Source organism: Streptomyces sp. NPDC047525 (assembly GCF_040643025.1).
GTDB classification, from domain to species: Bacteria; Actinomycetota; Actinomycetes; order Streptomycetales; family Streptomycetaceae; genus Streptomyces; species Streptomyces durmitorensis.
Window position 1 is genome coordinate 268,717 of sequence record NZ_JBEYTL010000007.1, and the last position, 56,790, is coordinate 325,506.

Sequence of the window (56,790 nt, forward strand, 5' to 3'; positions counted from 1 at the left end):
GTGTACGCGACGTGGATCTCCCGTACGCCGTCGGGGACTTCGACCGGCAGATACACGAAGTCGGGTGACCCGGTGGGCAGCGTGCCGCGCACCACCTTGGTCTCGTCGTCACTTCCGGATGCGCGCCCCGAGGCGCTCGCGAAGCTCACGCTGTTCAACGTAAGCGCGGCGGCGGCTCCCGTCACGAGCAGACCGCGCCGGTTGAGGGGTGTGTTGGCGGGTCTGGTCCGGTGGTGTTCGTCCTCGCACATGTGTCGGCTCCCCAGGGTGTCGGAAGGGACTGCAGGGCAACCCTGGTATTGAGCCGTGAACTCTCCGGCAAGGGAAGGCAATTGACAGACTTACGCCCGGTGTCGCTCAGCCGTTGCGGCGGGCCTTGCGCACGCGGCGCAGGGCGTACAGGACGATGACGACGATCACGATGGCCGCGATGATCCCGATGATCAGCCCGGCCCCGCCCTTGGACTTCTTCTTTTTCTTCTTCTTGGGCTTGGTCTTGGGCTTCGTCGGTGACTCGTCCGCCGCCCTGGTGTCCGTCTTCGCGGCAGCGGCACCTGTCGCGAGCGTCGTCGTGGCGGCTGCCGATGCCGCCGCCGTCCGTGGAGTGGCCGCGTAGGCCCCCGCCGACGCCGTGCCCCCCAGCAGTGCGCCGAGCAGCAGCAGTACGGTCGCGAAGCGAAGTCGCATGTGGAAATCCCCCGATTCCTTCGATTCCGGCGGATCCTAGGGCATGCGGAGCCCCGCGCCTAGGTGCTCGCGCCCGCCGCACGAAGCACGGCGGCCGTCTCCTCGTGCGATCCGTGCGTCGCCCAGTACAGCGGGGTGTTGCCCGTGCCGCCGTCCTCGCGGAGGTTCGGGTCCGCGCCGTGGGCGAGGAGTTCGCGCACGGCTTCGGTGTGGCCCCAGCAGGCCGCCGCGCACAGCGGTGTCCCCTGGTCGCCGTGGCCGCTCTCGGTGTCGGGGTCGGCGCCTGCCGCCAGGAGCGCCCGGACGATGGGCGCCGTGCCGTGGACGGAGGCTCCGTACAGCGGGGTCGTGCCGTCGGGGTCGGCGGCCCGTGGGTCCGCGCCCGCTCGCAGCAGCGCCTTCGCCTGGGTGGTGCAGCCCAGCTGCGCTGCCAGGACCAGCTTCTTCGTCTGCTTCTTGTGGCGCCGTCTGCTCATGAGGGGCAGGGTAGTTCGGCGGGTGCGCGAGGTGGTCGGATTTTCCGCTCCCCCGTGCGGCGGAGGACCACGGCCCGCACTCGGCCCGTACGCCGATGTGGGAGGCACGGGCCCGCGGCCAGCATGGCCCGCATGCTGAACGTGCTGAAGACGAACGCACTGCCCGACGTGCCCCGCTGGGCCGTGATCGCCGCCCACGCCGTCCCCCTGGCCACCCTCCCCTCCGGGCTGTGGCGGATCGCCCTCGTCGCCGGGCTCCCGGTGGCCGACGAGCCCGTCAGGGGCTGGGCGGAGGTGCTCTACGTCCTGGGGCTCAGCGTCGTCTCCGAGGGCCTGGCCCTGCTGACCCTCGGCCTGGTGCGGGGGTGGGGCGAGGTCGTGCCGGGGTGGGTACCGCTGCTCGGCGGGCGCAGGGTGCGGCCGCTCGCCGCGGTGGTCCCTGCCCTGCTCGGGGCCGCCGGTCTCTTCGCGATCATGGGCTGGTTCGCCTACGCCCAGTACGCGGGCCTGGGTCCGGGTGTCACCGGCAGCGCGGCCAAGGAGACGGTCCTCGTGGCCTGCTACGCGCCGCTCGTCCTGTGGGCCCCGCTGCTCGTCGCGGTGACGGCCGCGTACTACAGGAGGCGGACAGGAGGTGCGGGCGCGGCATGGACTCCTGCGGCGCAGGCGGCTAGTAAGTGAGCCCCGCTCGCGTACGGGATCCGCTCGCGTACGGGAATCCGTGCGCGAGCGGCACGGCGACGTACGACGACGTGACCGGAGGCCACCACATGCGAGTTGCCGCCACCCTCTACCTCACCGACGAGACCATCGCCCCGATCCGCCTGGCCCGTGAGCTGGAGCAGCGAGGTTTCGCGGCGCTCCACCTCCCCGAGCACTCCCACATCCCCGTGTCCCGCGAGACGCCCTACCCCGGCGGTGAACTCCCGCCCGAGTGCGCCCGCATGCTCAACCCCTTCGTCGCCCTCGCCCAGGCCGCCGCCGTCACCGACCGGCTCGGACTCGGCACGAACATCACGCTCGTCGGGCAGCACGACCCCATCGACCTGGCCAAGCAGATCGCGACCCTCGACCACCTCTCCGGCGGCCGTTTCACCCTCGGGATCGGCTACGGCTGGAACAAGGAGGAGGCCGCAGACCACGGCGTCGAGTGGCGCACGCGGCGTGCGCTCGTGCGGGACCGCATGGCGGTCATGAGGGCGCTGTGGGCCGAGCAACCAACTTCGTACGACGGTGAGTTCGGGAGTGTGCGGGCCAGCGAGGTCCACCCGAAGCCGGTGCACGCGCCGCGCCCGCGCAAGGAGGGCCCGCTCCACGGCCCCCGCACCCTCATCGGCGGAGCCGCGGGCCCCAAGCTGTTCGCGCACATCGCGGAGTACGCGGACGGCTGGCTGCCCATCGGGGGCGGCGGACTGCGGGAGACGCTCCCCGCGCTGCGCACCGCCTGGGCGGACGCGGGCCGCGACCCCGCCGGCCTGTACGTGGCGCTGTCCGCCGTCGAGCCGACCGAGGGCAAGCTCGCCCACTACGAGGAACTCGGCGTGGACGAGGTCGTCGTGCAGCTTCCGGCGGGCGGGGAAGCGGAGGTGCTCCGGGTGCTCGACGGGTTCGAGCGATACGTGCACCTCACACCCGCCCCCGCCGGGCAGGACCGAACCAGCACTGACCTGTAGCTGTTTCTCCGGGAGGTCGCTCGTATGCTCGGACGCATGACCAACAGCGCGCCGCAGGACCCAGGCCATCAGGAGTCGGCCCCCGCGCCGGCCCGACCCACCGCCAACGCCATGCGCCGCGCCCTCAAACGCGCCAGGGACGGCGTCGCGCTCGACACCGCCGAAGCCGCCGTGCTGCTCCAGGCGCGCGGCGACGACCTGAAGGACCTCGCCACGTCCGCCGCGCGGGTGCGGGACGCGGGGCTCGCGGCGGTGGGGCGGCCCGGTGTCATCACGTACTCGAAGAAGGTCTTCATCCCGCTGACCCGGCTGTGCCGGGACAAGTGCCACTACTGCACCTTCGTGACCGTCCCCGGCAAGCTGCGGCGCGAGGGGCACGGGATGTTCCTCTCGCCGGACGAGGTCGTCGACATCGCACGGCGCGGGGCGGAAATGGGCTGCAAGGAAGCCCTGTTCACGCTCGGCGACCGGCCCGAGGACCGCTGGCCCGAGGCGCGCGAGTGGCTGGAGGCGGAGGGCTACGACGACACGCTCGCCTACGTCCGCGCGATGGCGATCAAGGTCCTTGAGGAGACGGGTCTGCTCCCGCACCTCAACCCCGGCGTCATGACGTGGACCGACCTGCAGCGGCTCAAGCCCGTCGCGCCGTCCATGGGCATGATGCTGGAGACGACGGCGACGCGGCTGTGGAGCGAGCCGGGCGGTCCGCACCACGGGTCGCCCGACAAGGAGCCCGCGGTCAGGCTGCGGGTCCTGGAGGACGCGGGGCGCTCGAACGTCCCCTTCACCACCGGGGTCCTGATCGGGATCGGCGAGACGTACGAGGAGCGGGCGGATGCCCTCTTCCGGCTGCGCTCGACGCAGCGTTCGTACCACGGCATCCAGGAAGTCATCGTGCAGAACTTCCGCGCCAAGCCGGACACGGCCATGCGCGGCATGCCCGACGCCGAGCTGGAGGAGCTCGCCGCGTGCATCGCGGTGGCCCGGCACATCCTCGGCCCGAGCGCCCGCATCCAGGCGCCGCCGAACCTGGTGGACGCCGAGTACGCGCTCCTGATCGGCGCGGGCATCGACGACTGGGGCGGCGTATCGCCCCTCACGCCCGACCACGTGAACCCCGAGCGCCCCTGGCCGCACATCGACGAGCTGGCCCAGAAGACCGCCGAAGCGGGCTTCACGCTGCGTGAACGGCTCACGATCTACCCGGAGTTCATCGAGCGCGGCGAGCCCTGGCTCGACCCGCGCCTGCTGCCGCACGTGCGCGCGCTCGTCGACCCGGAGACGGGCCTGGCGAACGAGGACGCACGGCCGGGCGGACTGCCCTGGCAGGAACCGGACGAGGGGTACGTCGCCTCGTCCGGCCGCACGGACCTGCACCGCACGATCGACACGACCGGGCGCACGTCCGACCGCCGCGACGACTTCGACGAGGTGTACGGCGACTGGGAGGCCCTGCGCGAGCAGGCCGCGCCCGGCATGGTCCCCTCGCGCATCGACGGCGACGTGCGCGCGGCCCTGAAGACGGCCGCCGACGACCCGACGCGCCTGACGGACGAGCAGGCCCTTGCCCTGCTGCACGCGGACGGGCCCGCGCTCGACGCGCTGTGCGGCATCGCGGACGACGTACGCAAGTCGATGGTCGGCGACGACGTCACGTACATCGTCACGCGCAACATCAACTTCACGAACGTCTGTTACACCGGCTGCCGCTTCTGCGCGTTCGCCCAGCGCCGCACGGACGCCGACGCGTACACGCTCTCCCTGGACCAGGTCGCGGACCGGGCCGCGCAGGCGTGGGAGGTGGGCGCCACCGAGGTGTGCATGCAGGGCGGCATCCACCCGGACCTGCCGGGCACCGCCTACTTCGACATCGCGCGGGCGGTGAAGGAGCGCGTGCCGGGCATGCATGTGCACGCGTTCTCGCCGATGGAGGTCGTGAACGGCGCGACGCGCACGGGTCTTTCGATACGGGACTGGCTCAGCGCCGCGAAGGACGCGGGCCTGGACTCGATCCCCGGCACGGCCGCGGAGATCCTCGACGACGAGGTGCGGTGGGTCCTGACCAAGGGCAAGCTGCCGACGGCGACGTGGATCGAGGTGGTCAAGACGGCCCACGAGCTGGGCATCCGCTCGTCGTCCACGATGATGTACGGGCATGTGGACCAGCCACGGCACTGGCTCGGGCACTTCCGCACGCTGGCCGCGATCCAGCAGGAGGCGCTGGCCAAGGGGGTGGAGGGCTTCACGGAGTTCGTGACGCTGCCCTTCATCCACACGAACGCGCCGGTGTATCTGGCGGGCATCGCGCGCCCAGGACCGACGACCCGCGACAACCGCGCGGTGGTCGCGATGGCGCGGCTCCTGCTCCACCCCCACATCCCGAACATCCAGACCAGCTGGGTGAAGCTGGGCACGGAGGGTGCGGCGGAGATGCTGCGCTCGGGCGCGAACGACCTGGGCGGGACGCTGATGGAGGAGACCATCTCCCGGATGGCGGGCTCCAGTTACGGCTCGTACCGCTCGGTCAAGGACCTCGTCGCGATCGCGGAGGAGGCCGGACGTCCGGCGAAACCACGGACGACGCTGTACGGAGAGGTGTCTCTGGAGCGCCAGGAGGCGGCCGCCGCTTCGGACGGCCACCTCCCGGAGCTGCTTCCCGTCCTGGACTGACTCGGGGGAAAGGTCAGCCCGGCGGGGGCGGGGCCGTCGGGCGAGTCCGCCCGACGGCCGGGTCAGGCGAGCTCGCCGCCGAAGCGGGCCCCCGCCTCCGGGGTGCCGAGCGAGGACGGGCTGAACGACGTGATGCCGGTCGTCGTCAGGCCCGTCTTGGTGCCACGGAACAGCCAGGCGGCGCCCGAGTCCTTGGTGGTGCCGTCCTCCTGGGGCACGCCCACGGTCAGGTCGGCGAGGCCGTCCTTGTTCACGTCGGAGAGCTTGACCTCCTCACCGAAGTTGTCGCCCTTCTCCGAGACGCCGGGGACGGCTGCCGTGTCCTGGTTGAACGCCTGGGCGCCGGTGCCGGTCAGACCGTTCGCGCCGCCCTTGAGCAGGACGACCGCGCCGGTGTCCGCGACGTTGCCGAGGTTCTCGCCGGGCACGCCGACAACGATGTCCGCGTAGCCGTCACCGGTGACGTCGCCCGCGGTCACGGAGTAGCCGAACTGGTCGCCCCGCTCGGGGCCGTTGATCTCCGCCGCCTCGCTGGCGCCGGGGACGCCCGCGGTGTCCTGGTCGATCTTCGCGGTGCGGCTGGAGAAGCCGGACGCGGAGCCGTAGATGACCCGGACGGCGCCCGCGTCGTAGACCTGGGTCTCGGAGACCTCGTCGACCTCGCGGGCGACCAGGTCGCCGTAGCCGTCCTTGTCGACGTCGGCGATGACGCCGTTCGTCGTGAACTTCTTGGTCGCCGTCGACGTCTTGGCGAGGCCGTCCTTGCTGCCCTTCCACAGGCGCGAGGAGTACTGCATCTCCTCGAAGTCGTGGCTGGTGACGAGGTCGTCGGCGCCGTCACCGGTCACGTCGCCCACCATGAGCTCCTTGGGGCCGTCGTCGCCGTTCTCGACGGAGGAGGTGGAGGCGGGCTTCCCGTCGCGGGTGAACGGGCCGTAGCGCACCTCAAGGGTGGACGAGGAGTTGGCGACGAGGTCGGCCTTGCCGTCGCCGTTGAAGTCGCCGGACTTCAGCGTCTGCACGTACTCGCCCGGCAGCTCGCTGCCCTGGGTCAGGCCGTTCGCGGAGCCCCAGATCACGACGTCCTTGGAGCCGTTGTTCACGGTGAGGTCGGTGTATCCGTCGCCGTCCAGGTCGGCTGCCTCGGTGCTGGCACCGAAGCCGCCGTCCACCTCGGGGTCGCCGGGTACGCCGGCGGTGGTGCGGTTGATCTGCTTGGCGTGCGCGGTGTCGGCGCCGGACGCCGAGCCGTACACGATCGAGACGTAGCCCGCGCCGGCCTTGCCGTCGACGGCGCCGCGGTACGCGGAGACGGCGAGGTCGGCATATCCGTCGTGGTTGAAGTCGGTCACCGGCTTGCTCGCCGCGGCTGCGGCGGGCGCGGCGGCGGCGGAACCCGCCGTGGCGACGACGGCGAACGGGGTCGCGAGCGCGGCAACCGCGACGGCTGCCATAAGGGAACGGCGCACTGGTCCTCCTGTGGGGAATTCACTGTGACACCAGAGGAGACAGGCGCCTTGGGCAATCGGTTGTACACCGCAGGTTCATCGTTACGACGCCCGGACATTTCCGTTACAGACCCTGGAGTTCCCCTCGTGCCACAGGCCCGGGACCGGGAGGGCGCGGCGGACGGCGCAGCGGTCTACCTGGCAACTCCGCCTTGAACTAAAGGAGTTCGCGCCGTCCCGTCACTTGGTGCGCGGTCCGCCCTCGGCCTTGCGCGTCAGGGCAGCCTGGCAGCCGCGTACCCAGTCGCTCCGGTACTTCGCGGGAAGGGCGCCCGTGTACTCGGGTGTCGAGACGTAGCTGTGGCAGATCTCCCGGTAGTCCGCTTCACCGGCCTCGCCGACCGTGCGTGCTCTCAACGTGATCGTGTCCGTGGGTATCTCGGTTGTGAGGCTTGGGGATTGGAGAGGGTAGGGCTGTTTCGTCGAGGGCGAGGGCGAGGGCGTGGGGGCCGCAGTCGGACTGGGGCTGGGGGCGGGCGACGTCGCCGGGTCAGGTTCCGGCTCGGTACGGGCCTTCACCCACGCATAGCCCTGGTCATACGCTTCCTTGGCCTTCGGGTCGTCCCTGGCGGGGAAGGCCGAGGTCTCCAGGACGACCGTGGCGACGGCCGAGACGGTGATGGCTGCGGCCAGGGATATCAACGCGACGCGGGGCTTGGGCTTGCGCATCGCGGCAGCGTTTCACATCAGGGTTCCGGCCCTTCCCGTTCCGTCCTCTCCCGCAATGAAAAGCCCTGGTGAAGGCCGGTCAAAAGTGATCTGAAGGGCGACTCCTTAGATATCGCATCGACCCTGAACCGACCGTTCCTGGTCGATTACAGTGCTGCGCAGAACGTGCGCAGAGGGTGCGCGGCGAGAGCAGGGAGAGGAGGTGCCGTGAGCACCGCAGCAGCCACCGGAGTCTGGGGACGTGCCGAGCAGCAGGACTTCCGCAGCCGGGTTCGCGGCACGTTGCTCGGAGCCGCCGTCGGGGACGCGCTCGGCGCGCCCGTCGATGAGCTGAGCCTCGACGGGATACGGGAGGCTCACGGCGCCGAAGGGCTGACCGAGCCCGCCCCCGCTCACGGCAGGCGCGGAGCCGTCACCGCGGCCACGCAGCTCACCCTCTTCACCGTCGACGGACTCATACGCGCCCAGGTGCGGCGCGACACCGGCGCCTGGCATCCGCCCACCGACCTGCACCGCGCCTATCGCCGCTGGGCGGCCACCCAGAGCGACTGGGGGCCCGACGAGCGGCGCAAGGAAGACGGGTGGCTGGCCCGCGAGGAGTGGCTCTACTCACGGCGGTCGCCCGCCCGTGCCTGTCTGGTCGGGCTCGGGGACGACACCATGGGGACCCTGGAGGCTCCCAAGAATCCGGACGAGCGGGGGGCCGAGGCCGTGACGCGGTCCGCCCCCTTCGGGCTTCTGGTCGGGTGGGAGCCGCAGCTCGTGCTTCAGCTGGCCGTGGAGTGCGCGGTGCAGACGCACGGCCATCCCACCGCCTACCTCGCGGCCGGCGCGCACACGATCCTCGTGCACGGTCTCGCCCGGGGCGAGTCCTTGGACGGGGCCATCCAGCGGGCGCTCGCGCTGCTCGCCGCCCGGCCCGGCCATCAGCCCGTCACCGATGCGCTGAAGCACGCGCTGGGGGCCGTGCGGCAGGGGATGCCCACGCCCTCCCGGGTGGAGGAGCTGATGGGGGACGGGGGAGCCGAGGGCGCGCTTGCCGCCGCCGTGTACTGCGCCCTCGTGGGCGAGGACATCCGGCACGGGCTGCGTCTCGCCGTCAATCACGGGGGCGCGTCCGCCGCCGCGGGAGGCCTGTGCGGGGCGCTGCTCGGCGCGCTGCACGGAGAGACCGCGTTGCCTCCGGGCTGGCTGACCGAGCTGGAGGGCCGCGCGACGATCCTCGAGCTTGCGGACGACTTCGCGATGGAGATGACGCAGGGGCCCGCGCTGCACGGGCCCGCGGTCTCCTCGCCGGGGTGGCTGGCGCGGTATCCGCGGGCGTGAGGGGTTTCCCAAGACACAGGACGGGCTGAAAGATCTCCCCCTGTCCCGCGGGATCTCTCAGCCCGTCCGGCGTTTGAGGACGAACTCGGCGAAGCCGGTGATCTACGGCAACCGGCCCTGCGGGGTGACTACTTCGTCGACCTCCTCTGCCGGGGGCGGAATCACTGCTCCACCGGCGGAGTCATCCGTATTGATCTTCTCGATGATCGCGTCCCGCTCCGGAGTGTCCTCCGGCTTCAGGTAACCGACCAGGATGTAGAGGATGAGTGAGACCGCCAGCGGGATCGAGACCTGGTACTCCAGCGGCACCCCGCCCTCGACGTTCCAGTTGATCGGGTAGTTGACCAGCCAGAAGGCCAGCAGACCCATCGACCAGCTGGTCAGCGCCGCGGTCGGTCCCGACTTGCGGAACGTGCGCAGCAGACCCAGCATCATCGGGATCGCGATCGGGCCCATGAGCCCTGCCACCCACTTGATGACGACGGTGATGATGTCCTTGAACGCGGGGGAGTTGACCTGCGTGGCCACCGCCATGGAGAGGCCCAGGAAGACCACCGTCGTGAGGCGGGCCGCGATGAGGCCCTTGCGGTCGTTCCAGCTCCTGGCCGCCTTGGACACCACCGGTGCCACGTCCCGGGTGAAGACCGCCGCGATCGCGTTCGCGTCCGAGGAGCACATGGCCATCGTGTGCGAGAAGAAACCGACGATGACCAGGCCCAACAGGCCGTGCGGCAGCAGCTGTTCGGTCATCAGGGCGTACGAGTCCGAGCCGTCGGGCTTCTGCGCGTCCACCAGGAGCGGGGACATCCACATGGGGAAGAAGAGGACGACCGGCCAGACCAGCCACAGGATCGCCGAGAGCCGGGCCGAGCGCGTCGCCTCGCGGGGGCTCGACGTGGCCATGTAGCGCTGGGCCTGGTTGAGCATGCCGCCGTTGTACTCGAAGAGCTTGATGAAGAGGAACGCCAGCAGGAAGATCGTGCCGTAGGGCCCCACCAACGGCTTTCCGTGGCCCGCCAGTTCGGGCTCGTCCCAGACGCCGAAGAAGCCGCCGTGCTCGCCGAGCTTGGCCACCACGGCCACGAACATCGCGACACCGGCAAGGAGTTGGATGATGAACTGGCCGAGCTCGGTGAGCGCGTCGGCCCACAGGCCGCCGATGGTGCAGTAGATGGCGGTGATCACGCCGGTGATCAGGATGCCCTGGTTGATCGAGATGCCGGTGAAGACGGAGAGCAGCGTGGAGATGGCGGCCCACTTGGCGGCCACGTCCACGATCTTCAGGAGCATTCCGGACCAGGCGAGCGCCTGCTGGGTCTTCAGGTTGTAGCGGTTCTTGAGGTATTCCAGCGGCGAGGCCACGTGCAGCCGTGAGCGCAGCCGGTTGATGCGGGGAGCGAATAGCTTCGAGCCGATGGCGATGCCGAGCGCGATCGGGAACGACCAGGTGATGAAGGACGTGACGCCGTAGGTGTACGCGATGCCCGCGTACCCGGTGAACATCACCGCGCTGTAGCCGGACATGTGGTGCGAGATGCCGGACAGCCACCAGGGCATCTTGCCGCCCGCGGTGAAGAAGTCGCTCACATTGTCCACGCGTTTGTGGGACCAGATGCCGATCGCGACCATGACGCCGAAGTAGCCGATGAGCACGGCCCAGTCGAGACTGTTCATGTGCCCCCTCCAGGGGTCCGCCTTGTGAACTGCGCTGAAATGCCGTGCACTTCGCCAGTTTCGTGACATACGGGACGTGGGCGGCCTTGAAGTGCCCGCTCATGGTGGGTTCGCGCGGACGCCGCGGACAACCGCTCGTGAGGTCAAGAGGGAGTAAAATCGTTCTGTTTGCTGACCTGTGTTCACATGCTTGATCCTGAGTGATCTTCCGGCAAGGCTTCTGCCGGCACACAAAAGCGGCTGTACGGGACCCAAGTCCCGTACAGCCGCTGTCCGTTCGCCGGGCGCGACACCTGCCGCATCGACACCTATCGCATCAGCTCTCCCGCGTTCACCAGGAGCGACTGGCCGGTGATGGCCCGCGCCCGGTCCGAAGCGAGGAACACCGCCGCATCCGCCACGTCCCCGTCCGTGGCCAGCTCGGGCAGCGCCATCCGCCCCGCGAGCCGCCCGCGCACCTCCTCCTCCGGCACCCCTTCGGTGTGCGCGGTGAACTGGACGTACGCCTCGACCGGCGGGCCCCACATCCAGCCGGGCAGCACCGTGTTGACCCGGATCCGGTCGGGCCCCACCTCGTGCGCGAGCGAGTACATCGCCGACGTCAGCGCGCCCTTCGACGCCGCGTATGCCGCCTGCCGCACCTGCGAGGGCGAGGCGATGGCCGACTGCGTGCCGATGAACACCACCGAGCCGCCGCCCCGCTCCTTGAGTGCGGGCAGGCAGGCCCGCGTCATCCGCAGCGTGCCGAGGAGGTTCACGTCGATCACCTGCTGCCAGGTCGCGAAGTCCGCGTCCCGCACGCCCCCGAAGTAGCTGTCCCAGGCGGCCACATGGACCACCGCGTCGATCCCGCCGAAGCGCTCGCGCGCCAGCTGGGCCAGGGCCTCGCACTGGGTCTCGTCGGTGATGTCGGTCGCGCGGTACGCCGTCCGCGTGCCCTCGGGGTCGATCTCCGCTGCCGACTTCGCGAGGTTCGCCTCCGTGCGCGCCCCGAGGACGGCCCGGCCCCCGTCACGTACGACGGCGGCCGCCACCTGATGGCCGAGACCGGTACCGACCCCCGAGACGACGACGGTCTTTCCTTCGAGGAGCGACGGCATGGAGCGCCTCCCGGCTCTGGCAGTTTTGCTGACGGGGCGTCAGAGTATGGGCGTCCACCGGAGGAAGGAAGAGGGAGGAAGGGGAGAGGGATGAGCGAGGACACCCGCGGGAGCGCCCGCGACGACACGCGCGACGGCACCCGCAGCGAGGTGTACGGCGAACTGGCCGCCGTCGGGCCCTACGGCGTCCACCCGGGCCACGCCCTGATCACCATGGTCGAGCCGCATCCGGGTCATGAGTACGCCTACAACCGCTGGTACGAGGACGACCACTACTACGCCGGCGCGATGGCGATGCCCTGGATGTACGCGGGCCGCCGCTGGGTCGCACCCCGAGAGCTCCAACTCCTGCGCCTGCCCGAGAAGTCGGCGGTCGCCGAGCCCCTGACCGCGGGCTGCTACCTCTCCACGTACTGGGTCACCGAGGGCCGCTACGACGAGCACATGAAGTGGACCGTCGGCATCAACAAGCGCCTCAACCGCGACGGCCGCGTCTACCAGGACCGCACACACGTGTTCACGGCCTTCCAGGACCACGAGGCCACCGTCTACCGGGACGGGGCGGCAGGCCCCCGCGACTTCCACGCGCTCGACCACCCCTACCAGGGCCTGGTGCTCGAAGTCATCGACGCCGAATCGGGCGAGCAGCGGGAGGAGCTCCTGGAGTGGCTGCGCGCCAAGCACCTGCCGCGCGCTCTGGCCGGGTCGCCCGCCGCGATGGTGACCATCTTCCGGCCGACCCCGCTGCCGGGGGACCGGATGACGTACGTGAAGCAGGTCGAGGGAGTCGACACGCGGCTGACTCTGCTCTGGTTCTTGCAGGCCGATCCGCGGGAGTGCTGGCAGGAGCACTTCGCCGGGCGGGCGGACGCGGTGGCGGAGTCGGGGATGGGGAGGGTGGAGCTGGTGGCGCCCTTCATTCCCACGGTGCCGGGAACGGACATGTACGTCGATCAGCTCCGGTAGATAGCTCCGGTAGACAGCTCCGATAGATAGGCCGAGCCCCCTCGGCCGGGACGGCGGGCCAGTCGAGAGGGCTCAATCGGTTCTGCTTATGCGGTTGTTGATCTCTCGCTGATCCTGAAGTGCTGTTGCGCGAGGGGTCGCCTATCAGCCGAGGTGTGTGGTCTCCCGGCCGACCTCGGAGACGAACGCGCGCCATGAGTCGGAGGGAAAGGCGAGGACGGGGCCCTCGGTGACCTTTGAGTCCCGGACCGAAATTGCCGTAGAAATCGGGGACTTGACCTCGACACATGCGCCGTTTCCCGTGGAATACGAGGACTTGACCCACGTATTCGTAGCGCCCTGATGAATTGCCATGGTTACTCCGGTTTGCCCAGTTGTTGAGTTGCGGTCACCGCCAAGTGCGGCTGCGCCAACAGGTGTTGCTTGATGGCGTGAATGACGCTACTCGCCAACATCGCCGAGTGAAGAGAGCGTTCACTCGACCGGATGGCATATTCCATTGGGGTCTTCCGCCTCGCCGAGGCCAAGGTGTACCGTGCGGCGCTTTCCCCGTGCAGGGCGGTCGTATACGCGGTGTGTGATCTAGCGTGCGTACTCTTTCGCGATGTCTGCGATGAGTTGGCGTGATTGATCCACGTTCAGGGCCTGTGCCCGCAGATGCTCGTACATCACGCTGTACTGCTGGACGTCGTTCGCTTTCTCCAGATAGAGATCGCTCGTGACGCCCTCGATGTAGACCACGCTGGAATCCGCGGCGTCCGGGAACTCGAGAATCGCGTACTGGCCGTTGAGGCCGGGGTGCGCGCCCATCTCGAAGGGAATCACCTGGACGGTCACGTGCGGCAGTTGGGACTGCTCCACGAGATGCTCCAGCTGGTCGCGCATGAGATGCCGGGAGCCGACCACGCGGCGCAGCGCGGACTCGTCCAGGACGGTCCACAGACGCAGCGGATTCTCCGGGGCGCTGATGCGCTCCTGACGGCGGACGCGGACCTGGACGCGCTTCTCGATGTCGGTCGGCGTGGTCTCCGGCAGCGCGCCGGTGATGAGCGCCTCCGCGTACGGACGGGTCTGGAGCAGGCCGGGGACGACCTGCGGGTCGTACACGCGCAGGGATGCCGCGTCCGTCTCCAGGCCGATGTAGACGCTGTACGGGATGTCGCCGAAGGAGTGCCACCAGCCCTGCTGGCGCGAGTCCTTGGCCATTTGCATGAGCGAGTCGACGATGCGGTGGTCCTCGACCTCGTAGACCCCGCAGAGGTCGCGTACATCGCGCTGGCTGATCGAACGGCGGCCGTTCTCGAGGCGGCTGATCTTCGACTGCGAGACCAGCAGGCGCTCGGCGACCTCCTCGGCCGTCATGCCCTTGAGCTCACGGAGCCTGCGGAGCTCCTGGCCCAACCGGCGTCGCCTGACGGTGGGATTGACACTGGACGCCACGGACGTGCACCTCCGACTACATGCCTCTACTTTGCGTATCTGCTGTTCAGCAGAGTGCCACCAACGTGTCGCGCACCGCTGGGAAACAGCCGATGTGCGGTGCGAACCGCAATGCGACACGAAGACGGACGTGAGGACTGGTGTGAGGGGTGCGGCCCGGCCGCGCGGTGCCGGAATGAATGTGCGGCCGCGCGGGGCGGAGGTACCGGTGTCGTCGTCCGGACGTTCCGGTGCCAGTGCCCCGCGCGGCCCAGCGGCTCCCGAACCGGGTCTGGGGGACTGCGGTGCGGCGGTGCTGTTGCCGGTACTGCGGTGAGTCTTTACTGCGGTTGCTGCGGTGAGTCTCTTGCTGCGGTGCGTCCGACCATTCCGACCGGCTCAGTGGGCCACGGCACGTGCCATGGACCCGCGGCGCGGCTGCATCGGAACCCCGCCGGGTTCCGGCGCGGTCCTGGCCGGCTGTCGGCCACCGCCCGGTCCACCAGGCACACCCGGTCCACCCGGTCCCGCTGGGGCCGGGCTGCGGCGTGGCTGAGCGGCCACACCGTTCTGGACGTCCATCACGGCGTGCGCCACGAGGCCGCCCATCGGGTCGTGCCTGATCAGGTCCCGGAGACGGGAGCGCGATGAACGCCCCTCGTTGCCGGGGTAGAGGTGCTTGCCGAGTCCCACTGCGTGAGCGAGCGCGGCGAGCGCCGCGGTCCGCGGGTCCGGAGGTACGCCGGTGCGGATCGCACTGTCCAGTCGGGACCTGATGTCCCGGCTGATTGCCGTGTCCGTCGCTTGATAGCGAGTCGTCGGCAGTACTCCGCACATCTGGCCCGATACGGCATGCACCATGCCGCACCGCTCCAGGTGCGCGAGGTAAATCTGGCGCAGCCCCAGTCGGGGCCCGCCAATCCAGTGGACTGCCCGAACCGGGCTGCCGCGCCTGCGCAGCAGTTCCAGTGCGGAGTCCAGAGTCGGATCTCCGGTCGGCCGTGGCATCACCACGGCGATACGATCCCCGTCTGGGGCTATCCGTCCGGCCAGCGCCAGCTCCACTAGCTGTGCTCCGGCCAGACCGAGGTCGAGCGACTGCGGCTGCGCTGTGGTACCCGTGGCCGGGTCCAAAGCGAGCAGCAGAAGCTCCTCCGGAATCGTTCTGCGGCTCTTGCCCATCCATGCCTCCCCGCGTGGATGAATGACAGGGTGACCCCTCTCACATTGGTCTGTCGAGAGTGCGTGACCGGTAAGTACGGGAACCAGTAGGTATGTCGTTCTCGTCTACCACGGGGGTTAAGCCCCCACACAGGACACTGGTACATGGTTCGGACAGTGGGTCCGGCCATGTTTTGGCGCAACGGCAACGCGAGCGGCATGGCGTACGAGGAGGCATCGGTGGCGGGCGAGACCCCCGACAGGTCGAAGCAGCGGAAGTCGTCGGGGAAACCGACTGGGTCAGAACCGTCCGTGCCGGCGCCGGAGGAACGCGACCCGCGTCTTGCGGTGGCCCGCGAGGTCCCCGCGGCGCGCGAGGAGACGCGCGACGAGGTGCGCGACGAGGTGCGGCAGGACAAGGCGACGGCGGTCTTCTCGACGAAGGCGGTGGCTGAGGCGGCGGAGGCCTCCGGCTCCAAGGACGCCGAGGGATCCGCCGAGGGTTCCTCTGAGGCCGCCGAGGCCGAGGCCGAGCCCAAGGGCGAGGAGAAGGGCGACGCGCGGCTGCGCGCCGCTGTGGCGGCGTGGGTGGCCTCCGCGGACGAGGAGGGCCCCGAGGCCGCGGAGGGCGAGAAGTCCGCGCAGGAGGCGGCTGCGGCCGACGAGGAGGCTGCCTCTGGGGAGGACGCAGCCTCCGCCGAGGACGCGACCGCCGACGACTCCGAGGCTGACGAGGAGGACTCCTCCGACGACTCCGAGGCTGCGGACGACGGTGACGGCGACGGCGACGGCGACTCCGAGGCTGAGGCCGCGGCCGCGGCCGAGCCCGAGCCCGAGCCCGAGGCTGCGGCTTCGGAGAGCGATGCGGCCGACGAGGCCCCGGCTGACGACGAGGCCGACGCCTCGGAGGACTCCGAGCCCGCTGACGCCGCCGACTCCACGGATTCCACCGAGGACGACGCCGACGCCGACGAGGACGAGACCAAGGCCGAGGCAGAGGTCGAGGACGAGACCCCCGAGCCCCCCTCCGGCGGAGTCGATCAGGCCACCGCCGTCTTCAAGGCGCTGCCCCCGAAGGCCGTCGACCAGCCGACGACCATGCTCAAGCTGAGCGACCACAAGCCCGAGGCCAAGAAGCCGGAAGCCAAGAAGCCCGAGGCCAAGGACGCCGCCAAGCCCGAGGCCAAGGTCGCCGACAAGGCTGATGACAAGCCCGCGGACAAGGCTGAGGCAAGGCCCGCTGCAAAGCCGACCGCAAAGCCCTCCGCAAAGCCGGAAGGCGAGGCCGAGCGCACCAGCAAGTTCGTCGCGCTCAAGCCCCTGGACAACGCCTCGTCCAGCGGTGCGCTGCCCCCGGCCAAGGCGGCCCCCGCAGCCGGTGCCGCAGCCGGTGCCGCGACGTCCGAGAAGGCGCCCACGCCAGAAACGGCGCCCACGCCAGAAAAGGGCAACGTAGGACCCGAGCGCACCACCCAGCAGCCTCTTCCCCCGAGGCCGCCGCTCGACCTCCTTGCCGAGCTGACCAACACCCCGCCGCCCCCGGAGACCCGCGTGCGCACCACCGTGCGCAGGGTCAAGATCTGGACGCCGCTGGTGCTGCTCATGGTGGTCGTCTTTGCGGTCGTACAGGCAGTGCGTCCGCTGCCGACGCCCACCCTCACGCTCACCGCGAAGGAGACGGTTTCCTTCGAGGGGGACAAGCCGTCCATGCCGTGGCCGAGCCAGGGTGAGGCAGCGATGGACGTCAACGGCATCGGGACGTTCGGCACGAGCGGCAGTCAGAAGCCCGTGCCGATCGCGAGCATCGCCAAGGTCATGACCGTCTATCTGATCCTCCGCGACCACCCGCTGAAGAAGGGTGGCGACAACGGCCCGGACATCCCGGTCGACGCCGCGGCGGCGAAGCACTACGAGACGGGCAAGGCGGACAACGAGTCGGTCGTCAAGGTGACCGAGGGTCAGAAGATCAGCGAGTACGAGGCGCTGCAGGCGGTCATGCTGCCGTCCGCGAACAACATCGCCAAGCTGCTCGCCCGCTGGGACACCAAGAGCGATTCCGAGGACGAGTTCGTCGCGAAGATGAACAAGACGGCCAAGGAACTCGGCATGAAGAACACCCACTACACGGACCCGAGCGGCCTGGACAAGACGACCGTCTCGACCGCCGAGGACCTCGTGAAGCTGGGCCGGGCCGCGATGGAGGACCCGGTCTTCAACGAGATCTCCCGCCAGCCCAGCTACAAGGACCTCAACGGCGACAAGCAGAACAACTTCTTCGGGCTCGTCCCGACGGTCGCCATCGGCATCAAGACCGGCACCACCACCGCGGCGGGCGGCAACATCCTCTTCGCCGCGGAGAAGAAGATCGGCGGCGAGACCCGGACGATCATCGGTGCCGCCCTCGGCCAGTACGGGCAGAACGGCGTGGCCAACATCGACGAGGTCACCAAGGTCACCCGCACGCTCATCGAGGCCGGGCAGGAAGCGCTCATCGCCAAGAAGATCGTGAAGAAGGGCGATGTCGTCGGCGAGGTCGACGACGGCCTTGGCGGCACGACCCCGGTCGTCGCCACCAAGGACGTCACCGCCGCGGGCTGGTCGGGCCTGACCGTGAAGCTGAAGCTCGGCGAGGACGGCGGGGAAACCATCCCGCACTCGGCGAAGGCCGGCACCAAGGTCGGCGTGCTCAGCGTCGGCGACGGCAAGGACGGCGCCGTCGAGGTGCCCGTCGCGCTCCAGAAGGACCTCAGTGAGCCGGGCTTCGGCGCCAAGCTGAAGCGCGTCGGCTGAGGCGGACGCGACGCACGCAGTACAACGCAACGCGGCACGACGCAGGAGCAGTACGACGCAGGCGTGGGCGGAGGCGCGAGCCGCCGCCCACGCCTGCTCCCTGCGGATTGTGCGTGCTAGCGTCACAAGTTCGGGGAAGTACGCCGGGGCTTGGTGACGGGGTGTTCCGGGACGGGCCCCCTGACACGACCCCCGGACGGACAGAACGACACGGGGAGTGCCGCAAGTGGCCACAGCGGAGCCGACGCGAGCCGACGACGCCGATCCTGATTCCGGCACCGGTGGCGGCACCCGCACCGGGGCGCGAATACAGCTGCCCGCCCAGCGCCGAGCCCACCCCGAGGCGCCCGAAGAGGCCCCCGGGTGGATGCGGTTCCTGCGGCACCCCGTGACCATCACGACCCTCACCGCGGCCGTTCTGCACGTCCTGTGGTTCTTCACCTTCGCCAACAGCGGCGGGGACCTCGCCGCGCAGGACGCCTGGGCCGAGTTCGTCGGACGGCACCCCGACTCCGCGTACAACCTCGCCTGGTACGGCGGCATGCACCCGGTGTCGTACAGCGTCGTCTCGCCGTATCTGATGTCGGTGCTCGGCGTCCGGACCACGATGATGATCGCCGGTACGGTCTCCGCCGCGCTGCTCACGATGATCCTCATCCGCAGCCGTGCGGTGAAGCAGCCCCTGTGGCCCGCCTTCGCGGGTGTCTTCGCGCTGTTCTGCAACGCGGTGTCGGGCCGCGTGACGTACGGCCTCGGTCAGATGTTCGCGCTGATGGCCGTCGCCGCCGTCTTCTGCTGGCCCTACCGCTGGCGGTACAAGCGGTGGGCGAAGGCCCTGGTCGCCGCGCCGTTCGCGGCGCTCGCGACCATGGGAAGCCCGGTGGCCGGACTCTTCGTGGGCCTGGTCGCCGTCGCGCTCTTCCTCAGCAAGCGCTACCCCGGCGCGTACGCGCTCGGGCTCGCGCCCGCCGTCGTCGTGGGCCTTTCCGCGTGGCTCTTCCCGTTCTCCGGCACGCAGCCGATGTCGTTCGGGTCGGCGTCACTGCCCCTGATCTGCTCCGGCCTCGTCTTCTTCCTCGTGCCGAAGCAGTGGAAGACCGTGCGGATCACCACCGCCGTGTACGCGGCCTTCGTGCTCGGCGTCTGGCTGATCAACTCGCAGATCGGCTCCAACATCAGCCGTCTCGCGATGTCCTTCGCGGGCGTCGCGTTCCTTGCCGCGCTGCCGTTCACGGTGAAGAAGTCCCGCAAGTGGTACACGATCGTCATGGCGCTCGTCGCCTTCACCGGCTGGGTCGGGTTCAAGGCGGTCGACGACATAGTGCACACGACGCCCCAGGCCTCCTGGACACGTGAGCTCGCGCCGCTCGTCAACGAACTGCAGGAGGTCGGCGCCGAGAAGGGCCGCGTCGAGGTCGTGCCCGCGCGCAGCCACCGCGAGGCATCCGCGCTCGCGCCGTACGTGAACCTCGCCCGCGGCTGGAACCGCCAGGCGGACATGGAGCGCAACCCCCTCTTCTACGACGACACCCTCAACTCCGCGAACTACCACGAGTGGCTCCAGCGCTGGTCCGTGCATTACGTCGTGCTGCCCAAGGGCGAGCCCGACGGCGACGGGGGCAAGCGCGAGGCCGCGCTGGTCGAGCGGGGTCTGCCGTATCTGAAGCAGGTGTGGGTGGACTCGAACTGGCAGCTGTACGAGGTCACCGACCCGACCCCGCTCGCCGATCCGCCCGCGGTCGTCGACCGCGCCGAGGCGGGCGGCATGACGATCGAGGTGAAGGAGGCGGGCCGCGTCCTGATCCGCGTCCCGTACTCGCCCTGGCTCAGCCTCGTCGACGCCGACGGCAAGGGCGTCGAGCGGCCGAAGGAGACCGAGGAGTCCAAGCGGCAGCGCGAGAACGACGAGGACGCCCCCAAGGAGTTCGACAACCTCAACGGCTGCCTGATGGAGGCCGAGGAGGACGCCGAGGGCGACAAGTGGACCGAGCTGCTCGCTCCCGGCCCCGGTGTCTACCGCCTCGGCGCCCCCTACCAGCTGCCTCGCGGCACCGCCTGCCCGGAGGAACTGCGCGAGAGCGTGCGCTAACGGAACGCGGGCTCGCTCACCTGCTCACTTGCTCACTCGCCCACGGGGAACGCCACGTCGCACACCTGGTCCTGCGGGCCGGCCGTGTCCCACTCCACGAAGTAGATCTCGCGGCACGGCCCCGTGACCTTCAGGCCCTCGCGGGCCACCCACGCCTCCACCGCCTCGAACGCGCCGAGGATCTGCGGGTAGGAGACCTGGGCCTTGGTGATGCGGGTGTAGGCGATCCGGCGTGCGGGCTCCACGCGGGAGCTCGTGCCCCGCTCGCGGCCCGCCTTCTGCGCCCACGCCCGCGCGGCCGCCGCGTCCCTGACCGGTACGCAGGCCTCCGCGGGGCCGTCGCTGTCCTGCGTGACCTCCGCGTGGTAGACGACGAACGGCGAGTCCGCCATGCCGCCGCACTCGCTCTCGGCCGCCTCCTCCAGGCGACGCGTCGACGCGTCGATCCAGACCGGCAGCTCCTCGGAGAGCACGTGCCTGCTCTCGCAGATGACGTACTGCTCCGGCACGTCGACGGTCTTGACCTCGAAATCTTTCGCGTACATCTCAAAACCTCTCTCGGACAGTCGTCCACGGAGGTACCCCACGAGCGTGCGCTGCTCCGCGTGCCGCTCCTCGACGTCCGCCCAGTAAGCGGCGACCGCCCGCCCCGCCTGCTCGCCGTCGAGCCGTACCGTCGCGGCGATGTCCGCGAGCGGCATGCCGAGGCGGCGCAGCAGGACGACCATGCGGGCGTGCTCCACCTGCGCCGGGCGGTAGTGGCGGTAGCCGGTGGACTCGTCGACGTACGCGGGGGTCAGCAGTCCGAGGCGGTCGTACAGGCGCAGCGCCTTGGGCGAGAGCCGTGCGCGGGCCGCGAAGTCGCCGATGGTGAGCAGCGGTTCGCCGCCCTCATGTACCTGTGCGTGCGCGTCCATGGGGGAATCCTCCGTCACCGGGCCCCTTGGCCCGGCACGCAGGACGATGGGCTCTGCCCCAGGGGGAAGGTCAACCGGTGTGCGGGGGAGGGGCACCCCGGTAGCCGTAGTACGCCTGCGCCTCCAGCCATCGGCGGTGCCTGCCGCGCCGTACGCCGACGATGATCGCGATGCCGGCGCCCGCGAGGAGGCCGAGGAGCGGCACGACGACGGTCACGACGATGCCGCCGACGAAGGACGCGAGGTCGGCGTCGTCGCCGGGTGCGAAGGTGAGGGCGCCGCGTGCGTCGTCGCACATCACGCGGTAGTCCGCGGCCGTGTCCGTCTTGAGCACGAACACCCGCTCCCACTCGACGCTGCCCTTGGTCACGGTGAAGCTGCTGTCCGGCGTGGTCACGCGCGGCGCGGAGCCGGAGGGGCCGGAGACGACCTTGCAGTGCGCACGGGCGATGAAGGGGCTGCGTACGTAGATGGCGGCGTGGTCGTCGGGTCCGATCCGCAGCGTGACGGACTGCCCGCTGGCGAACGCCTCGCCGTCGTCGACGGAGTCCACGGTCGAGGTCAGCGTCAGGACGAAGCTCGCGATGCCGATGCCCATACAGATCGCCGCGATCACCCCCGCGACGACGAACCACCGCCGCCGCGGGCGCAGTTGCCGCGCGTCGATGCGTGGCGGCGGCCCCGGAGGTGGCCCATAGGGATACATATCGGAACAATGACAGCCGATCGGCGGCGGGGGAAGGCCCCAAGGGCGAAGAGCGGAACGGCTATGAACCACCGTCAGCGGACGGGGAGTTCACGTAGTCCTGCCAGATCCGCACCGGAAAGACGTTCCCGTGCTGCGAACGCGCCCCGCCCACGCCCGACATGGGCATCAGCTGCGCCTGGCCCGCACTGGTCCGGAACATCGTCACGGCGGTCGACAACTCCTCGGTGGTGGCGGTGAACCAGGCCGACCGGAGGCGGTCCTGATCACCGGTGCGCCCGGAGACGACCGGCCGCTGGACGGACGCCGCGCCGACGCCCCGCATCGCGCCCGCGGCCTCGTCGGCCACATCCGGATCCAGCGCGCGCCGCGCACCGGGCCTCGCGAGCCCGCCGACGGTCTCGTCGTCCTTGACGACCTTGGTCACCGAGTAAGGATCGTGCTGCAGGCCGCGGTTGACGAAGGTGCTGTAGGCGCCGGCCATGCGGATCGCGCTGGGGGTCGACGTGCCGATGGGGAAGGTCTTCTCCAGGCGCGCCATGCTGTCCTCGAGCAGCCCCGAGGAGACGGCGGTGCGGCGCACGCGCTCCAGGCCGACGTCCTTGCCGAGGCGTACGTAGGTGGCGTTGCCGCCCTTGGCGAGGGCTCGGCGGAGGGTGGGGTGGGCGGAGTCGGGCCCGCTGGTGCTGCCGCCGCTGCCGCTGCCGAGGGTGGGCGCGGCCACGCCCGAGCCGTCCGAGCGGGCGCCCTGGAGCAGGCCGTCGTCGCCGTAGAAGCTCCCCGTGGACACGGGCTGCCACCGCGTGCTGCGCCCGGCCGACGTACGGAGGCCGTGTTCGAGGGCGGAGGCGAGCACGAAGGGCTTGAAGGCGGACCCGACGGGGACGCCGGAGGTGTCGGCGTTGTTGGTGAAGTGCCGGGTGGCGTCGGCCCCTCCGTACAGGGCGACGATGGCGCCGTCGGACGGCCGCACGGAAGCGGCCCCCACCTGCACGCCCTTGTCGGCGGCGCGCTTCTTCGGATCGATGTCGCGGTCGACGACGCGCTCGACCGCGCCCTTCAGGCTCCGCACCTTGTCCTTGTCGAAGGTGGTGTGGATCTTGTAGCCGCCGTGCGCGAGGTCCTTGTCGGTGAGGGCGGTGTGCTGCTTGACGTACTTGTTCGCGACGTCGACGAGATAGCCGGTCTGCCCGCCGAGACTGGTGGCCCGGGACTCCTTCTGGGGCTCGGGATAGGCGGTGAACTTCGCCCGCACACTGTCCTTCATCAGCCCGGACCGGACCTGCCGGTCGAGGATCCACTTCCAACGGGCCACGGAGCGGCGGTGATTGGCCTCGCTGACGGAGGGGTCGTACTGCTCGGCGCCCTTCAACAGGGCGGCGAGTGCGGCACCTTGACTGGGGTTCAACTGCCGTGCGGGGATGCCGTAGTAGGCGTGGGCGGCGGCTTCGATGCCGTAGGCGCCACGCCCGAACCAACTGGTGTTGAGATACCCCTGGAGAATCTCGCGCTTGCTCTTCTTCCGGTCCACCTTCAACGCGATGACGAACTCCTTGACCTTCCGCGTCACCGTCTGGTCCTGGGAGAGGTAGGTGTTCTTCACGTACTGCTGGGTGATGGTGGAGCCGCCCTGCGTCTCCTGCCCGCGGACCATGTTGACGGCGGCGCGGGCGAGGCCCTTGGGCGAGACGCCGGAGTCGCTGTAGAAGGTGTCGTTCTCGGCGGCGATGACGGCGTTCTCGACGGCATCGGGAATCTCCGAGAGCCGCACGTTCTGCCGGTTCACCTCACCGGTGCTCACCATCTGGGTGCCGTCGGCCCAGTAGTAGACGTTGGCCTCGCGCTGGGCGGTCGCGTTCTCGTCGGGGATGTCGACGGAGGCGTACACGAGGGCGAAGAGGCAGCCGAGGGCGGCGAGCGTGAGGGTGAGGGAGCCGAGCCCTTGCCGCCAGGAGGGAATCCACCGCCGGAGGCCGCGTCTGCCGAGACGGGGGTAGTCGATGAGGCGTCGACGGAGGCGGTGCAGGCGGTGCAGGCGGCCCAGGCGGAGGCTGCTGAGGCTGCTGAGGCGTGGCTTGCGGGCGCGGGGGTGCTTGGGCTTCCTGCGCGTCGCGGGCTTCCCCTGAGTGTGTGTCCCCATGGTGGAGGAGAGGGGACGCGGGGGCGGGGTGGTTGGCCGGGACCGTATTAGGGGGACGTAACAGCGGGGGCGATGGCGGTGAGGCCCTGGTGGCAGGGCCCGGCCGCGGCGGCTCCCCTTGGCCACGGCCGGCCCGCCTCAACCATGGGGGTCGGCGTGCGGGAGTGTGCCGATCTCCATGGGAGCTCAAGAACCGTGACGTCGGTCGTCGGTCGGACCGGCGAGGTCCGATGCCGCCGGTTCACGTATCGGGTTCCCAGGGAGAGGCGCTCAACACTGGTTGAATGCGCGAACGCCGCCCCGCCCCGCCCTGGGCGCGGTGCGGCAGCTCGTCAGGGGACGGGGACGGGGACGGGAGACGGGAAGTCGGCATTGCGTGAGCAATCGGCGGCACCTCCTGCGAGGCTGTGTCGCGTGACCTATGCAGTGAGTGTGGATACGCGGATAGCCAACGGCACCTCGGAGATGGACGAGCTGCATCGGGTCGGCGCCGGCGCTCTCCTCGAGGACGGCTTCGATTCCGTCGAGGAGATCGAGGGCCCCGACGGAATGGAGGTGAAGGTCCTCGACACCTTTGTGGGCGTGTATCCCGGTGGTGCGCTGCTCAAGGTCTTCGTGGACGCCCCGGCCCTGGAGTTCGCCGAGGAGGCCGTCCGCGAACTGGTGGAGGAGCTCCTCGATCGCACGGAGCTGCTCGCCGACTGGACCGTCGAGCGATGCCAGGTGGAGCTGCAGCCGGACCTGGCGAAGGAGAGCCTGGACGCGGCGGACGGCCCGGACGCTCCGCCGGACGACGTCGAGTCCCGCCGCGCGCGGCTGATGGGTCTTGCCGGGGGCGCGGCGTCGGCCCAGGAGGCAGGAACGACCGTCGACTCCGACGCGATCCGCTCCAAGATCCGCAGCATGGCGCCACGGCTGGCGGCGTTCGGCTCGGGAATGTTCGGTGGGCAGGGTGAGGAGGGGCCGCCGGAGAGCGAGGGCTCCAGCACTAAGACGGAGGGGGATGCCGAGCTGGCGGCGGGGGCATTGATCTGGGGCATGGACGTACTCCTGGACGAGCTGTTCCAGGACGCGTACGCGCTGGACCGTGAGGGAACGAACGTCGCCGAGTGCGGCCGCCCCATGTGGCTCCTGGACGAGCTGCCCCCGCGCTACGCCCTGCAGTACGACGCACGCTTCGCCCGTCGATTCCTGGTGACGGCGATCGCGCTGACCACACGGCTCACGGAGGGCAGCTTCCAGCAGCTGAGCTGCGTGGCCGAGGAGCTGACGCTCAGACTCCTGCTGCGCGAGGCGGCGGCCACGCTCGACACGTTCGGTCTCCTGGACGAGGGCGTCTCATCGGCGCTGGAGTGCTTCGCCGATCGGGTCTACGAGGACATGGACCACGAGTGGCTGTACGACGACGCGATGGACGGCATGGACGAGAGCGAAACGGGCACGGTCACCCCCATGGGCCCCATGGGCATCGCGACCTGGTTCACCCCTTTCAGCAAGGACCGGTACATCCATCCGTACGCGGCGGACGAGCCTGACGGCTCCGAGGGCGAAGAGACGGACTGAAGCAGGGGCGCCAGCTCAGCTCACGGAGGCGGTTCGCAGTCTCCGCTCAGCAGTACTCGGCGACAACCTCGTAGAAGCCGGGGCTGGCGCTGGCGAAGGTTGCTGCTTCGGAAACGGAGGCGACCACCGTGGGATTGGCGCCGGCGGCCTCACAGGCTTCGACGCTGTCCCAGTGTGCGATGTTGATGAGCTGGAAGCGCGCGTCCGGCAGCAGGGAGCGGTGCAGCCGGACGTCGCGGAACCCGGGTGCTGTTCTCATGAGGGCCGCGCGTTCACGCCACTGTTCGACGAACTCGTCGGCTCGTTCGGCGGATATTTCGATGACGTTGATGAAGGTGACGCCCTGATCAGTCATGGGAGGTTCCCTTTTCTTCTGTGATGCGTCCCGTCGACGGGCTATTGGCTATTGGTGCAGCAGGCCGACGAGTGTCTCGGCCCACCAGCCTTCGACGCGGGCAGGTGTCCAGTGACGTTCGACTGTGAGCGTGGTGTAGACGTCGACGTTGCACAGCGCGGCGTAGACGTCGAGGGCAGCGGACAGGCTCAAGCCAGGACGCAGCGTGTCGGCGGGCCAGGTGGAGAAGACCTCGCTGCGGAACTGGTCGGCGTCGCGGCGGGTTTGGTCATAGACAGTCGAGAGTTCGGCGTCGGTCCGGCCGGCTTCACGAATCAGCCGGATGAGGTCGCCGGCGTGCTCGAAGAGCCTTCGGTCGTAAGCGGCCATCGCAGCCAGTTGCCGCTCGGGCCCCGAAGCCGCCTCCAGCTCGGTGAGCAGCTGGGGCATGTCCGCGGACAGGTCCGCCGCATCCACCAGGGCACGGACCAGGCCGGTCTTGTTCCCGTAGGCCGCGTACACGGTGGGCACCGACACGCCTGCCTCGCGCGCGACTTCACGCATCGTGGTCGCCGCCCAGCCTCGCGAGACGAACAGATGACGCGCCGCACCGACGATCTCGACGCGAGTCTGATGCGCTTGGGCTTGCCGACGCTGTGAGTCGTAACTGCGACGCCCCGGCGCCTCTGCCACGCCTGCACCTCCTCGATGCCTCATGTATTGAATACAAGGGACGTTAAATGAATGAGAGGCGGTGCGGCAAGAGGCAAGAGGTGCGCGTGCGAGGTGAGGTTGGTGATCCACGGGGCCCGCAACGCGCAGGGCGACAACGTTTCCGGTCACTGCCTGATCAGGCCGAGTCACACCGGGGTGGTGTTCGTTAGCTGACGCTCCGTCAGTACGTGGTGGTGCTCCACCCTGCCTGAGCTGGTGGTTCCGTTTTCGCGGGCCTGTATGACCCCGACAGGCGGGCACGCTCCGTGACCGATGACGTGAAGGGCCGCACGTGCCCCGGGCAGGTGTGGGAACGTGCATGGCTTGGCGCGGGGCAAGGGACGACCTGCCACGGAGGCACGCGATGTTCTCGGAGCGTGGATGGCTACTACTGGCAACAGCGATTGAGACGGGGGTCGCTGTGAGCGCCGCGGCCCAGCCGACGGTGCCGGACCGCGCCCTGCTCGTCGTCGGGCCACTGCTCGCCGTCCACGGCCTGTGGACGGTCCTGATGGCGCGCGATCGCATGCGCTGCAAGGCCGCCCTCGTCCGCATGACCCGCGTCGCGGAACTCACCCAACGTGCTCTCGTGCGCCCCCTGCCCGCCGATCTGGGCGGCCTGGCCACGGCCGTACGAACCCGCTCCGCGAGCGAGGGTGCCCTGGTCGGCGGGGATCTCCACGACGCCGTCCTGCTGCCGTCCGGGCCGCGCCTGATCGTCGGAGACGTGACGGGTCATGGCCTGGACGCGGTCCGCATCAGCGCGGCGGTGCTCTCCGCCTTCCGCCACACCGCGGCCACGGAGCCGGACCTGGTCCGCCTCGCCCACATCCTCGACGACCGCGTACGGGGCGACCTCGGGGACGAGGACTTCGTCACCTTGCTCATCGCGGACTTCGTGCCCGGCGCGGTCCGCCTGGTCAACTGCGGGCACCCGCCGCCGCTGCGGGTGGGCCGGACCCTGGAAGTCCTTGAATCCCGTTGTCCCTCCCTGCCGTTGGGCTTGTCGCCCACGCCGAGCGTGCAGACCGTCCTGTTCACCCCCGACCAGCGCATGCTGCTCTACACCGACGGCCTCACCGACGCCAGGGACGCGCACGGCACCCCGCTGGCCCTCGACTGCCGGGTCCGGGCCGCGCTGAGCGCGCCCGCCCTCGACGAGGCCCTTGCGAACCTGGTCGACCTCGTCGACCACCACTCGGCCGCCCACGACGGCGACGGCCACGGCGACGACCTCACCCTGCTGTTCGTCCAGCCCACCGCCGGCATGCTGACGGGACCGGTACTCCCCGTACCGAAGAACGAAGGCGTACCGAAGAACGAAGGCGTACCGACGAACGAAGACGTACCGAGCGGGCCACAGGGCAATCTCGGCCGGTCGTGATCGGACGGCGACACTTCCGGTCACTTTCGTGCCGACCGTCCCGCGGTCCGAGCACAACCGCCATGCTGCCTCCCCATGGCGGGAGAGCGAGAAGGGTGCGGCCATGCGGCGGCAAGGAGCGGGGAATCTCCCCCCGGAGACACGCGAGTTGTACGGCCGACAGCAGGAACTGGCCCAGGTCCGGCGGCTGATCGACGACGGCGCCCGGCTCGTGACGCTGGCCGGGGTCGGCGGGGTGGGCAAGACGCGGATCGCGCTGCGGGCCGCGCACGAGGTGCAGCCGTCCTTCCGGGACGGGGTGTGGTGGGTGGAGCTCTCGTCGCTGCGCCGGGGCGCGCTGCTCGCACACGCCGTATCCGAGGTGCTTGCGCTGGCGGATCAGACGACGCGGCCCATGATCGATGTGCTGGCCGACTACCTGGCGGGGCGCGAGGTGCTGCTTGTCCTGGACACCTGCGAGCACCTGGTCCACGAATGCGCGCTGGCCGCCGAGGTGCTGCTGCGGGCCGCGCCGGGGCTGCGGATCGTGGCCACGAGCCGCCGCCCTCTGGGCACGCACGCGGAGCAGCCGCTGACCGTCGACCCGCTGCCCGTACCCGAAGGCGAGGGCGCGGGATGCGGTGGTGCGGACGCGATGGCCCTGCTGGCCGACCGGGCCGCCGAGGCGGTGCCCGGCTTCGCGGTCACCGACGCCAACCGGCCCGATCTCGTACGTCTGTGCCGCTCCCTGGACGGCCTCCCGCTCGCCATAGAGCTGGCCGCTGCCCGTCTGCGCGACCTCTCGATGGCCGAGCTGACCGAGAAGCTGGACGACCGCTTCGCCGTCCTGGGCACCACCGACGAGGTGGTGGCCGACGCCGAGCCGCCCTGGCACCAGGCGCTGCGTACCGCGATCGGCTGGAGCCACGAACTGTGCACCCCGGCCGAACGGCTGCTCTGGGCCCGCCTTTCCGTCCTCGTCGGCGGCTTCGACGTCGAGGCCGCTCGGGCGGTGTGCGCCGACGCGCGCCTTCCCGAGGAGGCGATCCCGGGGCTGCTCGCCTCCCTGAAGGACAAGTCGGTCGTGATGTGGGAGCCGACCGGCGGTGGCGAGCGCTACCGGATGCTCGACACCATCCGCGAGTTCGGCGTCGCCTGGCTGCGCGGTCTCGGAGAGGAGTCTGCGCTGCGCCACCGGCACCGGGACTACTTCCGGGCGCTGGCCCAGGCCGGTGACGCCGCCTGGATGGGGCCGGACCAGGTCGCCTGGCACGATCGGACGACCGCCGAACACGCCAATCTCCGCGCCGCCCTGGACTTCTGCCTCGCCGAGCAGGACGGGCACAGTGGGCTGCAGATGGCGGGGGCGCTGTGGTTCTTCTGGTACGCCTGCGGCTTCGCCAAGGAGGGTGAGTACTACCTCGACCGGGCCCTGGACCTGGATCCGGCCCCCGGACCGGACCGTGCCAAGGCCCTGTGGGCCCGCGGTATGGCGGGCCAGACAGTGGGTGACATGGAGACCGGCCTCCGCCTCGTCGACACCTTCCGGAAGGTCACGGCCGACGAGGCCGATGAGACCGCCCCGGTCGCCGCTGCTCTTCTCGAGGGCACCTGTCTCGCGCTGAGCGGTCGGCAGACGCAGGCGGCCGAGGCGCTCGACACGGCGCCGCGCACCCCGCCGTCCCCCGGGCGCTACGACGCGGCGTGGTCCCTCGTCCAGGTCGCCCGGTCCTTCGTCCACATCCAGCTCGGGCAGGTCGCCGAGGCAGCGGTCGTCGCGGACCGTCTCTGCGCAGTGTGCGACGACCGCGGCGAGACGCATGCCCGCGCCTGGGGCGATTTCCTCCGCGCCCTCGCCGCGCTGGCCCTGGGACGAGCGGGAGAGGCCCAAGCCCATGCTCGCGAGGCCCTCAACGGCAAACGCCGCGTCCACGACAGCGTCGGTATGGCCATGGCCCTCGACACACTCGCCTCCGCGACGGTCGCATCCGGGCACGCCGAGCTGGCCGCCCGATTCCTCGGCACCGCCGATCGGGTGTGGCAGACCCTCGGTTCCCCCCAGATGGGAGCACCCGAACTCGTCGCCGCCCGCCAGGCGTGCGAGGCGCAGGCCCGTCAGGCCATCGGCGACGACATCTATGAGACCACCTTCCGTGCCAGCTACGACAGCGGTGCCGACGCCGGCATCACCCACGCCCTCTACACGCCCGGGACCGCCCCACGGCACCCCGAGATCGACTGACCACAGCCTCATGGAGTGCGGAACCACCGCAAGCCGTGGCCCTGATGGTCCTGGTAGACCCACCGCGAGGACCAGACCGAGCGTGTCGACCAGAAGATGGCGTACGGCAAGCCAGGAGCCCTCCCGCCCTCTCGGGCAGAAGGGCTCCTGGCTTGCCGCTTCTCGGTGCCCCCGGCAGGATTCGAACCTGCGACACCCGCTTTAGGAGAGCGGTGCTCTATCCCCTGAGCTACGAAGGCGAGGCATGGTGCGCGTGGCCTCTGGAGGCTGTGCACCGCGGCCAGTGTAGCGGGTGGGCTCGTGGCGGGGGGATTGAGTTGATCACCCCGGCACGTGGGCCGGGGTGAGGGCAGGTCGCCTTCAACGCGAGCGTCCCGGTGCTCGCCCTCGCCTACCTGATCGGTTGCGGTCGCGGCCTGTCCACCACCTGCCGGGTGCTCGTGCGCCGGACGGCCTGACCCGCGCGGCCACGGCCACCCGCCTTCGTCGACATGCCAGGAAAGTGGCTTTGACCTGCGGATTTATTGGTTCGCGGGGCGCGGGCTTGACCTTGACACAGTGATAACGTTTCCACTTGGGTGCAGGAGGTGGTCCCGATCAACACGACCGACACGACCCCGCTGAACACCCGAGTGGCCAACGCCCTGGGCGCCGAGGAGTCCTCGGTCCGGCTCAAGGCGGCCCTGGCGGTCGGCTCGAACCCCGACCCCGCATTCCTGGAGATGCTCGTCGAGCGGTGCGCGGTCGAGCCGGACTTCTACGTACGGGACATGCTGTCCTGGGCGCTGACCCGCCTCCCGCCGGAGGTCGTCCTGCCCCGGATCCGCCCGGAGCTCGGCTCCGAGGTCGACCAGGCCCGCAGCCAGGCGCTGCACACGCTGTCCAAGATCGGCGACAAGAGCACATGGGCCTGGATCACCTGGGACATGCTGCGTGACGCCGACGACGAGGTCGCGCGTACGGCGTGGCGCGTCGCGGTCGTCCTCGTGCCCGAGGACGAGGGCGAGGAGAAGGACCTGGCCGACGAGTTGGTGCTGCAGCTCGGCCGTGGCGATCGCACCATGCAGCTGAGTCTGAGTCGGGCCTTCGTCGACCTCGGCGGCGTCGTCGAGTCCGCCCTGGAGAAGGCTTCGGAGAATCCCGATCCGGACGTGGCCGCCCACGCCCGTGCCACCGAGATGCTCCGGAAGGATCCGCAGACCGGTTTCGACACGGCCATCGAAGAGGCGAAGCGCGTGGTCCGGCTCGGCCCGGAGCGAGCTGCCGATGCTGCTGCCGCCGTTGCCGCTGCTGCCGCCGCGCTTGCGTCGGCGGGCACCGAGGCTTCGGAGGCCGCGGATTGCTGATCGGTGATGTGGCCCGCCAGTCCGGGGTGAGCACCCGCATGCTCCGGCACTACGACGCCCTGGGGCTTGTGCGGCCCACGGGCCGCACCGGCGGCGGCTACCGCGAGTACTCCGCCGAGGACATCCGCAGGATCTTCCACGTGGAGAGCCTGCGGTCCCTCGGCCTCTCGCTCAAGCAGATCGGGCGCGCCCTCGAGGACCCGGCCTTCACGCCGTCCGCCCTGGTGAGCGACCTCATCCAGTGGACGCAGGACCGCCTGGCGCGGGAGCAGGAGCTGCTCGAACGGCTCCGTGCGATCGACGCGTCGGCGCCCACCGGCTGGGAGAGCGTCCTGCGCATCGTCGAACTCATGCGGGGGCTCAACTCGACCAGCGCCGCGCGCAGGCAGCAGGCCGTCCTGGCCCGCCCGGAGGGTGTGTCGGTCCCCGCCGAGCTGCTGGCCGGGGCGGTCCTGACCGAATCCGACCCCCACGTCGCGGGCGCCCTGCGCTGGGCGCTCGCCCGGTCGGGCGGCGACGGCGTGGCGGCGCTGGACGCCGGCGCGCACTCGGCGGACGTGAACATCCGGCGGCGCGCGGTCCTCGCGATCGCAGCGATGACCGAGGCTCCGGGCGCCACCGCTGTGCTCGCGGACGCCCTCGGGGACCCGGACGCGACGGTGCGCAGGCACGCCGCGCTCGCTCTGGGCAGGCACGGCGTGACCGCGGCCGTGCCCACCCTCGTCGGCATGGTGGTCGACGGCTCGAACGACGTCGACGCGGCGGAGGTCCTGGGAACGCTGTCCCGGGACCCCGCGTGCGCGGACCGGATCACGACCGCCCTGGCCGACGAACTCGCCGTGCCCACCGCGGACTCCGCGACGCGGATCCGCCTCGCCCAGGCGCTGGTCGAGCTCGCGGGACCCACCGCGCAGGAGGTCCTGCGCGAACTGGCCCACGACGACGACCGTGCCGTCGCCCTCGTCGCCTCGGCTCTCGTCGGAGTTCTCGAGGAGCGGTCGTCCTCGTTCTCCGAGGACCGCACCGACGAGGGGCCCGTCCCGTGAAGCGAGCCGTGCTCTGTGAAGCGAGCCGTGCTCAGGCGGGGTTGAGCGCGGTCGGGTTCCAATTGCCCAGCCAGTCACCGATTTCCTGGTTCTTGGCCTGCGCGTCCGTCAATTGCGGGCGGTCTCCGCTCGCCGTGCCCGATCCCGCACCCGTGTTCTTGTACTCCGCGAAGCGGTCGTCCTTCCAGGGGAAGCCGCCCATGTCCGACCACGGAGTGGTCCTGATGGCGCCGCTCAGGGCGGAGTCGCGGACCGTGGTCTGCGGGTCGAGCGTCGCGTCGCCGCCCGCGTGCCAGTTGCGGCCCAGGTAGAAGCTGCGCGCGGACACGTCGCCGTTGACCGTGCTGTTGGTGATCAGGAAGCCCTTGCGGTCGGCGGGGGTGCTCGGCGCGGTGACGTAGCCCTGAGAGGTGCCGTCCCAGCGCTTCTTGAGGGTGATCACCGAGCGGTCCACCACGGCGGTGGCCCGGCCGAAGATGAAGTCCGTGTTGCCCACCACGTAGGAGTTGCGGATGTAGGCGCGGCCGAGCTTGTCCTTGGCCGCCGTGTCCAGGAGCAGGGTGTCCTGGTCGCCCTCGACGATCACGCCGTCGAGGAACGCCTTGTCGGCGGCGGTGCGCAGGGCCACCGCCTGGTGCCCCGCGAGGTTCTGGTTGGCCTTCTCGTCGAAGTCGTTGGAGAGGGTCAGATTGCGGGCCTGGAAGTCGTCGGCCTCCGCGGCCACGGTCGCGCTGCCCGATGTGCCGTAGGTGCCGGAGCCGTCCGGCTTGGGCGTACCGGCGGCGTTGTCGTACACGATGACCGTGTCCTTGCGGCTGCCGCCCGTGCCCTGGAGGGTGACGTGCGGCTTGTTGGACGGGATCTTCACCGTCTCGCGGTACGTGCCCGGTGCGATGGAGACCACCACCCGCGAGGAGTTGTTCGCCGGTACGGCGTCGACCGCGGCCTGCACCGTCCTGTACTGGCCGCTGCCGTCCTTCGCCACGGTGAGGGTGGAGGCGGCCTTGGCGGTGACGCCGGTCGCGGCGCGCGGGCCCGTCCCCGCCTTCACCTTGGCCGGGACGTCCGCCGCCTTGTCGAGCGTGTAGGCGTAGAAGCTCTTCGGGTCGAACGCCGTGCCGCCGCTCTCGTTGCGTCCGCTCGTCCCGGCGAAGACGTTGCCCCGCTGCACGACCGACGCCGAACTGTCCTTCGTCACAGGGTTGTTGAGACCCTCGAAGTAGCTGTTCTCCAGGACCATCTTCGTGTTGCCGCGCGAGTAGTTCCCGTACGACGACGTGATGTCCGTGCCCGCGACGTCCTGGAGGTAGTTGTTGTAGAGGTGCGCGTGGGCCACGTTGTCGGTGGACGGGTTGCGCTGCTCCGTCTCGCGGAACCAGTTGTGGTGGATCGTGATGTCGGCCGTCGTGTTCTCGGTCCAGCCGATGCCGAACGTCTTGTTGTTGTCGCTCAGCTTGTTCCAGGACACCGTCAGGTAGGTCGTGTCCTTGCGGCTGTCGATCAGGCCGTCGGCCATGTGCCGCAGGTCGTTGTGGTCGATCCAGACGTGGTGCGCGCCGTCCATCTGCACGGCGTCGAAGTCATGCTCCTTGTCGTTCCAGGTGCCCGCGTACGAGTCCCGGATCGTCAGGTTCCGGAGGATCACGTTGTGCACGCCCTGGCCCAGGAAGAAGCCGCCGCCGACGATCTGGCCCGAGGTGCCTGAGCCCACGATCGTCTTGTCCGAAGCGACCTTGATCTCCTTGCCCTTGGGGTCCATCGTGATCGTCGCGGCGACGGCGATGACGTAGGGCTCGGCGGCGGTCGCGTACTTCTCCAGGTCCGCGAGGGTCTTGACGGTGACCGTCTTTCCGTCGCGTCCGCCGTAAGTCCCTTTCTGGCCAAGGGCGTTGACCGAGGCGAAGCCGTCGGCCACGTCATCGGCCGCCGCTGCGGCACCAGCCGCGGTGGCCGCCGACGCCCTCGGCTGCGCGTCCTCGCCGAAGACCCCGAAGGCCGTGCCGTACGTAAGGCCTGCCGCGGCCGCCATGGCCACCGGGATGCCGACCGTCAGGCTCAGGCGGCGCCTGCGGTGCCGCGCGGTCTTGGGTCCGCGCTGCTCGTGCTCCTCGCACGGCTCATGCGGCTCATGCTGCTCGTCCTTGATCGCTCTCATTGCCTCGTCCGCCCTGGTGATGGTGGGTGTGCGTCTGCGTCTGCGTTGCGCAGGGCAGTCGCCGCCACCGGGCGAATTGGTTGCCGGAGCCGCGAGGACTTGCCCGGCCGCCCGGTCCCGCTCCGCGAGGTCCGCGTCGATCGCCGCCCGCAGCTGAGCGGGCAACGTCTGGCAGCAGGCGAGGAGTTCGGGCGGTGATCGGTGCGTGAGCGCCTCGTCGGCGCCGTGCTGATCAGTGGTTCGGATTCCAGGGGCGTATCCATGGGGCGTCTTCGCGGATCGGAGGGGGAGAGGCGGCTGTGGCTGAGGCCGTAGCCCTGTGGACCGAGAGGAAACCGCGCTGTGGACATCAAGGAAGAACTCCGTGTGGCGAAGCTGGCGGACCTGCCACCGGGGGAGCTGGTGAGCGTGGACTTCGGCGGGGTCCAGGTGCTGCTCGCCCATGTCGACGGCGAGGTCCACGCGGTACGCGACGAGTGCTCGCACGAGGCGGCGAAGCTCTCCGAGGGGGAGCTGGAGGGCGCCACGGTGGAGTGCCCCTGGCACTTCAGCCGGTTCTGCCTGCGCACCGGGGAGGCGCTGGACTTTCCGGCGATGGACCCGGTCGACACCTATGGCGTGCGGGTCGCGGACGGGGAGATCTTCCTGTCCAGGGCGGGCGGGGGTGCGGATCGCTGAGCATGGCGACACGGTCCGGTGAGTGCCGCCTCGGGTGCGGGCTGTGCGTGGTGTATCCCGTTCGGTGTGGCGCGGATCTGAGAGGGCGTACACCATCAACGCCCTTTCGAGGAGAGCCACATGACGACCACTGAATTCCCCGGCCTGGACGAGCAGGCGGCCACCGGAGGCCGGAAGCGCAAGCTGGTGCTGCTGGGTGCCGTGCTGTCCCTCGCGGCGTTCCTTGTGGCTCGGCGGAAGCGCTGAGGCTCGTAGGTTTCTTCAGTCCGTAGAGGTTTCCGCTGTAGAGGTCTCCTCCGTAGCAGTCTCCGGTGAGGGTTCGTCGGTGTGCGCGATGAGCCCCGCGGCCACCACCGATGCGATGGCGTCCAGCTGGGCGCTGTCCATCGGGTGGGTGAGGACGAGCGGGGCGAGGAAGAGCGGGCCGCCGAGGAGCAGGTGCACCAGTGCCGATTCCGGTGCCCGGCGCAGTTCGCCTCGCTGCCGGGCGCGCTCGACGATCAACGCGAGGTCTCTGCGCTCCCGGGCGACGAACGTGCTCTGGAGCCGGTCGGCGAGGCCCGCGTCGCGGGACATCTCGGCCAGCAGCGCGGGGATCACCTCGCGCGCGGCGGGGCTGGAGAGGCGCTCGTGGATGAGCCGGGCCATCGCGTAGAGGTCGCCGCGCAGCGAGCCCGAGTCGGGCGGGGGCTCGATGTCCATGCCGTGCACGGCTGCGGCGAAGAGCAGCTCTGCCTTGGAGGCGAACCTGCGGTAGATCGCGGCCTTGCCCACCCCCGCGCGGGCGGCGGTCGCATCCATCGTCACGCGGGTGTAGCCGGACTCGGTGAGCAGCTCGCGCGCTGCGACCAGCACGGCCCGGTCGATCTGGCTGTCCCTGGGGCGGCCCAGGCGGGGCGCGGGGTTCGGCATGTCACGAGTATACGAGACCAGAGTTCTGAAACTCCGGTACCGTAAAGCTGAGACGTCGAGGAGGACCCCATGGACAGGTCACAGGACAGGTCGCTGGACAGGTCGCTGGACAGGTCACAGCAAGACGACCGGCTGGATGTCTGGCTGCCGGTCAGCCACTGGACCACCCGGCACGACCGATACGTGGCGGCGCTCCCGGCGGTCGCCGCCCGTGCCCTGCGCGAGGTGACACCGGGCGAGATGCGGCTGGTGCGACCGCTCGTCGCGCTGCGCACCCTGCCTTCGCTGCTGGCCGGCAAGGGCGGGGGGCACCCCGCGGGCCCCGCGGATTCGGTGCACGACATGACGCGGGCGGGCTTCATCAGGCTGGACGGCGGGTCGGAGAGCGACGGGCCGGAGAGCGACGGGTCGGACAGCCACAGGCCGGACACCGGCTCGGAGAGCACTAGGCGGGAGAGCGCCAGGCCGGACAGCCACGGGCCGGGCAGCCCGGCGGAGAGCCACGGGCCGGACAGCCCGGCGGACAGCACCAAGCCTGGCGGCGGCGACCGGCCGAGCAGTGACCCGGCCGACGGCGCCATCATCCTCGGCTTCGTCGGCCAGCCCTGGAAACCCGTGCTGTCCAAAGCGATCCTCCGCGGCCTCACCCCCGAGGAGTTCCTGGCGTTCGACCGGCCCGGATACCTCAAGGGCGTGTACGCCATGTGGGTCGAGCCGGACGGCGCCGGAAGCCGTCTCCGTACGGAGACCCGCGTGTTCGTCACCAGCCAGAGCGCGGCCCGCCGCTTCAAGCCGTACTGGACCCTCGTCGAGCCCTTCAGCGGGCTGATCCGGCGCGACTGGCTCGCGGCGGTCGGCCGCCGTGCCGAACGCGCGGCCTGAACCGGAACGTCCCGCTGTATCCAGCCCACCACCGCGCGGATCTTCAGGGAGGACAAGCGGGGGGACGACAAGGAGTCGTCACTCCTCTCCCGGGCGCGGTACCCACGCCACCTGAAAGAGAGCTGACCGTGGAACGATCAACCGTCCATCGTCGCCGCTGGCAGATCCTCGCCGTGCTGTGCCTCAGCCTGGTCCTGATCGGTCTCGACAACCTGATCCTCAATCTGGCCCTGCCCAAGATCCAGACGAGTCTCGGCTCGACCGGCACCGAACTGCAGTGGATCGTCGACTCCTACACCCTGGCCTTCGGCGGACTGCTGCTGCTCTGCGGCACCCTCGCCGACCGCTTCGGGCGCAAGAGGCTGCTCCTGATCGGGCTCCTGCTCTTCATGGGGTTCTCGGTGGCGGCCGCCTTCGCCGACGGCTCCACGGCGCTGATCGTGCTGCGCGCCGCGATGGGCATCGGAGCGGCGATGATCATGCCCGCCACGCTCTCCATCATCAAGGACGTGTTCCCGCCCGAGGAGCAGGCCAAGGCCATCGGCATCTGGGCCGGCACGGCCGCGCTCGGTGTGCCGCTCGGCCCGGTCGTCGGCGGTCTGCTGCTCGAGCACTTCTGGTGGGGATCCGTCTTCCTCATCAACGCCCCGGTCGTGATCGTGGCCTTCGTCGTGGGACTCAAGCTGATCCCCGAGTCGCGCAACGAGAAGCACCCCGGGCTCGACCTGCTCGGCGCCCTGCTTTCGGTGCTGGGCCTGGTCGCGCTCGTGTACGGCCTGGTGGAGGCGTCCAGGAACGGCTGGAGCGACCCGGTGACCCTGGGCTCGCTCGGCGGCGGCGTACTGCTGCTGGTCGCGTTCGTCCTGTGGGAGCGGCACACGCCGCATCCGATGCTGATGCCGGAGCTGTTCCGCGACTCCCGCTTCGGCGGGGCCGCCGCCGCCATCACCGCCATCTCCTTCGGGATGTACGGCGCGCTGTTCGTCCTCACCCAGTACCTCCAGTTCGTGCTCTCGTACGAACCGCTGGGGGCGGGCCTGCGGCTGCTGCCGATCGCCACGATGATCGTCGCCGCGCCGCTCGCGCCGAAGCTGGTGGAGCGCGTCGGCCTGAAGTGGGTCGTGGTGGCCGGACTCGTACTGATCACCGGTTCGCTCGCGCTGACCGCGGGAGCCGGGATCGCATCGGAGGGCCGGGTCCTGGCGAGCCTCGCGCTCTTCGGCTTCGGCATGGGCCTCGGCATGCCCGCCGCGGCCGACGCCATGCTGTCGGCCGCGCCGTCCGGCCAGGCCGGGGCGGGCTCCGCGGTGACCGACGCGGCGATGCAGGTCGGCGGCGCACTCGGGATCGCCGTGGTCGGCAGTGTGCTCACCACCTCCTACCGCGAGGCGTTGCCCGGACTCGACGGCCTGCCCGGACCGGCGGCCGAAGCGGTCGGCGACTCGATCGGCGCGGCCACGGGAGTCGCGGCGTCCATGGGCGACGGCCAGGGGCAGGCCCTGCTCGACACCGCCCGCGAGGCGTTCGTCGGCGGTCTCGGGGACGCGCTGCTCACCGGCGCCGCCGTCACCGCGGCCGGGGTGCTCGTCGCCCTCGTCGTGCTGCCCGGCCGAAAGGCGCGCGCGGCCGGCGCGGCTGCGGAGACGCACTCCCCGCACTCCCCGGGCTCCCCGGGCGCGGCTCAGGAGGGGGAGAGCGCGGGCAAGCAGGCCGCGCCCCTGTAGTCACCTCACCGGACGGCGACGAGCACCGCTCGTCGCCCCAACACTGGAGATTTGATGTCTCGACTGCGTGTGATCGTCGTGGGTGGAGGGATCGGAGGGCTCGCGCTCGCAGGCATGCTCCGCCGCCGCGATGCGCAAGTCACCGTCCTGGAACGGGCCGAGGAACTGCGCACCGGACTCGGACTGACCTTCTGGCCCAACGCGGCGATGGCGCTGCGTGCCTTCGGCGAGGACATGTTCGACGCCGTGCGCACGGTGGCCCAGCCCTTCGACCGGGCCCGGATGGAGACGGTCGCCGGGCACGTCGTCACCACGGTCGACCTCGGCCGCTGGCTCAGTCAGTACGGCGTGGCCGGTCTTGGCGTCACCCACTCCGACCTGGTGCGCGCGCTCGGCGAAGTCTCCGGTGTCCCCGTGCGGTTCGGCGCCGATGTGGTGTCCGTGACCCAGGAGGGGCGGGTCACCCTGGCCGACGGGGAGGTCCTCGACGCCGACGTGGTGGTGGGGGCCGACGGGGTGGGCTCCGCCGTACGCAAGTCTCTACTGCCGCCCGGCCGCACCGAGACCCGCGGCCCGGCGATGGCCGGCTGGCAGGGCGTCGCACCCAACGGCGGGCCCAAGTACCCCGGGTTCGAGGTGGTGTTCGGGCCGACCGGCGTCTGCGGGATCCTCGGCCTGCCCGGCGAGCGCACCTACTGGTTCATGCAGGCGCCCGCCGACGCCCCGCCCAACGGCGACGGATGGTCGCAGACCGTACGGGAGTTGGTGCGCGCGACCCCGCAGGACCTGCTGTGGCGCGACTCGGCCCGCGACCGGGCACCCGACCGGAACTGGGGCCGTGGCCGGGTCACCCTGCTCGGGGACGCCGCCCACCCCATCCTGCCGACGGTCGGCCAGGGTGCCTGCCTGGCCGTGGAGGACGCCGGGGTCCTCGCCAACAGGCTGACCTCGGGGGACGACCCCGTCGCCGCGCTGCGCCGGTACGAGGCGGACCGCTTCCAGCGGGTCACCGGGACGTACAAGAGAGCCCGCAGACTGCGTCAGCTGCAGCAGCTGACGCCCGCCGTGCGCAACCCGATGGTCTCCGCGGTGCCCGACGCGCTCCTTGGCCGGATGTTCACCGAATCCGCCGAGCCCATCGCCGAGTTCCGCTGATGCCGCCTCGCTGATCCCGGCCGGTGACACGCGCGGTCCGTGCCGTGTATCCACCCGCGTGCCGCCGGGATCAGTCAGGGCAGAGGGGCAGCCGCCCGCTCCGGCCCGAGAGGTTCTTGATGGCACACACAGCAGACACCGAAAAGAGCGACCTCAAGAAGCGCGTCGCCGACCTCAGCGACCTGGTGTGGAACCAGGGAGACTTGAGCGCCGCCGACACGTATCTGAGCCCGGACTTCGTCGGCCACTACCCCGGTGTGCCCGATCTGCGCGGAGCCGCCGCCTACAAGCGGATGGCCGCCGAACTCCGCAGCGCCCTGCCCGACCTCACCCACCGGACGATCACCCTCATCGAGGAGGACGACCGTGTGGTGCTGAGGGCCGAGATCAGCGGCACCCAGCGCGGCGAACTGATGGGCATCCCGCCCACGGGGCTGCCGGTCCGCAGGACAGAGACCACCCTGCTGCGCTTCGAGGGCGACCGCATCGCCGAAGTGTGGCACCTGGCCGACGAGATCGGCACCTTCGACCAGCTCGGACTCACCCCGCCGGAAGGCGCGGGACCGCTGGGGCAGATCGCGCACACCTTCAAGCTCATGGCCCGCTTCGCGGTGCTCCAGGCGAAGGCGGGCAGGGCCGCGAAGGCCGCCAAGGCGCAGCAGGCCACCCGCCGGCAGGACACCCGTCAGCAGGGCCCCCAGGGGAGGAACGCAGCATGACCACGTCCGAGGAGACCGCAGGCCGGACGGCGGGCGACGGTGCACGCCCCGACCTCAAGGCCAGGGCCCGCGAGCTCGCGTCGCGCACCTTCGACAAGCGCGACCTGACCGTCATCGAGGAGCTCGCGAGGCCCGATGCGAAGTACTACCTGCCGGGCCGCCCCCCGCTGGGGAACGACGGCTTCAAGGAGCTGATGCTGCATCTGTGGCAGGCCAAGCCTGACCTCCGCCTGGAACTGCTCGACATGATCTCCGAGGGTCCGTACGTGGCCTCCCGGGTCAGGTTCACCGGCACCCAGCTCGGTGAACTGATGGGCATCCCGCCCACCGGCCGCTGGATCCAGCTGGAGGAGATCCTCGTCGAGCGCTGGGACGACGAGGGCCGCCTTGTCGAGTTCCACCAGGAGGCCGACTACCTCGGAATGCTCGGCACGCTCGGTGTCGTGCCGCCGCGTGACGCGGGCCCCCTCGGCCAGCTCTCCCACACCTTCACCAGCGCCGCCCGGTTCGCCTGGCTGAAGCGTAAGGCGCGCCGCACCACCGGGCGTTGACCCGGCCGCAGGCGTATCCGCGGGTGCCCCGCGCGGATCTCCATCAGTGAACCCGACGTGAAACCACAATCCCTTGGGAGAGTCATGCCGACGAAGGAACCGCCCACCGCCGCCGCCGACTACGACGTCATCGTCGTCGGCAGCGGTCTGGGAGGCCTGGCCGCCGCCGCCTTCCTCGCCAAGTTCGGACGGCGCGTCCTGGTGGCCGAGAAGGCGCAGGGAATCGGCGGATACGCGCATGCCTTCCGGGCCGGTGACCGCTATTACGACCCCGCCATCCACGTGGTGCCCGGCGCGGCCGAGGGCGGCACCATCGACGTCCTGCTGCGGTATCTCGACGTCCGTGAGATGTGCGAGTTCGTCGAGTCCGACGCGCTGTACCGAGTGGTCATCGACGACGACGTGCTGGACGCCCCGTTCGGCTCCGAGGCGTTCATCGCCTCGCACATCGAGCTCTTCCCGCAGGAGGAGGAGGGGATCAGGGGCTTCTTCGGCCTCTGCGAGAAGTTCCTCGAGGAGGCCCACCAGGTGCCCCTCCAGCTCTCCCCGCAGGAACTGGGCGAGGCCGTCGAGAAGTTCCCCACCCTCTTCGGGAACCGGATGTCCACGCTCGGCGACGTGCTGGACCAGTTCATCAAGGACCCACGCTGCAAGGCGTTCTGCAGCGCGGGCTGGCCTTACATGGGACTGCCGCCGTCGCAGCTCTCCTTCGAGCTGTTCGCCCGTTTCCTCTACACCCAGATGCACGGGCTCTACCACTGCAAGGGCGGATTCCAGCACCTGGTCAAGGCCTTCACCACGGCGATCGAGCGCGACGGCGGCAAGATCGTCACCAACTCCGGCGTCGAGAAGATCCTGGTCGCGGACGGCCGTACCGAAGGTGTGGTGCTTGCCGGCGGGCAGGAGGTGCGCGCACCGGTCGTCATCTCGAACGCGGACGCCACGCACACCTTCCACGATCTGGTGGGCATCGAGCATCTGCCGAAGGCCTACCAGCGCAGGCTGCGCTCGCTCAAGGGCTCCATGTCGATGTTCGTGGTGTATGCCGCCACGACCCTGGACATAGCCGCGGCGGGCGGCGCGCACGAGACCTTCATCTACGAGACCGACGACCACGACGCCAGCTTCGCCGGCTTCTCCGAGGGCGAGGCCCCGGCCACCGTGGTGGTCGTGCCCACGCTCCTCGACCCGAGTCTCGGCCCGCCCGGGGAGCACCTGGTCACCTCGACGGCGCTGGCTCCGTACGAAGGCCCCGAGCCCTGGTCGGAGCTGAAGCCGAAGCTGGAGGAGAAGTACCTCAATCTGATCGAGCGGCTCTATCCGGGCTTCAAGGACGGACTCACCTTCGTCAACAGCTCGACCCCGCTGACCCTGGAGCGCTTCACGGGCAATCACCGTGGTGCGGCGTACGGCTGGGAGAACACCCCGGCGCAGGCGGGCAGCAAGCGGCTCACGTACCACACGCCGATCGAGGGGCTCTATCTCTCCGGCCACTGGGCGCAGGCGGCCAGTGCGCTCCGGGTGATCGTCTCCGGCAGCCATACCGCCCAGCAGATCCTGCGCGCCGACGGCGTCACCGACGTCGGCCCGGAGCTGTGAGCCGTCCGGCGCCCCTGTCCCGCACCGCATCGCACCGACTCACCGTCCAGGAGGACTTCTGATGTCCCGTCCCACGTTCATCGACACCCAGACCGCCGCCAACTTCGACGGCTCGCTCGACAAGACGTACTACGAAATGGCCCGCCGCTACATCGAAGAGGTCTGGGACAAGAACAACGCCGAGACCGAGCGCGAGCTCCTCGCGGCGGACTGGAAGGACCACATGCCGCTGCCGGGCTGCCCGCAGGGTCCTGCCGGACACCGCGCGGCCGTGCAGTTGATGCACGACGCCTTCCCGGACCTGCGCTTCTCGCTCGACGACGTGACGATCATGGGCGACAAGGTCATCGACCGCTGGACCGCGACCGGCACCTTCCACGGCGAGCTGTACGGCTTCCCGGGCACCGGCAACCGCATGACGATGACCGGCCTCGACTTCCACCTGGTCCGTGACGGCAAGTTCGCCGAGCTGTGGCACGAGGAGAGCACCGCGTCGATGGTCGAGCAGTGCGGCATGGCGCCCGAGCCGGGCAGCGGCCTCGGCACGATCCTCAAGCTGACCGTCGGCAACATCCTGCACGTCGCCAAGCACAAGATCCGTACCCGCTGACCCCCCGGCCACCAGCAGAGCGAGGCACCATGAGTCTGACTTCGAGCGGCAGCCTCCGCCAGGCACCGGGCCCACAGGGTTATCCCGTGGTCGGCTGCGGCCCCGACCTGGTCCGTGACCTGGTCGGCACCTTCACCCGGTCCTGGCGGGAGTACGGCGACATCGTCCGCTTCCGGCTGCCCGGCAAGCGCAATCTCTTCCTGATCGCGCACCCGGACCACATCAAGCACGTCCTCGACGACCGACAGCCCAACTACCCCAAGGACCCGCTGTCGGTCGGCAAGTTCGAACCCTGGGTGGGCCAGGGCATGTTCACCAGCAACGGCGACTTCCACTTCCGCCAGCGCCGCCTCGCCCAGCCCGCCTTCAAGGGCTCGCGGATCTCCGGCTTCGGTCCCGCGATGGTCGACGCCACCAGTGATCTGGTGCAGGAGTGGCGGGGGCGTGCCTCCCGCGAGGAGACCTTCGACATCACACCGGAGATGTTCCGGCTGGCCCTGACGATCGTCATGACGACGCTGTTCAGCACCGATGTGAGCAGCAGGGCAGGGGAGTTGGCCCGCGCGGTGCGCATCTGCAACGCGTACACGAATGTGCGGCTGCAGCGCTTCGTCGAGCTTCCGCAGGCGCTGCCGAGCAAGGCACGCACGCAGTTCCTGAAGGCACGCGCGACGCTGGACTCGTTCGTCTACGGGCTCATCGCCGACCGGCGCAGGGACCCGGAACCCCCGGACGACCTGCTGACCCGCTTCCTGAACGCGCAGGACGAGCAGACCGGCGACCGGATGTCGGACAAGCAGCTGCGCGACGAGGTCGTCACGATGTTCCTCGGCGGGTACGAGACGACCGCGCTGTCCCTGGTGTGGGCGTTCTCGCTGATGTCGCGGCACCCGGAGTCGGAGCGCAAGGCGCGCGCCGAGGTCGCCGAGGTCTGCGGGGACCGGCCGCCGGCCGCGTCCGATCTCCCCAAGCTCCGCTATCTGCGCGCCTTTTACCAGGAGGTACTGCGGCTCTACCCGTCGGTGTGGACCATGTCGCGCAGTCCGATCGAGGACGACGAGATCGGCGGCTATCACATACCCGCCGGATCCCAGGTGTTCATCAGCCCCTATCTGATGCACCGTCACCCCAAGTTCTGGGAGAACCCGGAGGGTTTCAGGCCCGAGCGGTTCGAGAAGAGCGCGACCGGTGGCGCACCGCTCTACGCGTACATCCCGTTCTCGCGCGGCCCTCGGCTGTGCCCGGGTTCTTCGGTGGCCGTCCTCGAGGCGCCGCTGGTCATCGCCCGGATCCTGCAGGACTACCGGCTGACGCTGGCCGGCGGGCACGTCTGCGAGCCGACGTCCAATGTGTTCCTGTATCCGCGCGGCGGCATGCCGATGCGGCTGCAGCACTTCAAGGCCGCCGGGGAGGGAGCCGCATGATGCCGGGGCAGAGCGGTTCGGGTGCGGGGAGGCGTCCGCCGGGTCCGCTGGGCCTGCCGCTGCTCGGCTCCGCGCTCGACTTCCGCCGCAATCCCCTGGAGACCTTCGTCAGCGCCTGGCGCGACCACGGTGACCTGGTGCAGTTCCGGGGGCCGGTGCCGGTGGTGCTCGTCACGCACCCCGACGACCTCAAGCGCATCCTCGCCGACAACTTCGAGAACTATCCGCACCCCGACGACTTCAACCGCAAGGTCGGGGTGTCGGTCGGCCAGGGCCTCGTCACCACCGAGGGCGAGGTGTGGCGTGCTCAACGGCGCACCGTGGCACCGACGTTCCGCAGGGAGCCGCTCGAGCGGTTCGCCGATGTGATGGTGGACAGCACGGAGCGGATGCTGGGCCGGTGGGACGGGATCGCCCGGAGCGGCGAGGCGATGGACGCCAGGACGGAGATGCAGAGCCTGACCCTCGAGATCCTGGCGCGCTGCCTCTTCCAGGCGGACTGGTCGCGTGACGCTCTGGCGCTCGGCTCGGCGGTCGCTGCCCAACTGGAGCACATCAACGCCAAGTTGATCGCGGTCGCGGACATCCCGGAGAAGATACCGACCCCGCGCAACCGTCGCTTCAAGGCGGCCCGCAAGCTGCTCGACGACACGGTGTACCGGCTGATCGCCGAGCGCCGTGCCAGGCCTGCCGACGGCGAGGCCCAGGACCTGCTGTCGATGCTGATGCACACGCCCGACCCGGAGACGGGCCGGCTGATGACGGACGAGCAGCTGCGCGACCAGGTGATGACGCTGTTCATCGCCGGGCACGAGACGGTGGCCGCGACCCTTTCGTGGATCTGCCATCTGCTCTCCACCCGCCCCGCGGAGACCGAGCGGGCCCGGGCCGAGGTCCTCCAGGTGCTGGGGGACCGGCCACCGACGATGGAGGACCTGCCGCAGCTGAAGTACCTGAAACTGTTCATCCAGGAGGCGCTGCGGCTCTATCCGCCGCTGTGGCAAGTGGCGCGGATGCCGCTCAAGGACGATGTGCTGAGCGGCTATCACATCCCCGCGGGCTCCTTCCTGCTGCTGAGCACGTACATCACGCACCGCAACCCGGAGTTCTGGGACAACCCCGAGGGCTTCGACCCCGAGCGGTTCACCCGCGAGCGGTCGGCGGGACGTCCGAGGTATGCCTACGTTCCGTACGTCGGAGGTCCCCGCAACTGTGTCGGCATGGCCTTCGCCAACATGGAGCTGACCATTGTGGTGGCGTCCCTGTTGCAGCGATTCCACCTCGACATGGTGCCGGGGCACCCCGTGGTGATGCAGCCGGACATCTCACTGCGCGCCAAGCACGGCATCCGTATGACGCTCCGTCCGGTAACGGACCGGAGCCCCGGGGCCGGCCCGGAGGGTTTTCCCGCCGCCGCCGAGGCCGCTGTGCCCGCGGCGCCGGTCGAGGAGGCTCCGCGGTGTCCCTACCGTCCGGCGGAGGCGGCAGGGCACGAATAGCAGAAGTCGGTGATGTCTCGCGCCGGGCGGCCCAAGGGCAGCCCGGCGCGAGACATTTCGCTGTTGTTTTACTCAACGGGACGACGGAATGATCAAGGGATCAGAAAACAGAATTCTGGCATGATCCGGGTCTGGACCATTCAACTGTGCGGTACGCCACCGATGGTCCTGAACTGGCCATAATCGCACGTCAATCCGGTAAGGTTGAAGATGCGATGCCGAGCTGCGAACGATGTGATAGGCCGCAGTGCTTCACCGGCGTCGCCTCTGGGCGCACCTTGCGGAAAGGGTTCCAACTGCACCTCCCATTAAATGGAGGGAACTGTTCCGCAGTGGGCTGCGCCTAAGTAAGCGTTGACACTGCGCCTTGGGGGCGCCGTATAGTTAACGCTTGTAGTGATAGGGGGAGCGGTTCTGAGCCCCCTATCTCTAAGTGAGAGCGACGGGGGAGATTATGGAAGGTCTTGCTCTGCATGAACTCGTGGACGATTGTCTGGACGGCAACCAGGAGAGCTGGAACCGGATCGTCGACCGCTATACACCGCTGATTTGGGCCATTGCCCGCGGTCACCGGCTCTCCGCGGCCGACTGTGAGGATGTCAGCCAGACCACCTGGATGCGGGTCATCCAGCATCTGGGGAAGCTCCGGGACCCGGAGAAGCTGGCCCACTGGATCTCCGTCTCGGCCCGCAGGGAGAGCCTCAAGCACATCCAGAAGTCGGGCCGCAGCACGCCCACCGAGGATCCTGAGGTGTTCGACCGGCCACATCCGTCGGCGAACCAGCCGGAGGAGACGGCACTTGACCGCGAGACGCGTGACGAGGTGCTCCTCGCCTACTGTTCGCTGTCGCCGAAGTGCCAGGCGCTGCTGGGTCTGTTGGTGGCCGAGCCGCCGATGTCGTACGACGAGGTCAGTGCCACGCTTGGGTTGGCCCGCGGTTCCATCGGGCCCATTCGCGGGCGCTGCCTGAAGCATCTGGAGCGTGCCCTGGCGCTTGAGGCGGACCGCTCCGGGCGCGCCGCGGAGCTCTTCGACTCCATCAAGAAGACGGGCCTGCGGGCCTTCGCCGAGGAAAGCGGCTCCGCGCTGGGGTCAGCGTCCCGGCGCAGCCGGGTGTCGGCCGGCTGAGCCGGAGGGGCGGTCGGCCGAGTCGGTGGGCCGGCCTGCTGAGTCGGAAGGACGGTCGGCCGAGTCGGTGGGCCGGCCTTCCGGTGCGGTGAGCGACTCCTCGCTGTCCATGGAGGCTTCGAACGCCACAAAGGGGAACAGGGCCTTGGCCTTCTCGATCGCCTCCTGAGAAGGTCCCCCGAGGGCTTCTGAGAGCTTGCTCAACGCCGTGCTGTCGGCGTCTCTGTCGGCGTCGTGCACCCCGGTCACCTCCACCATTTAGTTCGTTCCTTAACTAGATGCAGAGTAAAGGAGAGTCCCGCGAACCACAATACCGATGGGTATTCCGTTCGCGGGACTCGCCCTTTCCGGACACACTTGTGGGTGTCAAAGGGCGAAGTACTGTCAGGCGGTCAGTGAAACTCCCTGTTCAAGGCCGTGGAGTAGTCGGTCGATGCGCCGGATCTCCCCGGCGGGGTGGCATGCGGCTTCCGGCAGCGCGCGGCGGCAGAAACCGCTCAGCACACGCCCCGGACCCGCCTCGACAAATGTCTGGACGCCGCTGTCCGCAATCGCCTGCAGGGTGTCCGACCAGCGTACGGCCCCCGCCAGTTGACGGCGGAGCAGATGTTTGGCATCGGCTCCGCTGCTGATCCAGGCCGATGTCACGTTCGCAATCACGGGCAGCGCCGGGTCGGAGAAGTTGACCTGATCCAACTCGTCCGTGAACTCCTCCTCCAGCTCCTTCATGAGGCTGCAGTGGAAGGGGGCGCCGACCTTCAGCAGGACCGTGCGCTCGGCGCCGACGGCCTTTGCGGCCGCCATCACCGCGCGAACCGCCTCGCCTTCACCGGACACGACATGCTGCGTGGGGTCGTTGTAGTTGGCGATCTCGACGATCGCACCGTCCCTCTCGCGGATCCCCGCGCAGATCTCCTCGACCTGGTGGGCCGACGGGCCGATCACGGCCGCCATCGCTCCGGGCGTGCGTTCGTTGACGGCGGCCATCAACTCCCCGCGCCTGCGCACAAGCCGCAGCGCGTCGGTCCATTCCAGCACCCCGGCGCAGACCAGCGCCGTGTACTCGCCCAGGCTGTGCCCCGCTGTCACGGACGGCGTGATGCCATGGCCGCGCAGCACGTCCAGAACGGCGATGCTGGTGAGGAAGACGGCGGGCTGGGTGATCTCGGTGGGCACCAGATCCTCGGCGGAGCCCTCCAGGCACAGCCGCGAAAGACCGAAGCCAAGCAGTTCGTCCGCGGGGCGGTAGTAGCGCTCGAGCAGTTCCGGGTGACGTGCGACCAGGTCGCTTCCCATCCCGGGCCGTTGGGACCCCTGCCCGGGGAAGAGGAAGGCGAAGTCGTTCATGAGTACCTCCGTGGATGTCCGCCGCGTGGTGCGACAGAGGGCCGGCGCGTGGTCCGCGCCGGCCCCCGTCGACCCCGCGGCCGAGCGTGTCATCGCAGGGACAGGAACTGGCCCTGGTGGTAAGCGAGTGGGTCGGCTCGTTCGGTGAATCCGATGCCGGTGACGTCTGCGATGAAGATGCTGTGGTCACCCGCGGAGACCTCCTGGGCCACCCGGCAGTCCAGATGGACGACGGCTCCGTCGAGCACCGGGGCGCCCGAGCTGCCGATGCGGTGCGGCACGCCCGCGAAGCCCGCGCTGCCCAGCGGCCGCCTCGACGAGGCGAACCAGCCCGCGAGTTCCGACTGGTCCTGCCCCAGCACGTTCACGGTGAAGGCGCCGGTGGAGCCGATCGTCCGGGCGCCGCGCGAGGTGTGACCCAGGCAGACAAGCAGCATCGGCGGTTCGAGGGAGACCGAGGCCAGTGAGGAGACCGTGGTCCCGTGCGGCCCTTCGGGGCCGGACGAGGTGACCACTGCCACGCCGGTGAGGAACCTCCCCATGGCCTGCCGGAACTGCCCGGCGACGACATCGTCGCCGGGTGCCGTATCCGTCGCGGACGGCTGTGGGCTGGTACGGGACGTCACGCCGCATCCCTTCTCAGCCCGCCGGAGCGGTCGCGGTCCAGTCCACGACGGCGCCTGCGTAGATCCACTTGGTGGACTCGACGCCGACCAGCATCAGCCGGTCGCCCGGCTTGACCCGGCCCGTGCGCCAGGCGTCGTCGAGGAAGAGCGGCACCGCCGCACAGCCGACGGCCCCCATGGTGGAGAGGCTGTCGAAGACCTTCCCGTCGAGCGCCTTCCACTCGGCGGTGTCGAGGCCCAGCTCCTGGAGCGCGTCCAGCATCCAGCCGACATTGCCCTCGGGGATCAGGCACAGATCGACGGAGCTGACGTCCACGTTGCTGTGCCGCAGGGTGTTGCTGATCGCCTCGGTGACCATCACGGGGGTGAAGTCCCCGGCGCCGACCACGTCGACCTTGAGGTCGACCAGACGCTTGGCCTTCAGCTGCTCATGGATCGGCGCATGCGTGCCGCCGCCCACGGAGTGGATGCCGGCCTTGCGGTCGCCGCCGATGGCCTCCATCGCGGCGCCCAGCAGACCACCGGACTCCGCGTTCTCCTCGGCGCGCAGCACGATCGCTCCCGCGCCGTCGCCGAACATGTAGACCGGCATCCGGTCCCGCATGCGGATCTTGTACGGGTCCTTGCCGAGGAAGATCGGCGCGAGGACGGGGGAGATGGCCTCGCTCCCGATGACCAGCGCGGTCTTGTAGACCCCCGACTCCAGGTACATCCGGGCGACATCCAGGCCCTGGACGACGCCCGCGCCGCCTGAACGGATCTCCAGGGTGGCGCAGCGGACCAGGCCCAGACGCTCCTGGACCATGTTGACCAGCGGCGGCAGCGGGTAGTCGGGGGTGCCGGTGGCAAGGATGATCAGGTCGATGTCACCGGCCTCCAGACCGGCCGACTCCAGGGCTCGCACGGCGGCCTTGTAGGCCATGTCCGAGTTGTTCTCGCGGTGTTCGCCGGTGGCCGGGTCGATCATCCAGAACCGGCGCTCGATGGAGAGGCCCTCGCGCACCTCGTCGGGCAGGGGCCCGACGAGGCGCGCGATCTCCTCGGTGGAGATCGGGTCACCGGGCTGATAGCCGCCGGTGCCGATGATCTGAACTGCGGTCATCTGGTACAGCCCCCTCAGACCGTGGCGAGCGCGGCGCGGTGCTCGACGAGGCCGACCAGGTTGTTCACCGTGAACAAGCCCATGACCTGGGTGGCCTCGAGCTTGCCGGTGAGTTCGGCGGTGTCGATCTGGGGCATGACCTTCTTCAGCTGTGCCAGGCCCGCGGCCGAGACGATCTCGTTCTCGTCGCCGAACTCCTCGTCCGGTATGCCGCCCTGGACGTAGGCGGCGAGCTCCGCCGCCTGGATCTTGATGCCGAGCGAGCGCTCCAGGCGGAACAGGATGTCGAGCAGATCGATCGACTCCGCGCCCAGGTCGTCCAGCAGGGTGGCCTCGGGTACGACCTCGTCGGTCTCGGCGCCCAGGGCGTCGATGACGGCTTCGGTCACGGCTTCGACGATGGTGTTGCGGTCCATGGATGGTCCTCCGGGACTCGGATGGGAGCGGTGGCTTGGTGTTCTCGTACTGTCAGATCCGCCGGTACGGCCCGCGGATACACCGTGATCAGCAGGCCCAGGAAACGGGCGAGACCGACGCGGCGTCCCGCGGCGCCGGCCAGGGGGCCGTGCGGCGCGCGGGCTCGGGGCCCGCTGGGGCGCCCGCGGGCGCCGTGGCCAGTCGCAGCGCCACAAGGACCGCGCAGAGCTCCTCGGGGGTGGGGCTGCCGCTGACCACGGTCAGTTCCACGGCGGCGCTCACTGCGGCTGGTTCCCGTGCTTGCGCCGCACCAGCGGTACGTACTTGGCGCGCAGCAGGGCCAGCGAGCGGATCAGCACCGAACGGGTGTCGCGAGGGTCGATGACATCGTCGACGAGCCCGCGCTCCGCCGCGTAGTACGGATGCATCAGGGTGCGCTTGTACTCGTCGATGACCTCGGCGCGTTCCTCCTCCGGGTCGTCGGCGGCGGCGATCCGCTTGCGGAAGACGACATTGGCGGCGCCCTCCGCGCCCATCACCGCGATCTCGTTGGTGGGCCAGGCGAAGGACAGATCGGTGCCGATGGAGCGGGAGTCCATCACGATGTACGCACCGCCGTACGCCTTGCGCACGATGACCTGGATGCGGGGAACGGTGGCGTTGCAGTACGCGTACAGCAGCTTGGCGCCGTGCCGGATGATCCCGCCGCGCTCCTGGTCGGCGCCGGGCAGGAACCCCGGCACATCCACGAGCGTGACCAGCGGGATGTTGAACGCGTCGCAGGTCTGGACGAACCTGGCGCCCTTTTCCGAGGAGTGGATGTCCAGGACGCCGGCCAGCTGCATCGGCTGGTTGGCGATGACACCCACCGTATGCCCGTCGAGCCGCGCGAGGGCGCAGATCAGACTGGTGCCCCAGCCCTCGTGCACCTCGAAGAAGTCGCCGTCGTCGACGATCTCCTCGATCACCTTCCGCATGTCGTACGCGGCCTGCGGATCGACCGGGACGATGTCGAAGAGCGCGTCGCCCGAGCGGTCCGGGGGATCCTCCGGGACCAGGGCAGGGGGCATCTCCCGGTTGTTGGACGGCAGTAGGGACAGCAGGTGGCGGACGTCCTCGAAGCACGACTCCTCGTCGTCGTGGGCGAACGCCGCCAGACCCGAGACCTGGGAGTGCATGTCCGCGCCGCCCAGTTCGTCCTGGGTGAGCTTCTCGCCGGTGACGGCCTGGACCACGTCGGGCCCGGTCAGGAACATCTGCGAGGTGCCGCGCACCATGAAGACGAAGTCGGTCAGTGCGGGGGAGTAGGCGGCGCCGCCCGCGCACGGGCCGAGCACCACACTGATCTGCGGGATGAGACCGGAGGCCCGGACGTTGCGGCTGAAGATCCCGCCGTACCCGGCGAGCGCGGTCACTCCCTCCTGGATACGGGCCCCGGCGCCGTCGCAGAGCGAGATCAGCGGCACGCCGCTCGCCTCTGCCAGGTCCATCACCTTGTGGATCTTCTGGGCGTGCGCCTCGCCGAGCGCGCCCCCGAAGACCCTGAAGTCATGTGCGTACACCAGGACGTCACGGCCGTCCACCCGGCCCCATCCGGCGACCACTCCGTCGCCGTGCGGGCGCCTGCGGTCCATGCCGAAGTCGGTGGCACGGTGCCGGCGCAACGGCTCGATCTCCGTGAACGAACCCTTGTCCAGGAGGAGTTCGATCCGCTCGCGGACGGTCAGCTTGCCTTTGGCGTGCTGCCGTTCGGTGGCCGCCGCGTCCCCCGCGTGCAACTCCTCCTTGACGACCCGCAGTTCGTCGGCCCGCTGCTCCATCGTCTCGCGCGGCAGCTCACCCTGGTCAGCGGCGCGCAGCACGGTCTCTCCAGGGCTGCTCATGGGTGCCCCAGACCCAGCGCCGTCATGGCGCCGCCGTCCACATTGACCAGCGATCCGGTCATGTACGAGGACTCGGGGCCGCTCAGGAAGCGGACCACGTCCGCGATCTGTTCGACCTCGCCGAACTTCCGCAGCGGGATCTGCTTCTTGATGGAGCGGCCGGTGGCGCCCTCCGTCAGGCCCGCCACCAGATCGGTGGGGGCGAAACCGGGAAGGACCGCGTTGACGCGGATGCCGAAGCGCGCCGACTCCATGGCGCAGCAGCGGGTGAAGGCGTTGACCGCGCCCTTGGACGCGGCGTAGTTGGACTCGCCGATCCAGCCTCGCTCACCCATGACGGAGGAGACGTTGACGATCACGCCCGTGCCCTTGCTCATGAAGTGCGGCAGCACGGCCTTGGTGCAGTGGAACACGCCGCCGAAGTTGACCTTCATGACGTCCAGCCAGTCGTCCATCTCCATGTTGAAGATGAGCGCGTCCTGGGCCACCCCGGCGTTGTTGACCAGGATGTCCAGGCCGCCGAGGTCGTCGACGGTCTGGCGGACCAACTCCTGGGCGGCGGCGGAGTCCGCGACGTCGCCGTGCACGGTGATCGCGCGCCCTCCGGCCGCCTCGATCTCGCGGGCCAGTTCCTTCGCCGGGCCCTCGGAGCTTCGGTAGTTGATGGCGACAGCGGCGCCGTCGGCGGCCAGCCGGCGGCAGACGGCGGCACCGATGCCCCGGGAACCGCCGGTGACCAGGGCGACCTGTCCTTGGAGCTTCATCGGGTCTCTCCAGACGTAGTGGTGGTACGGGACTCCTCGGCGCCGCAGCGCACGGCGAGCGAGACATGGCTGCCGCCGAGCGAGGAGCTGTTCAACAGCACAGGGCGGCCACCGAACCGGCCCTGGTGCAGGGCGAGCGCGAGCGTCAGCGCACCGCCGACGCCCATCGGCTCGCCGAGGACGGTCTTCGGGGCGTGCAGCGGCGGGACCCCGTACGGGTGGAAGAGCCGCTGCACGGCCTTGCTCTCGGCGGTGTCGGCGGCGTGCAGGCCGGCCGAGGCGAGCCACACCGCGTCCACCCCGGTCGGCGCAAGACCGGCGTCGTCCAGGGCCGTGCGCATCGCGCGCTCCAGGCCCCGGCCGCGCGCATCCCAGAGCCGGGCCCGGCTGGCATCGGATGCCATGCCGTGGCCGAGCACCTCGCCGAGGACCGTGGCGCCGCGCGCGATCGCCGTGGAGCGCCGCTCAAGGACGACGGCGACGCTGCCCTCGGCGAGCGTGAACCGGCCGTCCGCCGCCGCGCCGGGCTCCCGTGTGGAGGCCGCGCCGACCGCCGCGTACGCCCGGCCCACCTGCTCGGTCAGGGTGTCGGTGACCGTGCACACCAGGGCGTCGGCGTGCCCGGCCGCCAGGAGATCGGCGGAGTAGGCGAGCGCGGCGGCGCCGGTGGCGTGGCCCACCGAGAGCGTGGAGGTCGGTCCACGCAGCCCGAGCTGGATGGCGACCTGCCCGGCCGCCTGGTTGTAGACGGTGTTCGGGAAGACGGACGGGTCGGCGGCGGCGGGACCTTCGGCGAGCAGCGGAGTGGTGAACTTCTCCATCGCCTCCATCGGTCCCGTGCCGGTGCCGAAGACAAGGCCGAGCGCCTCGGCCGCCGCGCTGCCGGGCTCGAACCCCGCGTCAGCGAGGGCCTTGACGGTGGCGGCGACGGAGAACTGGGCGAGCCGGTCCATCCGGCGGCGCTCGCGCTTGGTCAGATACGGACCGGGGTCGAAGTCGACCCGGCTGTGGCGCAGTCCGCCGCCCCACTCGACCGGGCACTGGCCACGGGTGTACGCCGACCAGACCTCGGCCGCCGTGGAGCCGGCCGGACTGAGCAGCCCGATGCCGGTGATCACCACGCGGTCGTTCTCCGGCTGTGGCGGGCGGTGGCCGTCCGCCGTCCTGGTGAGCACCAGCGAGGCGTTGGCGCCGCCGAAGGCGAAGTTGTTGGAGAGCGCGGCTCCGGTGTCCAGGTCCCTGGCGGATCCCGGGATGTAGTCGAGCGGGCATTCGGGATCGGGCGTGGTGTACCCGGCGGTGGGCGGCGCCAGCTGGTCGGCCAGCGCCTTCGCCGTCACGATGGCCTCGGCCGCGCCGGCGGCGCCGAGCATGTGGCCGATCATGGACTTGGTGCTGGAGACCGGTGTGCGGGCCGCTTCCTCCTCGCCCAGGGCGAGCCGGATGGCGTTGGACTCGGCCGGGTCGTTCTTCGGGGTGCCGGTGCCGTGCCCGTTGACGTAGCCGATCTGCTCGGGCGTGATCCCGGACAGCCGCAGTGCCGACTCGATGGCCTTGGCCGCACCCTTGCCCTCCGGGTGCGGGGCGGTGGAGTGGAAGCCGTCGGCGGAGAGGCCGTAACCGGCGATGTCGGCGATGCCGGTCAGGCCGTGCCGGCGGGCGAACTCGGCACGGACCAGCACGAGCATGCCGCTGCCCTCGCCGAGCGAGAGACCCCGCCGCCCCGCGTCGTACGGCGCGGCGGGCTCGGGCGACAGCGACTGGAGCGCGTTGAACCCGGCGAAGCAGACGTCCGAGAAGGCGTCGCTGCCGCCGGTGAGGACCGCGTCGGCCCGGCCCGCGCGCAGCAGATCGGCGGCGAGTCCGATCGCGTTGGCACCCGAGGCGCACGCGGTGTTCACCGCGAGCACCGGGCCACGCAGCCGGAACGCCGCACCCACCGACTCGGCGAGCGCCTGCGGGGTGACCAGCAACGGCAGCCCGGGGTCCGGGACTTCACCGTCCTGTACCGCCCGCAGCCACTCCCGGCCCGAGAGCAGTCCGGCATTGCAGGTGCCGAGCACCACGCCGAACCGCTCGGGCTCCACCAGACCCGCGGGCAGCGCGGCCATGGCCTCCTCCGCGGCCACCAGGGCGAGTTCGATCGCCCGTTCACGGAATCCCTCCGGATGTCGGTACCCGCGCGAGGGCTCCACCGGATCCGTCACCTCGCCGCCGAGCTTGGTGTCGAGCCCGTCCATCTCCAGGGCCTGTACGGGACGGATGCCGACCTGCCCCTGCCGCGCGCCGTCCCACAGGTGCCCGGCCGTGGAGCCGAGCGCCGAGATCGCTCCCGCGCCCACCACGGTCACACCACTGCTCCTGTGCTGTGGTTCCATCGTCAATTCCCCCTGTGAGCCTGCTCGGTGGGTGCGCTCAGCACGAGCGCCGTCTGCTGCCCTTCAAGACCGCGGCCGATCGCCACGGTGTGCCGCACCTGTCCCTCGCGGGCCTGTCCTGCCACCCAGTCCATCCCCGCGCACTCCGGGTCGAGCCGCTCGAGGCCCAGCGTCGGCGGCAGGGCCGAGCCGTCGATCGCCATCGCGCAGACCGCCGCGTTGAGCGCCCCCGCGCCCGCGACGAGATGCCCGGTCGCCGGTTTGACGCTGCCCGCGGCCGTGGCGGAGTCGTGGCCGAAGACCCGGGTCAGCGCCCGTGCCTCGGTCCGGTCGCCGAGCCGCGTCGCACATCCGTGGGCGGCCACATAGTCGACATCGGCGGCGTCCACCCCGGCCTCGCGCAGGGCCCGCAGCACCGCGGCGGCCAGTGGCTCGCCGTCCGGGTGCGGGGTGACCAGGTCGGGGTCCTGGGTCGCGCCGAAGCCGCCGATCTCCGCGTGCACATGGGCGCCGCGGCGACGCGCGGACTCCCACTCCTCGAGGACCAGGAAGACCGAGCCCTCGCCGAGCACCGAGCCGCTGCGCTCCCGGTCGTACGGACGGAAGGCGCCCGCGCCCGCTTCGTTGCGGGTGGTGAGCACGCCGAGGCCGTCCATC

51 protein-coding genes and 1 tRNA gene (2 of these 52 cut by a window edge) are annotated in these 56,790 nt (G+C 70.1%); 24 read left to right on the forward strand and 28 right to left on the reverse strand.

The genetic code is table 11. The features are described 5' to 3' along the window. From ABZ833_RS22155 to ABZ833_RS22165, 3 genes are all read right to left on the reverse strand, one after another. A protein-coding gene (locus tag ABZ833_RS22155) for a CehA/McbA family metallohydrolase (protein WP_361049176.1) crosses the window boundary here: on the reverse strand, positions 1-251 show its 5' end (the start). 1,291 nt of this gene lie to the left of the window's left edge; only the first 251 of its 1,542 coding nucleotides appear in the window; the start codon lies at positions 249-251; its stop codon lies off the left edge, out of view. 106 nt (positions 252-357) lie between these two features. After that, positions 358-687, reverse strand: coding sequence for a hypothetical protein (locus ABZ833_RS22160; protein WP_361049178.1), 330 nt, complete (start codon positions 685-687; stop codon positions 358-360). 59 nt (positions 688-746) lie between these two features. After that, positions 747-1,163, reverse strand: coding sequence for an ankyrin repeat domain-containing protein (locus ABZ833_RS22165; protein WP_361049180.1), 417 nt, complete (start codon positions 1,161-1,163; stop codon positions 747-749). 132 nt (positions 1,164-1,295) lie between these two features. On the opposite strand from ABZ833_RS22165, the gene ABZ833_RS22170 reads away from it, so the two are divergent. From ABZ833_RS22170 to ABZ833_RS22180, 3 genes are all read left to right on the forward strand, one after another. Continuing rightward, positions 1,296-1,844 carry a hypothetical protein gene (locus tag ABZ833_RS22170; protein WP_361049182.1) on the forward strand — a complete coding sequence of 183 codons (549 nt, stop codon included), beginning with the start codon at positions 1,296-1,298 and terminating at the stop codon, positions 1,842-1,844. An 89-nt stretch (positions 1,845-1,933) separates the two neighbouring features. Beyond that, entirely contained in the window at positions 1,934-2,836 is a 903-nt protein-coding gene (locus ABZ833_RS22175) for an LLM class F420-dependent oxidoreductase (protein WP_361049663.1), read from the forward strand. A 36-nt stretch (positions 2,837-2,872) separates the two neighbouring features. Beyond that, a complete protein-coding gene (locus ABZ833_RS22180) occupies positions 2,873-5,506 on the forward strand; it encodes a bifunctional FO biosynthesis protein CofGH (protein WP_361049184.1) in 2,634 nt (877 codons plus the stop codon). Between the two features lie 62 nt (positions 5,507-5,568). Here ABZ833_RS22180 and ABZ833_RS22185 read toward each other — a convergent pair whose 3' ends face one another. After that, complete coding sequence (locus ABZ833_RS22185) at positions 5,569-6,975, reverse strand: FG-GAP-like repeat-containing protein (protein WP_361049186.1); 1,407 nt, start codon at positions 6,973-6,975, stop codon at positions 5,569-5,571. Positions 6,976-7,194: 219 nt separating this feature from the next. Continuing rightward, on the reverse strand, positions 7,195-7,683 hold the full coding sequence (locus ABZ833_RS22190) for a hypothetical protein (protein ID WP_361049188.1): 489 nt from the start codon (positions 7,681-7,683) through the stop codon (positions 7,195-7,197). Positions 7,684-7,890: 207 nt separating this feature from the next. Here ABZ833_RS22190 and ABZ833_RS22195 point away from each other — a divergent pair, with 207 nt between their 5' ends. Next, positions 7,891-9,009, forward strand: a complete 1,119-nt coding sequence (locus ABZ833_RS22195) for an ADP-ribosylglycohydrolase family protein (protein ID WP_249589343.1) — start codon at positions 7,891-7,893, stop codon at positions 9,007-9,009. Between the two features lie 102 nt (positions 9,010-9,111). Here ABZ833_RS22195 and ABZ833_RS22200 read toward each other — a convergent pair whose 3' ends face one another. Continuing rightward, entirely contained in the window at positions 9,112-10,683 is a 1,572-nt protein-coding gene (locus tag ABZ833_RS22200) for a sodium:solute symporter family protein (protein WP_361049190.1), read from the reverse strand. Between the two features lie 308 nt (positions 10,684-10,991). Further along, positions 10,992-11,783, reverse strand: a complete 792-nt coding sequence (locus ABZ833_RS22205) for an SDR family oxidoreductase (protein ID WP_361049192.1) — start codon at positions 11,781-11,783, stop codon at positions 10,992-10,994. A gap of 90 nt (positions 11,784-11,873) precedes the next feature. Here ABZ833_RS22205 and ABZ833_RS22210 point away from each other — a divergent pair, with 90 nt between their 5' ends. Beyond that, positions 11,874-12,749 carry a hypothetical protein gene (locus tag ABZ833_RS22210; RefSeq protein WP_361049194.1) on the forward strand — a complete coding sequence of 292 codons (876 nt, stop codon included), beginning with the start codon at positions 11,874-11,876 and terminating at the stop codon, positions 12,747-12,749. Between the two features lie 144 nt (positions 12,750-12,893). Here the strand turns inward: ABZ833_RS22210 and ABZ833_RS22215 are convergent, their stop codons facing one another. The 3 genes from ABZ833_RS22215 to ABZ833_RS22225 all read right to left on the reverse strand — a co-directional run bounded on the left by ABZ833_RS22215 (position 12,894) and on the right by ABZ833_RS22225 (position 15,350). After that, positions 12,894-13,103, reverse strand: coding sequence for a DUF397 domain-containing protein (locus ABZ833_RS22215; RefSeq protein ID WP_249589347.1), 210 nt, complete (start codon positions 13,101-13,103; stop codon positions 12,894-12,896). A 228-nt stretch (positions 13,104-13,331) separates the two neighbouring features. Beyond that, positions 13,332-14,189: a helix-turn-helix transcriptional regulator gene (locus ABZ833_RS22220; RefSeq protein WP_249589348.1), complete on the reverse strand. Its 858-nt coding sequence runs from the start codon at positions 14,187-14,189 to the stop codon at positions 13,332-13,334. Between the two features lie 378 nt (positions 14,190-14,567). Next, complete coding sequence (locus ABZ833_RS22225; RefSeq protein ID WP_361049196.1) at positions 14,568-15,350, reverse strand: GPP34 family phosphoprotein; 783 nt, start codon at positions 15,348-15,350, stop codon at positions 14,568-14,570. A 168-nt stretch (positions 15,351-15,518) separates the two neighbouring features. On the opposite strand from ABZ833_RS22225, the gene ABZ833_RS22230 reads away from it, so the two are divergent. Together ABZ833_RS22230 and ABZ833_RS22235 are read left to right on the forward strand one after the other, a co-directional pair. Beyond that, entirely contained in the window at positions 15,519-18,119 is a 2,601-nt protein-coding gene (locus ABZ833_RS22230) for a D-alanyl-D-alanine carboxypeptidase (RefSeq protein ID WP_361049198.1), read from the forward strand. A gap of 226 nt (positions 18,120-18,345) precedes the next feature. Beyond that, positions 18,346-20,208: an MFS transporter gene (locus tag ABZ833_RS22235; protein WP_361049200.1), complete on the forward strand. Its 1,863-nt coding sequence runs from the start codon at positions 18,346-18,348 to the stop codon at positions 20,206-20,208. A 32-nt stretch (positions 20,209-20,240) separates the two neighbouring features. Here the strand turns inward: ABZ833_RS22235 and ABZ833_RS22240 are convergent, their stop codons facing one another. The 3 genes from ABZ833_RS22240 to ABZ833_RS22250 all read right to left on the reverse strand — a co-directional run bounded on the left by ABZ833_RS22240 (position 20,241) and on the right by ABZ833_RS22250 (position 23,971). After that, entirely contained in the window at positions 20,241-21,125 is an 885-nt protein-coding gene (locus ABZ833_RS22240; protein WP_361049202.1) for a MerR family transcriptional regulator, read from the reverse strand. A gap of 70 nt (positions 21,126-21,195) precedes the next feature. Beyond that, positions 21,196-21,831, reverse strand: coding sequence for a hypothetical protein (locus ABZ833_RS22245; protein ID WP_361049204.1), 636 nt, complete (start codon positions 21,829-21,831; stop codon positions 21,196-21,198). 61 nt (positions 21,832-21,892) lie between these two features. Beyond that, entirely contained in the window at positions 21,893-23,971 is a 2,079-nt protein-coding gene (locus ABZ833_RS22250; protein ID WP_361049206.1) for a transglycosylase domain-containing protein, read from the reverse strand. Between the two features lie 432 nt (positions 23,972-24,403). Here ABZ833_RS22250 and ABZ833_RS22255 point away from each other — a divergent pair, with 432 nt between their 5' ends. Further along, the gene (locus ABZ833_RS22255; protein WP_361049208.1) at positions 24,404-25,534 is read left to right on the forward strand and encodes a hypothetical protein; all 1,131 of its coding nucleotides are present in this window, start codon (positions 24,404-24,406) and stop codon (positions 25,532-25,534) included. Positions 25,535-25,580: 46 nt separating this feature from the next. On the opposite strand, the gene ABZ833_RS22260 is transcribed toward ABZ833_RS22255, so the two are convergent. Both ABZ833_RS22260 and ABZ833_RS22265 read right to left on the reverse strand, forming a co-directional pair. Further along, positions 25,581-25,889: an antibiotic biosynthesis monooxygenase family protein gene (locus tag ABZ833_RS22260; protein ID WP_361049210.1), complete on the reverse strand. Its 309-nt coding sequence runs from the start codon at positions 25,887-25,889 to the stop codon at positions 25,581-25,583. A gap of 48 nt (positions 25,890-25,937) precedes the next feature. Continuing rightward, complete coding sequence (locus tag ABZ833_RS22265) at positions 25,938-26,561, reverse strand: helix-turn-helix domain-containing protein (RefSeq protein WP_361049212.1); 624 nt, start codon at positions 26,559-26,561, stop codon at positions 25,938-25,940. Between the two features lie 442 nt (positions 26,562-27,003). Here ABZ833_RS22265 and ABZ833_RS22270 point away from each other — a divergent pair, with 442 nt between their 5' ends. After that, positions 27,004-27,966 carry a PP2C family protein-serine/threonine phosphatase gene (locus ABZ833_RS22270; RefSeq protein WP_361049214.1) on the forward strand — a complete coding sequence of 321 codons (963 nt, stop codon included), beginning with the start codon at positions 27,004-27,006 and terminating at the stop codon, positions 27,964-27,966. A 103-nt stretch (positions 27,967-28,069) separates the two neighbouring features. Continuing rightward, on the forward strand, positions 28,070-30,187 hold the full coding sequence (locus ABZ833_RS22275; protein ID WP_361049216.1) for an NB-ARC domain-containing protein: 2,118 nt from the start codon (positions 28,070-28,072) through the stop codon (positions 30,185-30,187). Between the two features lie 166 nt (positions 30,188-30,353). On the opposite strand, the gene ABZ833_RS22280 is transcribed toward ABZ833_RS22275, so the two are convergent. Continuing rightward, positions 30,354-30,426: transfer RNA gene (locus ABZ833_RS22280), tRNA-Arg, on the reverse strand. 339 nt (positions 30,427-30,765) lie between these two features. Between ABZ833_RS22280 and ABZ833_RS22285 the strand changes: the two genes are divergently transcribed. Together ABZ833_RS22285 and ABZ833_RS22290 are read left to right on the forward strand one after the other, a co-directional pair. Next, positions 30,766-31,533: a HEAT repeat domain-containing protein gene (locus ABZ833_RS22285; protein WP_361049217.1), complete on the forward strand. Its 768-nt coding sequence runs from the start codon at positions 30,766-30,768 to the stop codon at positions 31,531-31,533. Beyond that, positions 31,527-32,579 (forward strand): MerR family transcriptional regulator, encoded by a 1,053-nt coding sequence (locus tag ABZ833_RS22290; RefSeq protein ID WP_361049219.1) that lies wholly within the window; start codon positions 31,527-31,529, stop codon positions 32,577-32,579. The genes ABZ833_RS22285 and ABZ833_RS22290 overlap by 7 nt, the downstream gene beginning before the upstream one ends. 31 nt (positions 32,580-32,610) lie before the next feature. Here the strand turns inward: ABZ833_RS22290 and ABZ833_RS22295 are convergent, their stop codons facing one another. Continuing rightward, the gene (locus tag ABZ833_RS22295; protein ID WP_361049665.1) at positions 32,611-34,608 is read right to left on the reverse strand and encodes a pectinesterase family protein; all 1,998 of its coding nucleotides are present in this window, start codon (positions 34,606-34,608) and stop codon (positions 32,611-32,613) included. A gap of 468 nt (positions 34,609-35,076) precedes the next feature. On the opposite strand from ABZ833_RS22295, the gene ABZ833_RS22300 reads away from it, so the two are divergent. Together ABZ833_RS22300 and ABZ833_RS22305 are read left to right on the forward strand one after the other, a co-directional pair. Beyond that, entirely contained in the window at positions 35,077-35,412 is a 336-nt protein-coding gene (locus tag ABZ833_RS22300; protein ID WP_361049221.1) for a non-heme iron oxygenase ferredoxin subunit, read from the forward strand. Positions 35,413-35,532: 120 nt separating this feature from the next. Then, positions 35,533-35,658 (forward strand): hypothetical protein, encoded by a 126-nt coding sequence (locus tag ABZ833_RS22305; RefSeq protein WP_361049223.1) that lies wholly within the window; start codon positions 35,533-35,535, stop codon positions 35,656-35,658. Between the two features lie 15 nt (positions 35,659-35,673). Here the strand turns inward: ABZ833_RS22305 and ABZ833_RS22310 are convergent, their stop codons facing one another. Continuing rightward, positions 35,674-36,324 carry a TetR/AcrR family transcriptional regulator gene (locus tag ABZ833_RS22310; protein ID WP_361049225.1) on the reverse strand — a complete coding sequence of 217 codons (651 nt, stop codon included), beginning with the start codon at positions 36,322-36,324 and terminating at the stop codon, positions 35,674-35,676. A 69-nt stretch (positions 36,325-36,393) separates the two neighbouring features. Here ABZ833_RS22310 and ABZ833_RS22315 point away from each other — a divergent pair, with 69 nt between their 5' ends. The 10 genes from ABZ833_RS22315 to ABZ833_RS22360 all read left to right on the forward strand — a co-directional run bounded on the left by ABZ833_RS22315 (position 36,394) and on the right by ABZ833_RS22360 (position 47,616). Beyond that, entirely contained in the window at positions 36,394-37,206 is an 813-nt protein-coding gene (locus ABZ833_RS22315; protein ID WP_361049227.1) for a hypothetical protein, read from the forward strand. Positions 37,207-37,334: 128 nt separating this feature from the next. Further along, positions 37,335-38,930, forward strand: coding sequence for a DHA2 family efflux MFS transporter permease subunit (locus ABZ833_RS22320; protein WP_361049229.1), 1,596 nt, complete (start codon positions 37,335-37,337; stop codon positions 38,928-38,930). Between the two features lie 54 nt (positions 38,931-38,984). Further along, positions 38,985-40,085 carry an FAD-dependent monooxygenase gene (locus ABZ833_RS22325; protein WP_361049231.1) on the forward strand — a complete coding sequence of 367 codons (1,101 nt, stop codon included), beginning with the start codon at positions 38,985-38,987 and terminating at the stop codon, positions 40,083-40,085. A 119-nt stretch (positions 40,086-40,204) separates the two neighbouring features. Then, positions 40,205-40,804 (forward strand): ester cyclase, encoded by a 600-nt coding sequence (locus tag ABZ833_RS22330; protein ID WP_361049233.1) that lies wholly within the window; start codon positions 40,205-40,207, stop codon positions 40,802-40,804. After that, a complete protein-coding gene (locus ABZ833_RS22335) occupies positions 40,801-41,355 on the forward strand; it encodes an ester cyclase (protein WP_361049235.1) in 555 nt (184 codons plus the stop codon). The genes ABZ833_RS22330 and ABZ833_RS22335 overlap by 4 nt, the downstream gene beginning before the upstream one ends. An 84-nt stretch (positions 41,356-41,439) precedes the next feature. Continuing rightward, the gene (locus ABZ833_RS22340; RefSeq protein ID WP_361049237.1) at positions 41,440-42,954 is read left to right on the forward strand and encodes an NAD(P)/FAD-dependent oxidoreductase; all 1,515 of its coding nucleotides are present in this window, start codon (positions 41,440-41,442) and stop codon (positions 42,952-42,954) included. Positions 42,955-43,015: 61 nt separating this feature from the next. Further along, a complete protein-coding gene (locus tag ABZ833_RS22345; protein ID WP_361049239.1) occupies positions 43,016-43,564 on the forward strand; it encodes an ester cyclase in 549 nt (182 codons plus the stop codon). A gap of 29 nt (positions 43,565-43,593) precedes the next feature. Further along, complete coding sequence (locus tag ABZ833_RS22350) at positions 43,594-44,988, forward strand: cytochrome P450 (RefSeq protein WP_361049240.1); 1,395 nt, start codon at positions 43,594-43,596, stop codon at positions 44,986-44,988. Further along, on the forward strand, positions 44,985-46,487 hold the full coding sequence (locus ABZ833_RS22355) for a cytochrome P450 (protein ID WP_361049242.1): 1,503 nt from the start codon (positions 44,985-44,987) through the stop codon (positions 46,485-46,487). The genes ABZ833_RS22350 and ABZ833_RS22355 overlap by 4 nt, the downstream gene beginning before the upstream one ends. Positions 46,488-46,968: 481 nt before the next feature. After that, a complete protein-coding gene (locus ABZ833_RS22360; protein ID WP_361049244.1) occupies positions 46,969-47,616 on the forward strand; it encodes a sigma-70 family RNA polymerase sigma factor in 648 nt (215 codons plus the stop codon). Here the strand turns inward: ABZ833_RS22360 and ABZ833_RS22365 are convergent. From ABZ833_RS22365 to ABZ833_RS22410, 10 genes are all read right to left on the reverse strand, one after another. Further along, a complete protein-coding gene (locus ABZ833_RS22365; protein ID WP_361049246.1) occupies positions 47,581-47,874 on the reverse strand; it encodes a hypothetical protein in 294 nt (97 codons plus the stop codon). The genes ABZ833_RS22360 and ABZ833_RS22365 overlap by 36 nt on opposite strands. Positions 47,875-48,000: 126 nt before the next feature. Next, positions 48,001-48,963 (reverse strand): ACP S-malonyltransferase, encoded by a 963-nt coding sequence (gene fabD / locus ABZ833_RS22370; RefSeq protein WP_361049248.1) that lies wholly within the window; start codon positions 48,961-48,963, stop codon positions 48,001-48,003. Positions 48,964-49,052: 89 nt separating this feature from the next. Then, a complete protein-coding gene (locus ABZ833_RS22375; protein WP_361049250.1) occupies positions 49,053-49,589 on the reverse strand; it encodes a flavin reductase family protein in 537 nt (178 codons plus the stop codon). 13 nt (positions 49,590-49,602) lie between these two features. Next, a complete protein-coding gene (locus ABZ833_RS22380; RefSeq protein WP_361049252.1) occupies positions 49,603-50,691 on the reverse strand; it encodes a 3-oxoacyl-[acyl-carrier-protein] synthase III C-terminal domain-containing protein in 1,089 nt (362 codons plus the stop codon). 14 nt (positions 50,692-50,705) lie between these two features. Continuing rightward, entirely contained in the window at positions 50,706-51,107 is a 402-nt protein-coding gene (locus tag ABZ833_RS22385; protein ID WP_361049254.1) for a phosphopantetheine-binding protein, read from the reverse strand. Positions 51,108-51,195: 88 nt separating this feature from the next. Beyond that, on the reverse strand, positions 51,196-51,390 hold the full coding sequence (locus ABZ833_RS22390; RefSeq protein WP_361049256.1) for an acyl-CoA carboxylase epsilon subunit: 195 nt from the start codon (positions 51,388-51,390) through the stop codon (positions 51,196-51,198). Next, positions 51,387-52,928: an acyl-CoA carboxylase subunit beta gene (locus ABZ833_RS22395; protein WP_361049667.1), complete on the reverse strand. Its 1,542-nt coding sequence runs from the start codon at positions 52,926-52,928 to the stop codon at positions 51,387-51,389. The genes ABZ833_RS22390 and ABZ833_RS22395 overlap by 4 nt, the downstream gene beginning before the upstream one ends. Before the next feature lie 59 nt (positions 52,929-52,987). Next, entirely contained in the window at positions 52,988-53,755 is a 768-nt protein-coding gene (locus ABZ833_RS22400; protein ID WP_361049258.1) for a 3-oxoacyl-ACP reductase family protein, read from the reverse strand. After that, positions 53,752-56,133: a beta-ketoacyl-[acyl-carrier-protein] synthase family protein gene (locus ABZ833_RS22405; RefSeq protein ID WP_361049260.1), complete on the reverse strand. Its 2,382-nt coding sequence runs from the start codon at positions 56,131-56,133 to the stop codon at positions 53,752-53,754. Before ABZ833_RS22405 ends, ABZ833_RS22400 begins: the two co-directional genes overlap by 4 nt. Positions 56,134-56,135: 2 nt before the next feature. Further along, a protein-coding gene (locus ABZ833_RS22410; RefSeq protein ID WP_361049262.1) for a beta-ketoacyl-[acyl-carrier-protein] synthase family protein crosses the window boundary here: on the reverse strand, positions 56,136-56,790 show its 3' portion. It continues 647 nt past the right edge of the window; the window shows 655 of its 1,302 coding nt (coding positions 648-1,302); the start codon falls outside the window, past its right edge; its stop codon occupies positions 56,136-56,138.

Coding starts and splice junctions, on each gene's coding strand:
- ABZ833_RS22160 (WP_361049178.1), bottom strand. CDS start 687: ATGCGACTTCGCTTCGCGACCGTACTGCTGCTGCTCGGCGCACTGCTG.
- ABZ833_RS22165 (WP_361049180.1), bottom strand. CDS start 1,163: ATGAGCAGACGGCGCCACAAGAAGCAGACGAAGAAGCTGGTCCTGGCA.
- ABZ833_RS22170 (WP_361049182.1), top strand. CDS start 1,296: ATGCTGAACGTGCTGAAGACGAACGCACTGCCCGACGTGCCCCGCTGG.
- ABZ833_RS22175 (WP_361049663.1), top strand. CDS start 1,934: ATGCGAGTTGCCGCCACCCTCTACCTCACCGACGAGACCATCGCCCCG.
- ABZ833_RS22180 (WP_361049184.1), top strand. CDS start 2,873: ATGACCAACAGCGCGCCGCAGGACCCAGGCCATCAGGAGTCGGCCCCC.
- ABZ833_RS22190 (WP_361049188.1), bottom strand. CDS start 7,683: ATGCGCAAGCCCAAGCCCCGCGTCGCGTTGATATCCCTGGCCGCAGCC.
- ABZ833_RS22200 (WP_361049190.1), bottom strand. CDS start 10,683: ATGAACAGTCTCGACTGGGCCGTGCTCATCGGCTACTTCGGCGTCATG.
- ABZ833_RS22205 (WP_361049192.1), bottom strand. CDS start 11,783: ATGCCGTCGCTCCTCGAAGGAAAGACCGTCGTCGTCTCGGGGGTCGGT.
- ABZ833_RS22210 (WP_361049194.1), top strand. CDS start 11,874: ATGAGCGAGGACACCCGCGGGAGCGCCCGCGACGACACGCGCGACGGC.
- ABZ833_RS22215 (WP_249589347.1), bottom strand. CDS start 13,103: ATGGCAATTCATCAGGGCGCTACGAATACGTGGGTCAAGTCCTCGTAT.
- ABZ833_RS22225 (WP_361049196.1), bottom strand. CDS start 15,350: ATGGGCAAGAGCCGCAGAACGATTCCGGAGGAGCTTCTGCTGCTCGCT.
- ABZ833_RS22230 (WP_361049198.1), top strand. CDS start 15,519: ATGTTTTGGCGCAACGGCAACGCGAGCGGCATGGCGTACGAGGAGGCA.
- ABZ833_RS22240 (WP_361049202.1), bottom strand. CDS start 21,125: ATGGACGCGCACGCACAGGTACATGAGGGCGGCGAACCGCTGCTCACC.
- ABZ833_RS22245 (WP_361049204.1), bottom strand. CDS start 21,831: ATGTATCCCTATGGGCCACCTCCGGGGCCGCCGCCACGCATCGACGCG.
- ABZ833_RS22250 (WP_361049206.1), bottom strand. CDS start 23,971: ATGGGGACACACACTCAGGGGAAGCCCGCGACGCGCAGGAAGCCCAAG.
- ABZ833_RS22260 (WP_361049210.1), bottom strand. CDS start 25,889: ATGACTGATCAGGGCGTCACCTTCATCAACGTCATCGAAATATCCGCC.
- ABZ833_RS22275 (WP_361049216.1), top strand. CDS start 28,070: ATGCGGCGGCAAGGAGCGGGGAATCTCCCCCCGGAGACACGCGAGTTG.
- ABZ833_RS22295 (WP_361049665.1), bottom strand. CDS start 34,608: ATGGCGGCCGCGGCAGGCCTTACGTACGGCACGGCCTTCGGGGTCTTC.
- ABZ833_RS22305 (WP_361049223.1), top strand. CDS start 35,533: ATGACGACCACTGAATTCCCCGGCCTGGACGAGCAGGCGGCCACCGGA.
- ABZ833_RS22310 (WP_361049225.1), bottom strand. CDS start 36,324: ATGCCGAACCCCGCGCCCCGCCTGGGCCGCCCCAGGGACAGCCAGATC.
- ABZ833_RS22315 (WP_361049227.1), top strand. CDS start 36,394: ATGGACAGGTCACAGGACAGGTCGCTGGACAGGTCGCTGGACAGGTCA.
- ABZ833_RS22325 (WP_361049231.1), top strand. CDS start 38,985: ATGTCTCGACTGCGTGTGATCGTCGTGGGTGGAGGGATCGGAGGGCTC.
- ABZ833_RS22330 (WP_361049233.1), top strand. CDS start 40,205: ATGGCACACACAGCAGACACCGAAAAGAGCGACCTCAAGAAGCGCGTC.
- ABZ833_RS22335 (WP_361049235.1), top strand. CDS start 40,801: ATGACCACGTCCGAGGAGACCGCAGGCCGGACGGCGGGCGACGGTGCA.
- ABZ833_RS22340 (WP_361049237.1), top strand. CDS start 41,440: ATGCCGACGAAGGAACCGCCCACCGCCGCCGCCGACTACGACGTCATC.
- ABZ833_RS22345 (WP_361049239.1), top strand. CDS start 43,016: ATGTCCCGTCCCACGTTCATCGACACCCAGACCGCCGCCAACTTCGAC.
- ABZ833_RS22350 (WP_361049240.1), top strand. CDS start 43,594: ATGAGTCTGACTTCGAGCGGCAGCCTCCGCCAGGCACCGGGCCCACAG.
- ABZ833_RS22355 (WP_361049242.1), top strand. CDS start 44,985: ATGATGCCGGGGCAGAGCGGTTCGGGTGCGGGGAGGCGTCCGCCGGGT.
- ABZ833_RS22365 (WP_361049246.1), bottom strand. CDS start 47,874: ATGGTGGAGGTGACCGGGGTGCACGACGCCGACAGAGACGCCGACAGC.
- fabD (WP_361049248.1), bottom strand. CDS start 48,963: ATGAACGACTTCGCCTTCCTCTTCCCCGGGCAGGGGTCCCAACGGCCC.
- ABZ833_RS22380 (WP_361049252.1), bottom strand. CDS start 50,691: ATGACCGCAGTTCAGATCATCGGCACCGGCGGCTATCAGCCCGGTGAC.
- ABZ833_RS22385 (WP_361049254.1), bottom strand. CDS start 51,107: ATGGACCGCAACACCATCGTCGAAGCCGTGACCGAAGCCGTCATCGAC.
- ABZ833_RS22395 (WP_361049667.1), bottom strand. CDS start 52,928: ATGGAGCAGCGGGCCGACGAACTGCGGGTCGTCAAGGAGGAGTTGCAC.
- ABZ833_RS22400 (WP_361049258.1), bottom strand. CDS start 53,755: ATGAAGCTCCAAGGACAGGTCGCCCTGGTCACCGGCGGTTCCCGGGGC.
- ABZ833_RS22405 (WP_361049260.1), bottom strand. CDS start 56,133: ATGGAACCACAGCACAGGAGCAGTGGTGTGACCGTGGTGGGCGCGGGA.